This is a genomic window from Comamonas sp. GCA5 (assembly GCF_036541385.1).
Classification (GTDB): domain Bacteria; phylum Pseudomonadota; class Gammaproteobacteria; order Burkholderiales; family Burkholderiaceae_C; genus Comamonas; species Comamonas aquatica.
This window is the reverse complement of the sequence record NZ_JAZHFR010000003.1, coordinates 57,672-99,687: the sequence shown is the minus strand read 5'-3', so window position 1 is coordinate 99,687 and position 42,016 is coordinate 57,672. Positions and strand designations below refer to the sequence as shown.

The following is a 42,016-nucleotide window of genomic DNA, read 5'->3' as shown; positions in this document are numbered from 1 at the left end:
CGGGCCTGCCGCGCCGCCGTCCAGCGGTCGCGCTGCAGGGCGATGCGCTTGAGCACTTCACGCTGCTGGGGCGTGGCCGTGGCCCAGCGCGCTTCGCGTTGCAGGGCCGCCAGGGCCGTCAAGGGCGCGGAGGCCTCGGACGTTGCCGAGGCCGCGCCGGTCATTGCAGAGGTATTCACAGCTTCTCCTTGATCACGGCCCAGTCGCGTGCCAGTTCGGCCCGGGTGAGCGCAAACGGCTGGCTGGACTTGCGCAGGAACGACAGCAGCAACGCCAGCGCCCCCGCCCAGGCCAGCAACCACACCCCGGCAATCACCCAGGCGACGACAGAGCGTTCGGGCGAATCCCAGAACTGGATCAGCACCGCCAGCGACAGCAGCACCAGGGCCACGATGGTCAGACCGCCCAGCACCACGCCCAGCACAAAGATGGCTTGCAGGCGTTGCTTCTGGGCACTCCACTCCAGGCGCGCCAGCGCAATACGGTCTTCCGCCGCCATGGCGCCCTCATTCAGATTGGCCCGCAAGCGGGCTGACAGACTCTCCAATCCAATCGCAGACATCCAATTCACGGCAGACTTCCTTTACACAGACCAGGGTTTGACAGGCAGGGTGTCGGGCGCACCGCTCAGCGGCGTGCCAGCAAGAAGCCGATCAAAGCACCCACGGCCAGCGCCGCACCGGCCACGCGCCAGGGTTCGTCGTGCGCATAGCGGTCTGCGGCATAGGCCGCTTCCTTGGCCTGGCGTGCCGCTTCCTGGGCGGCATGCACTGCGGATTCACGTGCGTGGTAGACGCCGTCGTCCAGCTTCTGGCGCAGCACGTTGATTTGGGGGATGGAGTCTAGGTCCTTGCTGGCCAGCAGGCCGCGCACATCGGTGACCAGCTTTTCCAGATCAGCCTGGGCAGAAGAAACAGTGTCGGAAACAGAAAACGCCATGGTGCACGCCTTTCTTATGGTGGTGGGACAAAGGAAAACGAAGCGGCACGGTGCAGGCCCGCAGGCTGCTGCCGCTCCATGGAAAGCATCTTAGCGAATGCAGCGCCCCCCACCAAGCAACGCGGCGCTTGCCGCAGCGCTGGGCCATGCGGGGGCGGCAGCATCAGGGCTGCGACGGCAGGTGTGGCAGCACCGCCTCGGCCACCGCCAGGCAGCTGGTCAGCCCCGGGGATTCGATGCCGAACAGGTTGACCAGCCCCGGCACGCCATGCGTGGCCGGACCCTGGATGCAGAAGTCGGCCGCAGCCTCGTGCGGGCCGGAAATCTTGGGGCGGATGCCCGCATAGCCGGGCGCCAGACTGCCGTCCTGCAGCGCGGGCCAGTACTTGCGCACCTCGGCATAGAAGCCGTCACCGCGCTGCGGGTCCACCTGCAGGTGGCTGGGGTCGTCCACCCATTGCACGTCCGGACCGAACTTGGCCTGCCCGCCCAGATCCAGCGTCAGGTGCACGCCCAGGCCGGCGGCCTCGGGCACGGGATAGATCAAGTGGCTGAACGGCGCGCGCCCGCTGAGGGTGAAATAGCTGCCCTTGGCGTAATAGGCCGTGGGCACATGGGCGGCATCCAGCCCCTGGATGCGGGCCGCCACGCCCGGGGCCCACAGGCCTGCGGCGTTCACCACTTCCTGCGCCAGCAGCTCGGTGCCGTCCTCGGTGCGCAGCAAAATCCCGCCCTCTTCCACCTGGGCCGACGCCAGCGGGGACAGCAGCGCCACGGCGCCGCCCGCATGTTCCAGATCGCCCTGCAGCGCCAGCATCAGGCCATGGCTGTCGACGATGCCGGTGCTGGGCGACAGCAGCGCGGCGTGGCAGGCCAGCGCAGGCTCCAGCGCCTGGGCCTGCGCGCGGGTCAGCATCAGCAGGTCGTCCACGCCGTTGGCGGCGGCCTTCTGGCGGATCCCCTCCAGCTGCGCCACCTGCTCGGCGCTGGTCGCCACGATCAGCTTGCCACAGCGGCGGAACTCCACCCCACGCTCGGCGCAGTAGGTGTACAGCAGTTCCTTGCCCCGCACGCACAGCCGGGCCTTGAGCGAGCCGGCCGGGTAATAGATACCGGCATGGATCACCTCGCTGTTGCGCGAGCTGGTGCCCGTGCCAATGGCGTCGGCCGCCTCCAGCACCACCACTTCACGCCCTGTCTGCGCCAGGGCGCGGGCCACGGCCAGCCCTACCACCCCCGCGCCAATGACCACGGTTTGCACCTGATCGACCATGTTCTGTCTCTCCCTTTATTGGTATGGATGCACACGGCCCACCCGCCTGATTCAGGCCGCCGGTGGCGCCGCTGCCGCTTGACGCCCTTGCAGCGCCAGGGCCCATTCTCCCACCACTGCGGGGCCCTTTCGGCCAGCTTCAGGCCACCGCTGCATGGCCCCCGAAACGTGTTGCACCGCCCGGCCCAACCGGTTGTCGCCGCTTTTAATACTTTCTTAATTCTTACATTCAAAAATAGGAAGTTTTTTGCAAAATTTCAATTAAATCAATAACTTAGATTGATTGATGCAAGTCAAACCGGCACCCTGGCAAGGCGTCCAACAATGCCATCACCCAACGATGGATGTGAAAACGATGGCAGATCCCAACCCCTCCCCCCTGATGCAGAACCAGGGCACCAGCAAACGCACTTTTCTGCAGGAACTGGTGGCCCTGGCCACCACCTTCGGTCTGGCCGGAACCGCCCAGGCGGCCCTGCCGGGTGACCCCGGCTTTCAGCCCGCACGCCGCCCGGGCATGCCGGGCAAGCGCTTTGGCATGCTGGTGGACATGCGCAAGTGCATCGGCTGCCAGGCCTGCACGGTGAGCTGCTCGGTCGAGAACCACCCGCCGATTGGCCAGTTCCGCACCACCGTGCTGCAGTACGAGGTGGAACAACCCGGCGGCAGCGCCCCCGCCATGGTCAGCCTGCCCCGGCTGTGCAACCACTGTGACGAGCCGCCCTGCGTGCCCGTGTGCCCCGTGCAGGCCACCTTCCAGCGCACCGACGGCATCGTGCTGGTGGACAACGAGCGCTGCGTGGGCTGCGGTTACTGCGTGCAGGCCTGCCCCTACGACGCGCGCTTCATCAACCACGAGACTCAGACCGCCGACAAGTGCACCTTCTGCGAGCACCGGCTGGAGGCCGGGCTGCTGCCCGCCTGCGTGGAAAGCTGCGTGGGCGGTGCACGCGTGATCGGCGACCTGAACGACCCGCACAGCGCCATCAACCAGCGCATGACCGAGCACCAGGACGAGCTCAAGGTGCTCAAGCCCGAGATGAACACCGCCCCACGCGTGTTCTACATCGGCCTGCCCGAGGCCTTTGTCCACGGCATCGACGGCCAGGCCAGCGTGCGCCTGGTGGCTGAACATTGAAGGAGCCCACGATGCAGATCATTGAACTCCTGACCCCCGCCTACGAAGCCGCCTGGCTGCCCTGGGCCGTGCAGTATTTCTTTCTGGTGGGCGTGGCCACGGGCGCAGCCCTGCTGGCCTGCGCCTGCGTGTTCGGCGCACCCGGCAGCCCAGCCAGCGCGTGCTGCCCGCCCTGCTGCTGACCCTGGCGGTCAGCGTGGTCGCGGCCCCCGTGTCGCTGCTGGCCGACCTGCACCAGCCAGCCCGCTTCTGGCACTTCTACGCGCACTTCACGCCCTGGTCGTGGATGTCCGTGGGGGCGCTGCTGCTGCCGGTGTTCGTCACCCTCAGCGTGGCCCTGCTGGCCAGCTGGTGGCTGGGCCGCCCGGGCTGGATGCGCGCCATTGCCCCGCTGCTGGTGCTGTCGGCGCTGAGCATCACGGTCTACACCGGCGCGGAAATGATGGTGATCCGCTCGCGGCCACTGTGGAACACGCTGTGGGTGCCCCTCAACCTGGCCCTGACCGGCTGGCTGGCCACCGTCGGCTGCACCCTGGTGCTGGAACGCTTTCTGCCCACCCCGCTGCGCGCCGGCCACGCCGGCCTGCAACTGCTGCGCAGCCTGGCGCTGGCCCTGGCAGCACTGCTGGTGCTCGTGGCGCTGGCCTGGGCCCTCAGCGGCCTGCTGGGCCACAACGCCTCGTTCAACGCGGCCCTGCGCCTGTGGCAGGACTTCCCGGTCTGGCGCCTGACCCTGCTGGGCTCGGCCGTGTTCGGGGCCCTGGTGCTGGGGGCGCTGCTGCGCGGCCAGCACCGCCTGCATGCCCGCGGCTACACGCTGGTGCTCGGCCTGGGGCTGGCGGCCAGTGCCTGGGCGTTCCGCTGGGCGCTGTTCATGGGCGTGCAGGGCGTGCCCAAGTTCGGCGCGGGCCTGTACCTGTACCACATGCCCCTGGGCGGCGACGGCCTGCTGGGCATGGTGGGCGTGGCGGGGCTGTGCGTGGCCCTGGTGGCCCTGACCACCTGGGCACTGGAGCTGTTCCCGGCCCGCCGCACCGCCGCCTGAGGGCACCCCGCCCATTTCCATCCAATTGGCATTTCACCCAGTATTGACGGGCGCCAGCAGCTATCAAAACAGATAGCCCTATGGGCTGGCGCCTGCCTTCTCCGCAGCTGCAAGGGCAGACCATGACCGACAAACAACATTCCCCCGCACACCCCGAAGAGACCGATGCCGCCCGCCGCCGCCTGCTGCTGCGTGGCGGGGCTGTGGCCGGCGGCCTGGCCGCCTTTGCCGCCGGCTATGGCGAAACCCTGGCCCGCGGCGCCAAGGGCCTGGTGGCTGGCACCTCCGGCACCAGCACGGCCAGCGCCACGCGCGGCAACTCGCTGACCCCGGAATTCCGCATCGACCCCGCCACCAGCCAGTTGAGCACCCAGCCCGGCCAGGTGGTCAGCCCCTCGTCCTGCCTGGGCTGCTGGACCCAGTGCGGCGTGCGCCTGCGCGTGGACAGCGCCAACAACCAGATCCTGCGCATTGCCGGCAACCCCTACCACCCGCTGGCCACCACCAACCCCGCGCCCATGGAAACCCCGGTGCGCGAGGTCTATGCCATGCTGGGCGGCGACAACGGCCTGGAAGGGCGCGCCACCAGCTGCGCCCGCGGCTCGGCCATGCTGGCGCACCAGACCGCACAGCACCGCGTGCTGGCCCCGCTCAAGCGCGTGGGCCCGCGCGGCGCCGGCCGGTGGCAGAGCATTTCGCTGGAACAGCTGGTGAAGGAAATCAGCGAAGGCGGCGACCTGTTCGGCGAAGGCCATGTGGAGGGCCTGGCGGCCATCCGCGACACGCGCACGCTGATCGATCCCGAGAACCCCGAGTACGGCCCCAAGGCCAACCAGCTGCTGGTGACCGATGCCTCCAATGAAGGCCGCACCCCGCTGATCAACCGCTTTGCACGCCAGGCCTTTGGCACGGTGAACGTGGCCAACCACGGCGCGTACTGCGGCCAAAGCTACCGCGTGGGCACGGCGGCGGCGCTGGGCGACATCCCCGGCATGCCCCACGGCAAGCCGGACTGGAAGCACTCGCGCTTCGGCCTGTTCATCGGCACGGCGCCGGCCCAGGCGGGCAACCCCTTCCAGCGCCAGGGCCGCGAGCTGGCCGAGGCCCGCTCACGCAAGGAGCAGACCTACCGTTACGTGGTGGTCTCGCCCGTGCTGCCCACCTCCTCCAGCCTGGCCGCCGGTGACAACAACCGCTGGCTGCCCATCAAGCCGGCCACCGACCTGGCCCTGGCCATGGCGCTGATCCGCTGGATCATCGACCACGAGCGCTACGACGCCCAGTTCCTCACGCAACCCGGCCCGGCCGCCATGGCCGCCGCGGGCGAGGCCAGCTGGAGCAACGCCACCCACCTGCTGATCAATGACCCCCAACACCCGCGCTATGGCCAGTTCCTGCGCGGGGCCGACCTGGGACTGCCCATGCCCGAGCCGGTGGACGAGAAGACCCCGGCCGAAGACGTCTATGTGGTGCAGGTGGCCGATGGCAATGGCGGCTTCAAGCTGGTGCCCCACACCGTGGCCCAGCCGGCGGAGCTGGTGGTGGAGCGCGCATTCACCCCGCTGCAGGCCGCCGACGCGACCGAAGCCCCCGCACCCATCGCCGTGTGCACCGCCTTCGTCAAGCTGCGCGAGGAAGCGCGCCGCAAGACGCTGCAGGAATATTCTGAGCTGTGCGGCGTACCGGTGCAGGACATCGAAGAGTTGGCGCGCGAGTTCACCAGCCATGGCAAGCAGGCCGTGGCCAACTCCCACGGCGGCACCATGAGCGGGGCGGGCTTTTACACCGCCTACGCCATCGCCATGCTGAACAACCTGATCGGCAACCTCAACGTCAAGGGCGGCTGGGTGATGGATGCCGGGCCTTTCGGCCCCTTCGGCCCCGGCCCGTGCTACAACTTCGCGCAGTTCCCGGGCGCGGTCAAGCCCACCGGCGTGACCTTGTCGCGCACCCGCTTCCCGTACGAGAAGACCAGCGAGTTCCAGCGCAAGAAGGCCGCGGGGGAGAACCCCTACCCCGCCAAGGCCCCGTGGTACCCGGCCCCAGGTGGCCTGTCCAGCGAGATGCTGGCCGCCGGCCTGCTGGGCTATCCCTACCCGGTCAAGGCCTGGATCAACCACATGAGCAATCCCATGTACGCGATCGCCGGCTTCGAGAACACGCTGGCCGAGGCCATCAAAGACCCGAAGAAGCTACCGCTGTTCGTGTCCATCGACCCCTTCATCAACGAGACCTCGGCCCTGGCCGACTACATCGTCCCCGACACCGTCACCTACGAAAGCTGGGGCATCGGCGCGCCCTGGGCCGATGTGATTGCCAAGAGCAGCACCGTGCGCTGGCCCACCGTGGAGGCGGCCACCGCCAAGACGGCCGACGGCCGCCCTGTCAGCTTCGAGAGCTTCGTGTTTGCACTGGCCCGGCAACTGCAGCTGCCCGGTTTTGGCAAGAACGCCATGTCCACCAAGGACGGCCAGCCGCTGGACCTGGACAACGCGGAAGACTTCTACCTGCGCGGCATGTGCAACATCGCCTACCAGGCGGGCCGGCCTGTGCCCGAGGCCAGCGACGATGACATCGCCCTGACCGGGCTGGGCCGCTGGATGCCCGCGCTGGAACAGCGCCTCCAGCCCGAGGAAGTGCGCCGCGTGGCCATGGTGATGAGCCGGGGCGGCCGCTTCGACAAGGTGGACGATGCCTGGAAGGGCGACCAGCTCAAGCAGGCCGCCAAGTTCCCCGTGCAACTGTGGCACGAGGGGCTGGCCAAGATGCGCCACTCCATGACCGGCGAGCGCTATGTGGGCTGCCCCACCTGGTACCCCACCCGCTTCGCCGACGGCAGCAGCATGCGCGAACACTTCCCCACGCAGGACTGGCCGCTGAGCATGAGCAGCTACAAGTCCAACCTGATGAGCAGCATGTCGATCGCCGCGCCGCGCCTGCGCCAGGTGCACCCGCACAACCCCATCAGCCTGCACAAGGCCGATGCGGCCAAGCTGGGGATTGCCAATGGCGACAGGATCGAGGTGCGCACGCCCGGCGCCCGCCTGGAGGGCGTGGCCCTGGTGCGCGAGGGCATTGCCCAGGGCGCGATTGCGATCGAGTACGGCTATGGCCACAAGCAGTTGGGGGCCGTGGCCCACACCGTGGATGGCCAGCCCACCCACGCCAACCCGCAGCACGCCAACGGCGTGAACCTGAACCAGCTGGGCTTTGCCGACCCTACGCGCCCGGCCAAGGACAATGTGTGGATCGACTGGGTCTCCGGCGCCATGGTGCGGCAGGGGCTGCCGGTGCGGGTGCGCAAGCTCTGACAGGGCTCGGCGGCAGGCCGTGCCACACAGTCCGCCCACCGGCCATGCCGGTGGGTTTTTTTACGGTGGTACGCCCTGGGGGCCAGTCGCGGCGCTCACTCCTGCACGGCGGAGTTCAGGCTGCGGTAATGCGCCTCCAGCATTGCCTGGAATTCGTGGGCGGGAATCGGCCGGGAATACAGATAGCCCTGGGCGTAATCGCAGCCCATCTCTTTGAGCAGATCGCGCTGCTGCTCCGTCTCCACCCCTTCGGCGATCACCTTCAGCCCGACCTTGTGGGCCATCATGATGATGGCCTCGCACAAGGCCTGGGTCTCGTTGCCGGGAGCCAGGTTGCTGGTGAAGGACTTGTCGATCTTCAGGTAATCGATGTCGAACTTGGTCAGGTAGGACAGCGAGGAATACCCCGTGCCGAAATCATCGATGGCCACCTGGATGCCGGCGTCGCGGAAGGCCAGCAGTTTCTCCTCAATGAACGGCTCCTGCCGCAGCAGCAGGCCCTCGGTGATTTCCGCGACGATGTGCTTGCCGGGCAGCTCCAGGGTCTCCAGCAGCCTGACCCAATCCAGGTGCTCGGGGCTGCGGTCGCGGAACTGCACCGGCGACTTGTTGATGCTGATAGCCAGGTCGTCACCAACGATGGACAGCCATTTCTTGGCGTTCTGCGCTGCCCGCAAGAAGATCCAGCCGCCGATCTCCACAATCGCCCCGATGTCCTCGGCGATCGGGATGAACACCGCGGGACTGATGAAACCGTGGGTGGGGTGCCGCCAGCGCAACAGCGCCTCGGCCTTGTGGATTCGGCCCGTGGCCAGCTCCACGATCGGCTGGTAGTAATCCTTGAACTGATTGAGCGCCATCGCCTGGCGCAGATCGCGCACCAGCTGCATGCGCTGCAGCGCAGACTCCTGCATCGAGGCGGTAAAAAAACGGAAGCAGTGGCGCCCCTCGTTCTTGGCCGCGTACATCGCCTGGTCGGAGTGGCGCAGCATCTCGACGGCATCGCCGGCATCGTCGGGATAAATGCTGATCCCCAGGCTGGCGGTGCTGTAGACCTGCTCGTCCCCCAGGGCATAGGGGCACGCCAGCTGGTCGAGGACCTTCTGCGCCAGCTCGGTCAGGTGGGTCACATCGGCCAGATCGGCGATCAGGATGCAGAACTCATCGCCCCCCAGGCGGGCCACGGTGTCCGACTCGCGCACGCTGCGCCGGATGCGGGCACCGGCCTGGATGATCAGTTGGTCGCCCACCGGGTGACCCAGGGTGTCGTTGACTTCCTTGAAATGGTCCAGATCGATGAAGATCAGCGCCACCTTGTGATGACTGCGCTCGACCCGCTTGAGCACATCCGTCAGGCGGTCGTTGAGCAGCAGCCGGTTGGGCAGCTGGGTCAGGCTGTCGTAGTTGGCCTGCTGCCAGATGGCATCGTTGGCGATCTTGCTTTCGGTGATGTCGATGTGCGTGCCATTCATCACCAGGGGCAACCCCTCGGGGGTTCTGGAGATCAGCCGGCCGCGGTCGGACACCCACACCCAGTGCCCGTCCTTGTGTCGCATGCGCATCTCACTCTCGTAATACTGGGTCTTGCGCGCAAGTGCAGCTCCAGCCGTTCCATCGTCGGCGCCAGGTCGTCCGGGTGGGTGAGCCGGGTCCAGGTGTCCACCGTCCAGGGCCGGATTTCCTCCAGGGTATAGCCCAGCATCTGCGCCCAACGCTCGTTGAAGACACACGCACCGGTCTGCACATTCCACTCCCAGGTGCCGGCCCGTGTGGCATCCAGGATTTCCTGCAAGCGGCTGCGCTCCAGCCCCAACTGGCTGGCCTGGGCCTGGATTTCCGTGGTCTTCTTCTTCACCGCCACCCGCAGCAACCAGATCCACAGCGCCAGAACGCCCCCCAGCGCCGCAATCGCCAGCAAGCCGTATTGCACCAACTGTGAATACGACAGCCGGTGGACCGGGCGCCCCTTCCACTTTTTTTCCAGGGCCTCGCGCGCCTCCAGCGGAATGGCTGCCATGCCACGCTCCACCAACTCCAGGGTGGCCAGGTCGTTCTTTCGGACAGCACGTCGAAAATCATCAAAATAAAAAGAAAATGCCTTGCGAATGTGTTTATCGGCATCCATCAGGTACAGGTAATAATCCGCCGGATATTCATCCATGCAAAATATTTTTATTTTTTTCGCCAGCGTATCGCTGATCATCTGGCGATACCCATCGTAGGTCTGCAAACCGCCAACCCCAGCCGCATTCAGCTTGGCGATGCACGCATCCCCTTTTTGCACGCCGACCACAAAACCGGACAGCTCGCGCGGTGACGAAATGCCGACGATGCCATCCAGGGTGTAGATATTGGCATTCACCCGTTCATAAGGCTGGGAAAAGCTGTAGGCGTCTTCGCGCTCCGGCGTGCGGAAGATCATTTCGATCACATCCGCCTGGCCATTCAATAGCTGCTGCTGGGCATCGCCCCAGGATGTGGCCACCAGGTTCACGCGCACGCCGGTTTGCTGCTCCCACAGCGCCCAAAGGTCTGCGATATAGCCCACCGTGTTGCCGCTGGCATCCTTGAACAGGTAGGGTGGGTAATTGTCATCCCCCACCACCGTGATGGTGCGCGCCTGCAGATTGCCAAGCAGGCACAGGGCCATGAAAAGACCCCTGCAAATGGAAAACCAGCATTTACTTTTTTTCATTTATAGACCGATGCAATATCTTTCCACAAGCCATTGATTGGATGGTGCGACTCGGCAGTCCGAGGCTCGCGCCATGGCATCTAAAAATAAAATGAATTCGGTTTTCCGACCTCTCTGCATCCCTGTATTGGCCGCAGCGCGGCTGAGTCCAGCAGCCCGCACCGCAAGCTGCGTGCCCGGTCCGGGACAGCCCCCTCGCTTGGGCCTGCAGGGACACGGGGTGTGCGCCACTTGGCCGCACCGTTTCAATTTGGCACGACAGGCTTTGTCTGGCAAGGCCGCCACAGCGCAAGGGACGGCCTGGATCAGGGCCATGCCCTTGACTTTCCCACGTCCCCCGCCGTGCCCCCGGCACGCGCTAGCCGCCGATCGGCGTGCACAGCTCGATCAGCGTGCCGTCGGGGCTGCGCACATAGGCCACGACCTGACCCCAGGGTTTGCGCGTCGGCGCGGACAGCTGCACGGCCCCGGCCTGCAAAGCCCGGGTGTAAGCCTGCTCCACATCCTCGGTGACCAGCCCGATCTCCATGCCCAGGGGCTGGACAGACTCCGAAGCCGCCACATGCCCGCCAGGGAAATTGCCCTCGCCCAAGGCATGCGCGGCAAAGGCCAGGGTGGTGGCCCCGGTGTCCAGCTCGCCGTAGGTGCCGGATTCGTGCAAGAACTTCACAGCAAAACCGAATGCGTCGGAAAAAAACTGCAGAGAGGCCGCCACCTCCGGTACATAGACGATGGTGTATCCCAGTTTCATGGTGCTGTACTTTCTTGTTGACATGTGCGAGTGATGTCCCAAGGGTAACCCGGTGGCCGGTGCCTGCCCAGGCGGGCCGCCCGATGGCCACCGAAGTGCCCGACCTTCAGGGCCGGCACCGAGCTTGATGCGCATCAATTTATAGCCAAATCAGGCCCTGACGCACATCCAGCCAGCGCAAACAGCTATCAAACCTGATGAACGGTGACCCGCACGGCGCCACTGCGTTAATGGCTCCCGCCTACACTCGCCCACTACCTGCGCCAGACCGAATTTGCCCATGCACATCCTGATCGTCGAAGACAACCCCCTGGTGGCCAGCGGCCTCAAGAGCGGCTTGGAACTGCATGGTTTCACCTGCGACGTGGCCGCCACGCAAGCACAGGCTGGCAGCCACCTGGCCGCCAGCCACTTCGATGCCTGCGTACTGGACCTGGGCCTGCCCGACGGGAACGGTCTGGACCTGCTGCGTGCCTGGCGCGGCCGTGGCAAGGACCTGCCCGTGCTGATCCTGACGGCACGCAGCAGCCTGGAAGACAAGGTGGCCGGCTTCCAGACCGGCACCGACGACTACCTGACCAAGCCCTTCGACCTGCAGGAGCTGGCCCTGCGGCTGCAGGCCCTGCTGCGCCGCGCGGCGGGCCGGGCCAGCGATGCGCTGACGCTGGGCGATTGCCAGATCAACCCCGCCACCTGCGAAGCCTGGCGCGACGGCCAGGCCATCGAACTGTCGCGCCGTGAATGGGCCTTGCTAACCGCCCTGCTGCAGGCCCGGGGCCGGATCCTCAGCCCCGCGCAACTGCACGACAGCCTGTATGGCTTCGACCTGGACGTGGGCAGCAACACCGTCAACGTGCACGTGCACCACCTGCGCAAAAAGCTGGGCAATGACACCATTGAAACAGTGCGTGGCCTGGGTTTTCGACTGGGCGCGCGTTACTGCGCGCACGCTGCATGAGCACGCACCGCCATTCCGACCCGGTCCAGCCCGTGGCTGCACTGCAGACCGCGCCCAAGAGCCTGCGCTTGCGGCTGGTCGTCGCACTGAGCCTGACCCTGTGCATGCTGTGGGGCAGCGTGGCGGCCTGGATGTTCCCCACCATGCAGCGCGAGCTGCGCCTGGTGCTGGACAACCGACTGATTGCCTCAGCCAAGATGGTCGCCGGTCTGGCACACCAGTTCCAGCAGCAGGACACGCCGCTGGGCGCCCACCACACAGCCCTGCAATCCGTCATCGGCCGCGACGGCGTGGCCTGCGAAGTCAGCCTGGTGCGCAGCGAGGTCGACATCGTGCCGCTGGCGCGCACCGACAACAGTCCCGGTTTCAGCCCTGCCCCCAGCGGTTTTGGCCAGATCGAAAAAGGCGGCAAGCTGTGGCGCACCTATGTGCTCGAGGACCGCGGCATCCGCATCGCCACCGCCGACCGGCTGGATGTGCGCGATCAGCTGGTGACCGCATTCGCTCGCACCCTGGTGCTGCCCTTTGTGCTGTCGCTGGTGGGCGTGGTGGTGCTGAGCTGGTGGATCACAGGTTGGTGCCTGCAGCCCCTGCGACAGCTGGGACAGGTGCTGGCCCAACGCCCACCGCAGGACCCCAGCCCCGTTCAGATCGGGCTGGACACGGTGGAGCTGGCACCGCTGACCCGCAATCTGAACCAGTTGCTGGCGCGCATGGATGCGGCCCTGGAACACGAACGCCGCTGGACCGCCGATGCGGCCCATGAACTGCGCACGCCGCTCACCGCCATCAAGACCCACACGCAAATCGCCCAATTGGTGCTGGAACGCCAGGCTGCGACCGAGTGCACGCAGGCCCGGCAGGCACTGGCGCAGGCGCACGCGGGCATCGAGCACATGCACGCCACGCTGGAACAATTGCTGCAGCTGGCCCAACTGGAAAACACCTGCAACGCCACCGCGCCCGCCAGTTGCGCCAGCGGCCCGCACATCGTGGCCGCCCTGCGCCAGGCGACCAACCAATCCCTGGAACGCGCGCGCAGACTGGCTGCCCAGGGGCAGCAGCCCATGCCCCAGTTGCACACCGCGGTGGACGCCATGCTGGAAAGCGCCGAAGCCTGGCAGTTGCACCTGCCCCCGGCTTTGCTGACCTGCGCCATCACCAACCTGCTGGACAATGCGCTGCGCCACCACCGTGGCCCCCTGCCCGTGACCGTGCGCATGCAGTTGCACAGCGCCAGCACACCGGGCGCGCCAGGCTCACTGGTGGTGAGCGTCGAGGACCACGGCGCTGGCCTGAACACCGAGGAACGCAGCCAGGCCCTGCAGCGCTTTTGGCGCAAGGCAGCCAACTCCGCTGGCAGCGGGCTGGGACTGACCATCGTGCAACGCATTGCCCACAGCGCCGGAGGGCGCTTGCAGTTGCAAGCACATGCCGACGGCACCCCTGGCCTGTGTGCCCAGCTGCATCTGCCGGCACAGCCTCCCACCGCGCCCCCCGCGAACCTGCCGTGGCACCAGCCCTCTCCCATGGATGAGACCTGCATGGGCTTGCCCCTCCAGGCGCGCAAGCCAATAGTCAACAAAAAACCCTCTTGAACCAGAGATTCAAGAGGGCTGTCAGATGGTGCGTGATACATGGATCGAACATGTGACCCCTGCCGTGTGAAGGCAGTGCTCTACCGCTGAGCTAATCACGCAGTGCCAGCATTGCTGCTGACTTTAAATTGTGGTGCGTGATACATGGATCGAACATGTGACCCCTGCCGTGTGAAGGCAGTGCTCTACCGCTGAGCTAATCACGCAGTGCCAGCATCGCTGCTGACTTTAAATTGTGGTGCGTGATACATGGATCGAACATGTGACCCCTGCCGTGTGAAGGCAGTGCTCTACCGCTGAGCTAATCACGCAGAACCAGCATCGCTGCAGGCTCAAAATTTGGTGGGTGATACATGGATCGAACATGTGACCCCTGCCGTGTGAAGGCAGTGCTCTACCGCTGAGCTAATCACCCGTTTGTCAGTGTTCCGACAAGACTTAGATTATGTCACAGCTTGCGCCGCGTCTTTTCCAATTCGCCAAATAGTTTTGCCACCGGACGATTTGTCCAGATCGGCCAGCACGGCGTCGTGCGCGGCCAACTCCTGCTCGTTGGCCTTGAGCACGGGCAGCACCATGGCACGCAGATCCAGCACGGGCAGCGCATCGCTGGTCTCTTGCTCCTGCGGCGACTCGTCATCTTCCGGCATGACCAGGGCATTCTGCCCGCGCGTCATGTTGATGTAGACGTCGGCCAGCAATTCCGCATCCAGCAGCGCACCGTGCAGGGTCCGGCCACTGTTGTCCACATCCAGTCGCGAGCACAGCGCATCCAGGGAATTGCGCTTGCCAGGGAACATCTCTTTGGCCATGGCCAAAGAGTCGGTGATGCCTTCTACATAATGGGTCAGCGGCGGCAGGCCCAACAACGAGAATTCCTTGTTCAGGAAGCCCACGTCGAACGGCGCGTTGTGGATGATCAGCTCCGCCCCTTGCAGGTAGGCCAGGATGTCCTGGACCATGGCCTCGAACTTGGGCTTGTCGCTCAGAAACTCGGTGGTCAGGCCGTGGACGCGCAGGGCATCGGGGTGGCTATCGCGCCCGGGGTTGAAATACAGGTGCAGGTTATTGCCCGTGAGCTTGCGGTTGACCAGCTCCACGCAGCCCAGCTCAATGATGCGATCCCCGCCCTCTGCGGACAGGCCCGTGGTTTCGGTATCCAGAACAACGAGGCGCGACATAGGTCAGTGGTTTTCCTTGGCGTGGTTGATGGAGTACTTGGGGATCTCCACCACCAGATCCTTCTGCGCCACGATGGCCTGACAGCTCAGGCGCGACTGGGGCTCCAGCCCCCAGGCGCGGTCCAGCAGGTCCTCTTCCTCTTCCTCGGCATCGTTCAGCGAGTTGAAGCCTTCACGCACGATCACATGGCAGGTGGTGCAGGCACAGCTCATGTCGCACGCATGCTCGATCTTGATGTTGTGGTCCAGCAAGGCTTCGCAGATCGAGGTACCTGCGGGCGCTTCGATCTCAGCGCCAGCCGGGCAGTATTCGGGGTGGGGAAGAATTTTGATTACAGCCATGTTCTTATGAATCAAGTAAGAGATTGGACGTTCTTGCCAGCCAGCGCATCACGAATGCCGCGGTTCATGCGCTCTGCCGCAAAAGCTTCCGTGCCTTTGGCCAGGGCCTGCGTGGCCGCTTCGATCACCGCCGCATCGGCCGCGGTCACCGTGGCACGCAGCGCATCCATCAAAGCCGTGATTTCACCACGCTGTGCCGGCGACAGCAGATCACCATCGGCAGTCAGCGCACTCTGGGTTGCCAGCAGCATGCGATCGGCATCCACGCGCGCCTCGACCAGGGCCCGGGCCTGCATGTCTTCCTGGGCGGTGCTGAAGCCTTCCTGCAGCATGCGTGCCACCTGGTCATCCGACAGGCCATAAGACGGCTTGACGGCCACCTGGGCTTCCACGCCGCTGACCTGCTCCTTGGCATGCACGGACAGCAGGCCGTCGGCATCCACCGTGAAGCTCACACGGATGCGTGCAGCGCCCGCCGCCATCGGCGGGATGCCGCGCAGCTCGAAACGCGCCAGGCTGCGGCAGTCCTGCACCAGATCGCGCTCGCCCTGCACCACATGGATGGCCATGGCGGTCTGGCCATCCTTGTAGGTCGTGAAGTCCTGGGCGCGCGCCGTGGGAATGGTTTCATTGCGGGCAATGATGCGCTCGACCAGCCCCCCCATGGTTTCCACACCCAGCGACAGCGGGATCACATCCAGCAGCAGCAATTCACCCGCGGCATTGTTGCCCGCCAGCTGGTTGGCCTGGATGGCAGCACCCAAGGCCACCACCTCATCCGGATTCAGATTGGTCAGGGGCTGCTTGCCAAACAGCTGGGCCACGGCCTCCTGCACCTGGGGCATGCGGGTCGAACCACCCACCATGACCACGCCCTGCACGTCCTCCACCGTCAACTCGGCATCACGCAGTGCCCGGCGCACCGCCTGCAGCGAGCGCTTGGTCAGGTGCTCGGTCGCTTGCGCGAAATCCGAGCGCGCCACCGCCTGCTGCAGGGCAGCGCCACTGGGCAACTGCACGGTGAATTCGGTGTGCTCCACATCCGTCAGGCGCTCCTTGCAGGCCTTGGCAGCCACCCGCAGGGCCGCCCAGTCCTCCGCCGACTGTGCCTGCACCCCGGTCTGTGCCAGCACCCACTGGGTCAGGGCAGCGTCATAGTCATCGCCACCCAGGGCCGAGTCACCCCCGGTGGAGATCACCTCGAACACGCCCTGGGTCAGGCGCAGCACAGAAATGTCAAAAGTGCCGCCGCCCAGGTCGTACACGGCGTAGGTGCCTTCGCTGGCGTTGTCCAGGCCATAGGCAATCGCTGCCGCCGTGGGTTCGTTGATCAGGCGCAGCAGGTTCAGGCCCGCCAGCTTGGCCGCATCCTTGGTGGCCTGGCGTTGCGCATCGTCAAAGTACGCGGGCACGGTGATGACCGCGCCGTAGAGGTCGTCGTTGAACGTGTCTTCCGCGCGGTAACGCAGCGTGGCCAGGATTTCGGCACTGATTTCCACGGGGCTCTTGGTGCCAGCGCGGGTCTGCAGGCTGACCATGCCCTGCTCGGCCTGCGGCTCGAAGGTGTAGGGCAGTTGCTGGACCTGCGCCCCCAGGTCGGACAGGCTGCGGCCCATGAAGCGCTTGACCGACACGATGGTGTTGGGCGCGTCCTCCACTTCGTGTCCACGCGCCTCGTAGCCAATCTGGCGCTTGCCTTCGGGGGCATAGCGCACCACGGACGGCAGCAACACCCGCCCTTGGTCATCCGGCAGGCACTCGGCCACGCCGTTGCGCACCGAGGCCACCAGGGAATGGGTCGTACCCAGGTCGATCCCCACCGCGATACGGCGCTGGTGGGGGTTGGGCGATTGACCGGGTTCGGAGATTTGCAATAAAGCCATGTTCATCAGTCTCTGTGTGAACGGAATGCTCCGCTCTGGACGCCCGCACCGGGGTGTGCTGGACGCGACGTTGCATGCAACGACTGGGTTATTGTTCCAGTTGCTCGCGGCGGCGTTCGATGTCTTGCGCAAAGCGCTCAACAAACATGAGGGATCTCACCACCTGCACGGCCTGCACCGCACCCTCCTGCGACGCCAGCAGGCGCTCGCAATTTTGAAGCATCTGACGCTTAACCAGCATGACCTCATCGGCCAAAGCATCCACATCCGCTTCGGAGTTGGCCTCTTCCAGCGCCTCACGCCACTCCATCTGCTGCATCAGGAATGCCGCAGGCATTGCCGTGTTGTCCTCGGCACGCACAGCCACGCCAAACAATTCGCACAGGTAGGCCGCGCGCTTGAGCGGGTGCTTCAGACGCTGGTAGGCCTCGTTGATACGCACCGACCATTGCATGGCAACCCGCTGCGCCACACCGCCTTCGCCAGCAAAGCGGTCGGGATGGGTCTGCTTTTGCAGCTCTTTCCAGCGCTCGTCCAGGACTGCGCGGTCCAGCGCAAACTGCCGGGGCAAGCCCATCAATTCGAAATCGTCAGACTGAAGGTTCATGTCAATAAAAAACCGCCAGCACTGCTGCAATGGCGGTTTGAAAAATCAGGGGCAGCACAACCGCCCTTTAGCAATCAGATCCGGAAGCTTTCTCCACAGCCACAGCGATCACGCTCATTGGGGTTGTGGAACTTGAAGCCCTCGTTCAAACCTTCGCGCACGAAGTCCAACTCCGTGCCGTCGATGTACGCCAAGCTCTTGGGATCGATCATCACCTTGATGCCATGGCTTTCGAACACCACATCCTCAGGCTCGGGCGCGTCCACGTACTCCAGCTTGTAAGCCAGACCGGAGCAGCCGGTGGTCTTGACCCCCAGACGCACCCCGATCCCCTTGCCACGCTTGGTGAGGTAACGCCCCACGTGGCGTGCAGCAGCATCCGTCAGCGTGACAGCCATGGTTATGCAGCCGAGGCAGTTTCGCTGTGCTTGGCGCGGTAGTCGTCGACCGCAGCCTTGATGGCATCTTCCGCCAGGATCGAGCAGTGCACCTTCACGGGGGGCAATGCCAGCTCCTCGGCGATCATGCTGTTCTTCAGCGCAGCCGCTTCGTCCAGCGTTTTGCCCTTCACCCACTCTGTCACCAGGGAGGACGAGGCAATCGCCGAGCCGCAACCATAGGTCTTGAAGCGCGCATCTTCGATCACGCCCGTTTCCGGGTTGACCTTGATCTGCAGCTTCATCACGTCACCGCAGGCGGGCGCACCCACCATACCGGTACCCACGCTGTCATCGCCTTTTTCAAACGAGCCAACGTTGCGGGGATTTTCGTAGTGGTCAATGACCTTGTCGGAGTAAGCCATGATGTCTACCTCTTCAAATTCAATCTATGTGACGGCTCAGTGCGCAGCCCACTGGATGGTGCTCAGGTCCACACCGTCCTTGTACATTTCCCACAGCGGGCTCAATTCGCGCAGCTTCTCTACGTTCTTGCGGATGGTCGCAATCGCGTAATCGATCTCTTCCTCGGTGGTGAAGCGGCCGATGGTCATGCGCAGCGAGCTGTGTGCCAACTCATCGCTGCGCCCCAGGGCGCGCAGGACATAGCTCGGCTCCAAGCTGGCCGAGGTGCATGCCGAACCCGAGGAAACGGCCAGGCCCTTGATACCCATGATCAGGGACTCACCTTCGACGTAGTTGAAGCTGATGTTCAGGTTGTGGGGCACGCGGTGCTCCATGTCCCCGTTCACGAACACCTGCTCGATGTCCTTTAGACCTTCCAGCAGGCGCTGCTGCAGGCGCTTGGCGTGGTCGAAGTCCTGCTGCATTTCTTCCTTGGCGATGCGGAAGGCTTCGCCCATGCCCACGATCTGGTGCGTGGGCAGGGTGCCCGAACGCATGCCGCGCTCATGGCCGCCACCGTGCATCTGGGCCTCCAGGCGCACGCGTGGCTTGCGGCGCACGTACAGCGCACCAATGCCCTTGGGTCCATAGGACTTGTGCGAAGCCAAGCTCATCAGGTCAATCGGCATGGTCTGCATGTCCAGCGGCATCTTGCCCGTGGCCTGTGCAGCATCCACGTGGAAGATGATGCCCTTCTCACGGCACAGATTGCCGATCGTGTTCAGGTCCTGGATCACGCCGATCTCGTTGTTCACGGCCATAACACTCACCAGGATGGTGTCGGGACGGATGGCTGCCTTGAACACATCCAGATCCAACAGGCCGTTTTCCTGCACGTCGAGGTAGGTCACCTCGAAGCCCTGACGCTCCAGCTCACGCATGGTGTCCAGCACGGCCTTGTGCTCGGTCTTCACGGTGATCAGGTGCTTGCCCTTGCCTTGGTAGAAGTGCGCGGCACCCTTGATCGCCAGGTTGTCAGATTCGGTGGCACCACTGGTCCACACGATTTCACGGGGGTCGGCATTGATCAGCTCCGCCACCTGGGTGCGGGCCTTTTCAATCGCTTCCTCCGCTTCCCAACCCCAGGCGTGGCTGCGCGATGCAGCATTGCCAAAGTGCTCACGCAGCCATGGGATCATGGCGTCCACCACGCGCGGATCGCAAGGTGTGGTCGCACCGTAGTCAAGGTAGATGGGGAAATGTGGGGTCATGTCCATGGCTGGCTCTACTGATATCTGTCTGGCAACGCCGGGGTTGCCGATTGAAAACTTGTCCTTGCCTGCCGAGCGCACCCGGCGGGCCGATCACACCATCAAGATTTGGCGAATACGTTGCCCAGTGCGAACACCGAGTTGGGGGCATTCACGCGGATCGGCTTGACCACGGGTGCGGTCGAGATGGCGCGACGCACCACGGGCTTGTCCTCGATCTGGATGCCCTTGGCTAACTGTTCATCAACCAGCTTCTGCAGCGTCACGGAGTCCAGGAACTCCACCATGCGCTGGTTCAGCGCAGACCACAGCTCGTGGGTCATGCAGCGACCGGCCTCACCCATACAGTTTTCTTTGCCACCACACTGGGTGGCATCGATGGGTTCGTCTACCGACACGATGATGTCAGCCACCGTGATTTCTGCAGCCTTGCGAGCCAGGGTGTAGCCACCACCAGGGCCACGGGTGGATTCCACCAGCTCATGACGACGCAGCTTGCCGAACAGCTGCTCCAGGTACGACAGGGAAATTTGCTGGCGCTGACTGATGGCAGCCAGCGTGACAGGACCATTGTTCTGGCGCAGTGCCAGATCGATCATGGCGGTGACCGCAAAGCGGCCTTTTGTTGTGAGACGCATCGTGAGCTCCTTCAGTCAGGCTGTTAGTTACAGAAACATCAATCGCGGTCAATCGGACTGATACCGTCTCCGCCCTTACTCAGCGCCCTGCCCGTAACCAGCAGGCGCAGAGCCCTTCTCCTAAGAAGTCTTTTGTTGTTGTTGAGTGATAACCCGAAGTATACCAGAAACCCCATCAATTTTGTCGGATACCGCCAATCAACGTCATCAACGCAAGCTATCAAGGAGAAAAAAGTGTTGAAAATCAAGCCCCAAACAGCTTCTGCTTGAGCACGGCCAGCTGGTCCCGCAGACGGGCTGCGGCCTCGAACTCCAGGTTCTTGGCATGCGCCAGCATGTCCTTTTCCAGTTTCTTGATGGCCTTGGCCAGGTCGGTCTCCGACATCACGACCTCGGCTTTGTGGCGCACCTGGGCCCGTGCCTGGTCGTCAGCCGCCCGGCCACTCTTTTCGCTATAGACCCCATCAATCAGGTCTTTCACTCGCTTGACAATCGCCTGCGGCTGGATGCCGTGCGCTTCGTTGTACGCGATCTGCTTGGCGCGGCGGCGCTCGGTTTCACCGATGGCCTTGCGCATGGAGTCGGTGATGCGATCGGCGTACAGGATGGCCTTGCCATGCAGGTTGCGCGCTGCGCGGCCAATCGTCTGGATCAGGCTGCGCTCGGCCCGCAGGAAGCCTTCCTTGTCGGCGTCCAAAATGGCCACCAGCGACACCTCGGGAATGTCCAGCCCCTCGCGCAGCAGGTTGATGCCGACCAGCACGTCAAACACCCCCAGGCGCAGGTCGCGGATGATCTCCACGCGCTCCACGGTGTCGATGTCCGAGTGCAGGTAGCGCACGCGCACGCCGTTCTCGGTCAGGTAGTCGGTCAACTGCTCAGCCATGCGCTTGGTCAGCGTGGTGATCAGCACCCGCTCCCCGCGCTGCTCGCGCAGGCGAATTTCCTGCAGCACATCGTCCACCTGGTGGGTGGCGGGCCGCACCTCGATCTCTGGGTCCACCAACCCCGTGGGGCGCACGACCTGGTCCACCACCTGCCCGGCGTGCGTCTTTTCGTAATCCGCGGGTGTGGCCGAGACAAAGATCACCTGGCGCATGCGCTGCTCGAACTCCTCGAACTTGAGCGGCCGGTTGTCCAGCGCCGACGGCAGGCGAAAGCCATACTCCACCAACGTGGTCTTGCGCTGCTTGTCGCCGTTGTACATGGCGTTGAGCTGACCGATCATCTGGTGACTCTCGTCCAGGAACATCAGCGCATCCCCGGGCAGGTAGTCGGTCAGCGTGCTCGGTGGCTCGCCGGGCGCAGCACCTGACAGGTGGCGCGTGTAGTTCTCAATGCCCTTGCAGTGCCCCACCTCGCTCAGCATCTCCAGGTCAAAGCGGGTGCGCTGCTCCAGGCGCTGCGCCTCCACCAGCTTGCCCATGTCCACCAGTTGCTTGCTGCGCTCGCGCAGCTCTTCCTTGATGGTCTCGACGGCCGCCAGCACCTTGTCGCGCGGCGTGACGTAGTGGCTGCTGGGGTAGACCGTGAAGCGGGGGATGCCCTGGCGGATGCGCCCGGTCAGCGGGTCGAACAATTGCAGGCTGTCGACCTCATCGTCAAACAGCTCGATGCGCAGCGCCAGCTCGGAGTTTTCCGCTGGGAACACATCGATGGTGTCGCCGCGCACACGGAACGTGCCGCGCGAGAAATCCTGGTCGTTGCGCTGGTACTGCATGCGGATCAGCTGGGCGATGACATCGCGCTGGTTCATGCGGTCGCCAGTGCGCACCGTCATGATCATTTGGTGGTAGCTCTCGGGCTCACCAATGCCGTAGATGGCCGACACCGTGGCCACGATGACCACATCGCGCCGCTCCATCAGGCTCTTGGTGCACGACAGGCGCATCTGCTCAATGTGCTCGTTGATGGCGCTGTCCTTCTCGATGAACAGGTCGCGCTGCGGCACATAGGCCTCGGGCTGGTAGTAGTCGTAGTAGCTGACGAAGTATTCCACCGCGTTCTTGGGAAAGAACTCGCGGAATTCGCTGTACAACTGGGCCGCCAGGGTCTTGTTCGGCGCAAAGATGATGGCGGGCCGCCCCAGGCGCGCGATCACATTGGCCATGGTGAAGGTCTTGCCCGAGCCCGTCACGCCCAGCAGCGTCTGGAAGGCCTCACCATCCTGCACACCCTCCACCAGTTTGGCGATCGCCGACGGCTGGTCGCCTGCCGGCGGATACGGCTGAAACAGCTCAAACGGCGAGCCGTCAAAGTGGGCAAAAGTGCCTTCTGGCGCAGCGGTGCTGGTGGATTCTTGCATAGCGTTATGTCCGGCGCGCATGGCGCACCCGGGAGTAAAATGCCGAGTTAACCCTCGAGCCTAACCCATCAGGTGGGGGCCCTTAGCGTTATATCTACCCCTCAAGGACGATTCATGTCTCTGTTTACCGCCGTCGAAATGGCCCCCCGCGACCCCATCCTGGGTCTGAACGATCAATTTGCCGCCGACACCAATCCCAACAAGGTCAATCTGGGCGTGGGCGTGTACTTCGACGACAACGGCAAGCTGCCCCTGCTGCAATGCGTGCAGGCCGCGGAAAAGGCCATGATGGACAAGCCCGCCGCGCGCGGCTACCTGCCCATCGACGGTATTGCGGCCTACGACAACGCCGTCAAGGGCCTGGTGTTTGGCGCCGACTCCGACGTGGTCACCTCCGGCCGTGTCTCCACCGTGCAGGCCATCGGCGGCACGGGCGGCCTGAAGATCGGCGCCGACTTCCTGAAGAAGATCAGCCCCAACGCCAAGGTGCTGATCTCCAACCCCAGCTGGAAAACCACAAGGCCATCTTCACCAATGCGGGCTTTGAAGTCGGCACCTACGCCTACTACGACGCTGCCACCCGCTCGGTCGACTTCGCCGGCATGCTGGCCGACCTGAACGCCGCCGCCGCCGGCACCATCGTGGTGCTGCACGCCTGCTGCCACAACCCCACCGGCTACGACATCACCGCCGCCCAGTGGGATGAAGTGATCGCCGTCGTCCAGGCCAAGGGCCTGGTCGCCTTCCTGGACATGGCCTACCAGGGCTTTGGCCACGGCATCGCCGAAGACGGCGCCGTGATCGGCAAGTTCGTGGCCGCCGGCCTGAACATCTTCGTGTCCACCTCCTTCTCCAAGAGCTTCAGCCTGTACGGCGAGCGCGTGGGCGCCCTGTCCGTGGTCGCCAACGACAAGGAAGAAGCCGCGCGCGTGCTGTCGCAGCTGAAGATCGTCATCCGCACCAACTACTCCAACCCACCCACCCACGGTGGTGCGGTCGTGGCTGCCGTGCTGAACAACCCCGAGTTGCGCGCCCTGTGGGAAAAGGAACTGGCCGAAATGCGCGTGCGCATCAAGGAAATGCGCCAAAAGCTGGTGGACGGCCTGAAAGCCGCCGGCGTGACCCAGGACATGTCCTTCATCACCACGCAGATCGGCATGTTCTCGTACTCCGGCCTGTCCAAGGACCAGATGGTGCGCCTGCGCTCCGAATTCGGCGTCTACGGCACCGACACCGGTCGCATGTGCGTGGCCGCGCTGAACAGCAAGAACATCGAACACGTCTGCAAGTCGATTGCCGCCGTGATCTAAGGGACCGCGCTGTCCACGCAAAAAGCCACCTGCGGGTGGCTTTTTTGATGGCAGGAGTATTCAAAATACGTAGCTGGTTGCGCTGATCGCACAAGGGATTTCTTATGTTTAGCGTCTGAAACCTTGTGTTGACCAGCGCCAGCAGCTATCAAAACCACGAATCGACGCCCAGGCGTCAACCCTGAACGCTGCGCTAGTTTACAAAACCGGCATGCACACCACACCGACCCTGCAGCCGCTCAGCGGCACCCACATCCTGAGCCTGGCGCTGAACCTGCCCGGCCCCGCCGCCCTCATGCGCTGCCGCGACATGGGCGCGCACTGCACCAAGCTGGAGCCCCCCGCGCCCGCCGCACAGCCCAGCGCCGACCCCATGCACAGCTACAGCCCCGCGGCCTACGCCCAGTTGCATGCCGGCATGCAGGTCCTGCACGCGGACCTGAAAAGCACCGCCGGCCAAGCCACGCTGCACCAGGCGCTGGAGCAGACCGACGTGCTGCTCACCTCCTTCCGCCCCGCTGCCCTGGACAAGCTGGGGCTGTCCTGGGACAGCCTGCACGCCCGCCATCCACGGCTGTGCATGGTGCGCATCTTCGGCAGCACCGACCCCGACGAAGCCAACCACGCCGGGCACGACCTGACCTACCAGGCCCAGGCTGGCCTGACCGATGACGGCCACCTGCCCGCCAGCCTGTTCGCCGACATGGCCGGCGCCGTCATGGGCAGCGAGGCCGTGCTGCAAACCCTGCTGCAACGCAGCCGCAGCGGCCACGGCCACTGTCTGGATGTCGGCCTGGCCCAGGCCGCGCAATGGCTGGCACTGCCGCGCCACTGGGGCATGACCACGCCGGGCGGTGATGTCGGCGGCGCCCACGCCGGCTACCGCATGTACCGCTGCGCCGATGGCTGGGTCGCCCTGGCGGCGCTGGAGCCGCACTTTGCCCAGCGCATCGCCCAGTTGGCCGGGCTGGCGCAGCGCGACGGCAGCCTGGACAGCATGCACCACCGCAGTTCTCACACCGCGCTGGAGCATTTTTTTGCGCCCCTCCACTGTGAACAGCTGGCAGCGATGGCAGCACAAAGCGATATCCCCCTACATGTGATTCCCACACAGGACAAATAATCTTTGTCAAGCAGGAGGCATTGATTTGAAACTATGACCTGAGCCTTTGCGCAAGCAACGAACTATCTCCATCGCCCCGTGGCCTGACCCGCATTGGGATCGGCCCCCACCTTGGAGTTTCCAGTGCCGAGCAATGACCATCGCACGATCCACCATGGCAGGTTTCTGCCTGGAGGCCATGCACCAAGCCTTGACCTGCCGGCCCAAGCTGGCAGCGGGCGCCGTGCGTCCCTGGCCTTCCACTGCGGGGAGTACGCTTGATGCCAAGCCAGACCTCTGCCAGCAAAGCCTACACCCGGCGACGCTGGCTCTTCATCACCGCTGTTGGCGTCCAATTGCTGGTGGCCTGCATCAGCATCGTGCTGATGACCTCGGTGCGCGTCGTTGTGGGTGGCGAGAGCCTGTGGAGCAAAGGATTCAACGCGGCAGCCTTGCACCTCAACCAGTACGCAGAAACTGGCAATACCCAGGATTTTCTGGATTTCCAGGATGCGCTGACGACACCGCTGGGCGTCGGCCAGGCGCGTGAAGCACTGGACGAAGGCGACCGCCACAGCACGCGCATCCGCACCGGCTTGTTGCAGGGAGAAAACCACCCGGACGACGTCGACACACTCTTGTATGCCCTGCCCTGGGTGTGGACCCTGGACGTGCTGGCACCCACGCTGACAATCTGGCGCAGCGGCGATGCCCATGTGCAAGCCCTCAACCAGTTGGGCAAGGACATCTACAACCACCGCAACTCAGGGCGCCCGGTGACAGACCAGACGATTGCGTCCTGGCACGAAGAAATCAACAACATCAGCACCACCGTGGTCCCGCTGGCCAAGAAATTCAACGCAACGCTGGCCAGCAATGCCCGCGATCTGGAATGGCTGCTGATCTTTGTGAACATCTTCACCGCCGCCTTGCTGTGCACCATGCACTGGCTCGCCATCCAGAAAGCGATTGTCGAAAACCGCAAAACCAGCAGCAAGCTGGAGACCGAGCGCCAGCGCAGCAGCACCACCCTGGCCGCATTGGGCGACGGCGTACTGAACCTGGACGAGCAGCACCGCATCCGTTACGCCAACCCCTCCGCATCGCGGCTGCTGGACCTGTCGCAAGGCCATCTGCTGGGCCAGGACATCCAGACCATCCTGCCGTTTGCCACCGAGGTGCTGGTCAAACACCTGGCAGGCCCCAAACAGCCGGGAATGGCCCCACGCCGCGACGACAGCGTGCACTGGATCCGCCGCACCTCGGGCGACAACGTGGCCGTCCACGTCAGCGCCACCACGCTGGATGGTGAAAATTCCGGCACCGTGGTGGTGCTGCACGATGTCTCGCAGGAGCAGAACTACATGCGCATGCTGCAATGGCAGCAAAGCCACGACCTGCTGACCGGCCTGGACAACCGCGCCACCTTCGAGAAATACCTGCAGCAGGTGCTGGGCAAGCACCAGGCCAGCCTGCTGCACCTGAACCTGGACCACTTCAAGATGATCAACTCCAGCTACGGCCACGCAGCGGGCGACGAGATCCTGCGCCAGGTCTGCCAGCAACTGCGCCTGGTGCTGCGCGAAAGCGATGTGCTGGCGCGCGTGGGCGGCGACGAGTTCGCCGTGCTCCTGACCCACTGCCCGCCCCATGCCTCGATGCAGTCTGCCGAGCGCTTGCGCCAGTCCATCCACAATCTCAACGTGCAGTGGCGCCAGCACAACCTGCACACCGGCGTCAGCATTGGCGTGGTGCACATCGATCCGCAGCAAAGCTGCGACCCGGCCAGCCTGCTGGGCATGGCCGAAAGCGCCTGCAAGCACGCCAAGGAAAGCGGGCGCAACCGCATCACGGTCTACAACCCGCATGACCGCGCCTTCCAGCGCTACCAGGGCGACATGGAATGGGTGCAGCGCCTGCGCAACAGCCTGGAGGAAGACAAGTTCACGCTGTTTGCACAGACGGTCTACCCGCTGCACCCCGAGGACCAGGGGGGCGTTCACTTCGAGGTGTTGCTGCGCCTGTCGGACGTGCCAGGGCAACAATTGTCGCCGTCCGAATTCATCCCGATCGCCGAGCGCTACGACCTGATGAACCTGATTGACCGCTGGGTGGTGCGGCACGCCCTGCAACTGCTCAAGACGCACCTGGCGCAAGGCGCCGACATTCGCACCTGCTCCATCAACCTGTCCGGCTCCAGCCTGGGGGACAGCGACCTCACCGAGTTCATCCGGCAAAGCATCCTGGAGTTCGGCATCGCCGGCGACAAGCTGTGCTTTGAGATCACCGAAACCAGCGCCATCGCCAGCATGGACAGCGCCATCGCCATGATCACCGAGCTGCGCAAGCTCGGTTGCCGCTTCTCGCTGGACGATTTCGGCTCCGGCATGGCCAGCTTCCGGTACCTGCAGCAACTGCCCGTGGACTACCTCAAGATCGACGGCAGCTTCGTGCGCGACATGCTCAAGAACCCGAGCAACTTCGCCATGGTGGAGGCCATCGGCCACATCGGCCACGTCATGGGCAAATCCACCGTCGCCGAATTCGTGGGCGACCAGGCCACCTTCGACGCCCTGCGCAGCATGGGCATCGACTACGCCCAGGGCTACTACATCGCCACGCCGGTACCGCTGGACACCACCTACTTCCAGCACGCCCACCAAGCCCCACAGCAGCGCAGCCGGGCCACCGCGACCCCGGCCCCACGCGACTGAGGCCGCCCACAAAAAAGCCAGCGCAAGCGCTGGCTTCTGGGGTCAGCGCCTTCAGCGCTTGGGCTTGGGTTTGCCCCCTGCCGCAGGGCGTGGCTTGACGCCGGGGCGCGGCGGCAGCCCGGTGTGCTGGGTCAGCAGCTTACCGGGACGCGGTGAATTGCCACGCACCTCGGCCCCGCGGAAGCGCACATCGCTCTTGGGCTCCATCAGGGCGTACTCGTCCTGCTTGCGCGGGCGCAGCGCCACGGCCTTGCCATCCTGGTTGGTGGTATAGCCCAGGCCGGTCTTGCCACCTGCCGAAGGCGTGCTGTTCTTCTTGCGCGCGCTCTGGTAGCTGCCGTCCACCATGGGCTGGAAGGTCGGAATCAGGTGGTGCTTGCCGTTGCCGATCAGATCGGCACGCCCCATGGTCTTGAGCGCATCGCGCAGCAGCGGCCAGTTGTTGGGATCGTGGTAGCGCAGGAAGGCCTTGTGCAGGCGGCGGCGCTTTTCGCCACGCACGATGTCAACGGTTTCCTCGTCCCGGTCGCGCATCTCGCGGCGTACCTTGGTCAAGGTGTTGCGGCCGCTGTGGTACATGGCCGTGGCCGTGGCCATGGGGCTGGGGTAGAAGGTCTGCACCTGGTCGGCGCGGAAACCGTTCTTCTTCAGCCAGATGGCCAGGTTCATCATGTCCTCATCGCTGGTGCCGGGGTGGGCGGCGATGAAGTACGGGATCAGGAACTGCTTCTTGCCCGCCTCTTCGCTGTACTTCTCGAACAGCTGCTTGAACTTGTCGTAGCTGCCGATGCCGGGTTTCATCATCTTGGACAGCGGGCCGGCCTCGGTGTGCTCGGGCGCGATCTTCAAGTAGCCACCCACGTGGTGCTGCACCAGCTCGCGCACGTATTCGGGCGACTTGACGGCCAGGTCGTAGCGCAGGCCCGAGCCGATCAGGATCTTCTTGATGCCCGGCAGCTTGCGCGCGCGGCGGTAGATGTTGATCAGCGGACCGTGGTCGGTGTGCAGGTTCGGGCAGATGCCGGGAAACACGCAGCTGGGCTTACGGCAGTGCTTCTCGATCTCGGGGCTGGAGCAGCCCAGGCGGTACATGTTGGCAGTGGGGCCACCCAGGTCGGAGATGGTGCCGGTGAAGCCCTTGACCTTGTCGCGAATGTCCTCGATCTCCTGGATGATCGAATCTTCCGAGCGGCTCTGGATGATGCGGCCTTCGTGCTCGGTGATCGAGCAGAAGGTGCAGCCGCCGAAGCAGCCACGCATGATGTTGACCGAGGTGCGAATCATCTCCCAGGCTGGGATCTTGGTCGCACCTTCGTGGCTGCCGTGCTCGTCGGCATAGCTGGGGTGCGGGCCACGCGCGTACGGCAGGCCGAACACCCAGTCCATCTCGGCCGTGCTCAGCGGGATGGGCGGCGGGTTCAGCCACACATCGCGCGCCGTCGCGCCCTCCCCGTGGGCCTGCACCAGGGCTCGGGCGTTGCCGGGGTTGGTCTCCAGGTGCAGCACACGGTTGGCGTGGGCGTACAAAATCGGGTCGCTCTTGACCTGCTCGTAGCTGGGCAGGCGCAGCACGGTCTTGTCGCGCGGCGGCTGCTTGGCCTTGCTGCGCAGCGACAGGTTGGGCATGAACTGGATGGGCTGCACGGCCGGCATCGCCGATTCAGCAGCATTTGGGCCTGTAGCGCAGGCTGTGCCTGCGCTAGGCGCTATACCGTTTGCAGCATCTTCCTTGGAGCAGCTCTGGCCCTGGGCCGCGGCCTGCTCGCTGGTGGTCATGTAGGGATTGATGTGGGGCTCGACCACACCGGGCTCGTCCACCACGGAGGAATCCACCTCGAACCAGCCGTCTTCGGAGCTGCGGCGGAAGAACGCCGTGCCACGCACATCGGTGATGCTTTCCACCGGATCGCGCCGGGCGATGCGGTGCGCCACTTCGACCAGGGCGCGCTCGGCGTTGCCATACAGCAGAATGTCGCACTTGCTGTCCACCACGATGGAGCGACGCACCTTGTCGCTCCAGTAGTCATAGTGGGCAATGCGGCGCAGCGAACCCTCGATGCCGCCCAGCACGATGGGCACATCCTTGTAGGCCTCGCGGCAGCGCTGGCAGTAGACGATGGCCGCACGGTCCGGGCGCTTGCCGCCCACGTCGCCGGGGGTGTAGGCATCGTCGCTGCGGATCTTGCGGTCCGCCGTGTAGCGGTTGATCATGGAATCCATGTTCCCCGCCGTCACGCCCCAGAACAGATTGGGCTTGCCCAGGGCCTTGAAGGCCTCGGCGCTCTGCCAGTCGGGCTGGGCGATGATGCCCACGCGGAAGCCCTGGGCTTCCAGCACACGGCCAATCACCGCCATGCCGAAGCTGGGGTGGTCGACGTAGGCATCCCCGGTCACCAGGATGATGTCGCAGCTGTCCCAGCCCAGCTGATCCATCTCCGCCCGGCTCATCGGCAGAAACGGGGCCGTGCCAAAGCGTTTCGCCCAGTACGGGCGATAGCTGGTCAGCGGCTTGGCATCGCGCTGAAAAAAGGAAACATCAATCGGTGCGTTCATCGAGGGTTCGTGCGGGAAAATTCAACCCGCCAGTGTACGTTTGACCCTCCAACATTGGAGGCTGTAGGCTTATAGCGCTGCAACCCGGCCATGCGCTGGGCGTACCCAGACCTGCCCGGCTGCGCCGCCTTCCCTTTTTTCTCCGCCCTTCCGACCATGAGCATTGTCGTCTTTCACCTGCACAACGCCCAGCCCGCTGCCGAAGCCCCTGTCTGGGTGTCGCAGTGCCATGCCTACAGCGACAGCGCCATGACCCAGGCGCTGGCTCAGTGCCAAAGCCTGCGCGCCGACCCGCGCAACGCCCATGTCTGCATCTCGTCCAACCTGAGCGAGATGGTCGGCACCCTGGGCGTGGCGGCGGTGGAGAACGGCCGCACCCCCGACGGCGAACCCTACGACTGGAGCAAGGCCGGCCGCGCCGGGGCCGTGCGCCGCCGCTAGGCGCCGGACATTCACTATCGAATCGGCGTTTTGCGCAATACCAGCAAGCGCTGACCGCTATGGTTTAAGAATTTTCCTGGGGTGGCTTGTCCACCGCGGCCTTCCAGCCGAAATGCTGCAAGCCCGGCAGGGCGGCCTGCGCAGCGGCATAGCCCGCGGCTACGGCCTCCTTGGCACGGTGGAAATCCAGCAGCCCCATGTCGGACAGCCTGGGAGCAATCACCAATTCCGGCGGATCGCCCGCCATGCGGCTGCGCGTGATGCGCATCTGCATGATGTTGACGCTGGTCATCGCCACATCCAGCAGCGAGGGAATGGGGATCGCATCGCTGGCCGGGGTGGCGCGCCCGGCACGCTGCCCCCGCAGGCGGCTTTGCAGGCGCGCCATCCAGGCCGCGCTGTGCGCATCCACCACCTCCGCCGGCTGGCCAGCCGTATCGTCGGGGTGCGTCGCCACCACCCCCAGGGGGTGCATGTGGCGGTGCAGCAAGCTGGCGTTCAAATCCACGGCGATGACGATGTCGGCGCCCATGGCACGCGCCAGCGAGGCCGGCACCGGGTTGACCAGGCCGCCATCGGCCAGCAGCCGCCCCTCGCGCACCACCGGGGTGAACAGGCCCGGCATCGCGATCGAGGCCCGCACCGCGTCGGCGATGGAGCCATGGCGCAGCCAGACCTCGGCGCCCGAATGCAGGTCGGTGGCCACGGCGGCAAACGGCAGGGCCGAATCCTCGATGTTGAAATCCGCGAAATTGCGGCGCCAGAAACTGATCAGCTTCTCGCCCTTGAGCATGCCGCCCGACAGGTTGAAATCCATGAAACCGAAGACATCGCGCATACCCAGGCTTTGCACCCAATCTGCAAACCGCTCCAGCTCGCCGGCGGCATAGGCCGCGCCGACCAGGGCGCCGATCGAGGCGCCACAGACCACATCGGGGCGGATGCCGGCTTCGTCCAGCGCCTGCAGCACACCGATGTGCGCCCAGCCGCGTGCCGAGCCACTGCCCAGCGCCAATCCAATCTTCGGGGTGCGCCGGGCCAATGTCATGCTCAGTTCTCCGTAGCGTTCAGCAGCGCCAGCATGCCGGCTTCGTCCAGCACCGGCACGCCCAGTTCCTGGGCCTTGGCCAGCTTGCTGCCGGCCTCGGCCCCTGCGATCACATAGCTGGTCTTCTTGCTGACCGAGCCGCTGACCTTGGCGCCGGCCGCCTCCAGCAACTCCTTGGCGGCATCGCGCCCCAGGGTGGGCAGGGTGCCGGTCAGCACCACGGTCTTGCCCGCCAGCACCTGCGGGGCTTTTTCCGCCGGTGCGCCCTCGTCCCAGTGCACGCCGCAGGCGCGCAATTGCTCCACCACCTCGCGGTTGTGGGGCTGGGCGAAGAAGGTGTGGATGCTTTCGGCCACCACCGGCCCCACGTCACGCACCTGCAGCAACTGCTCGACGCTGGCATCCATGATGGCGTCCAGCGTGCCGAAATGGCGCGCCAGGTCCTTGGCCGTGGCCTCCCCCACATGGCGGATGCCCAGGCCGAACAGGAAGCGGTTCAGCGTCGTGGACTTGGATTTTTCCAGTGCTGCCAGTACGTTTTGGGCCGATTTTTCGGCCATGCGATCCAGCGAAGACAGCGCGGTCAAGCCCAAGCGGTACAAATCCGGCAAGGTGCGCACCACATGGCCATCCACCAGCTGGTCCACCAGCTTGTCGCCCAGGCCTTCGATGTCCATGGCGCGGCGCGCGGCAAAGTGCAGGAGGGCTTCCTTGCGCTGGGCCGGGCAGAACAGCCCGCCGGTGCAGCGGTGGTTGGCCTCGCCGGGTTCGCGCACCACCTCCGAGCCGCAGATCGGGCAGGCCTGGGGCATCTGGAAGTTGGGCACGTAGACCGGGCGTTCGCCGGGCACCTTGCCCACCACCTCGGGGATCACATCACCAGCGCGCCGCACGATGACGGTGTCGCCCACGCGCACGCGCTTCTTGCGGATTTCAAACAGGTTGTGCAGCGTGGCATTGGTCACCGTGACCCCGCCCACGCTGACCGGCGCCAGCCGCGCCACGGGCGTGAGCTTGCCGGTGCGCCCGACCTGCACGTCAATGCCTTCCATGACGGTGGGCATTTCCTCGGCCGGGTACTTGTGCGCCACGGCCCAGCGCGGCTCGCGCGTCACAAAGCCCAGCTGGCGCTGCAGGGCCAGGCTGTTGACCTTGTAGACCACGCCGTCAATTTCGTACGGCAGGCTGGCACGCTGCTGGCCCAGCTCGGCATGGAAAGCCACCAATTCAGGAGCACCCCGCGCAATACAGACCTGCGCTGCCACCGGAAAACCCCAGGTGCGCAGCTGCTGCAGCAAGCCATAGTGGGTGCTGAACACCGGCCCGCCCTGCTCGGGCGGCGTCACCTCGCCCACGCCATAGGCAAAGAAGGACAGCGGCCGTTGCATGGCGATGTGCGAATCGAGCTGGCGCACCGAACCCGCCGCCGCGTTGCGCGGATTGGCAAACAGCTTGCCGCCGGCGGCTTCCTGGCGCGCATTCAGCGCCTGGAAGTCGGCACGGCGCATGTAGACCTCACCACGCACTTCAAGCACCGGAGGCACGCCATCCGGCAGGCTCAGGGGGATCTGGCGGATGGTGCGGATGTTGTGGGTCACGTCCTCGCCCACCTCGCCATCGCCGCGCGTCACGGCGTGCACCAGGCGGCCCTGCTCGTAGCGCAGGCTCATCGCCAGGCCGTCGAACTTGGGCTCGGCCACGTACTCCACGGGCGGCGCGGCCAGGTCCAGCTCCAGCTCGCGGCGGATGCGCGCATCGAAGGCCTCAGCGCCCGAAGCCTCGTTGTCGGTTTCCGTGCGGATGGACAGCATGGGCACCACGTGGCGCACCGGCTTCAGTCCTTCCAGCACCGCACCGATGACCCGCTGCGTGGGCGAATCCGGCGTCTGCAGCGCAGGGTAGGCGCCTTCCAGGGCCTGCAGCTGCTGGAACACGCGGTCGTACTCTCCGTCGGGCACGGAGGGCGCATCCAGCACATAGTATTCATGCGCCCACTGGTTCAGCTGGGCGCGCAGCTGTTGCACCTTGGCAACAACGGTTTTAGGAGCAGCAGGCGTAGGCTGCTCGGGCGCTGGAGCGCCAAAAAGGTCCAGATTGTCGTGCATGCCGCCTCAATTGAACAGACGGCGCGCCAGCATGGAGCCGGCCGACAGTTCACGGCTGTCGAGCTTGTCGTACAGCTTTTGCAGGTCGGCCTCGATCGGGTCCAGCACCTGGGGCAGCAGCTGGTAGCCGTTCTGGTCGCACAGCATGCCGTCCATGCCTTCGCACAGCACCTGCACCACCTGGCGCAGGCGTGCAAACGGCTCCTCGGTGCGCGGCACCTGGGGCACGTCCAGGCTCAGCCAGACCTCGTGCACGGCCGTCTGGTCCAGGTTGTCGGCCTGGGCCGCCTGGGCGTCGTAGGCCAGGGTCAGCAGCGGTGCATGGCCGGGCGTCTCGGACGGCAGCAGCATGCGCCCAGGCATGGTGGCCGGCACGAAGCCGACGGCCGCGGCGTGCTGCTCGATGTAACCGGGGCTCCAGGCCGCGCGGCGCGGGCGCAGCATGAAGCTCAGCTGCGCATCGTGCTCGCCGGCGAACTGGTCCAGCTCGCGCGCACGCGCCACTTCGTGCAGCATGTCGGGCAGGTCCACGGCGGCATTCAGCGCATCGCCAAAGCCCTGCACCTTGGCCACGAACTCGGAAAATTCGATCTCGTTGAGCGCCCCCAGGCGGTTGGCCAGTTGCACCCCGGCCTGAAACGCTGTGTAGCGCTGGCCGGCACGCACGGTTTCCCATTCCTGGGTCGCGACGTTCAGGCCTTCGATACGGAACTGCTTGCTGCCGGCGCGGCGCGTGGTGGGCTGCACCATCAGGGCGGCATCGCCGGTGACCACGTGCTCCACGCGCAGCGGGGCAATCGCATCGATCAGGCCATCCAGTGCCAGCTTGCGCTCAGCTGCCTGGGCGGGCGAGACGGCCACGGCCACACTGCCATCCACCGCCGCCGTGGCCGGTGCGGCGTCCAGCGACGGGTCAGCAGCCCACGCACCGGCAACCGCCTCTTGCGCAGGCGCGGTGTCCATCAGGGGGTCGACCACCGGCGCGCGGTGGCTGGGTGGCAGATCGGTCACATCCACGCCGTCCAGGGCCGGGTCGAAGCGCGAATGCCCCTCGCCCAGGCGCGTGTCTCCGTCGGCATACTGCGCGCGCTTGGGGGCATTGCGCCGGTGGGTCCAGGTGTTGTAGGCCACGATCAGGCCCAGCAGGATCACCCCCACCACGGCCAGACTGATTTGAAGGGTACTCATGGAATTGCTTCGTCCCGTAATCCGTTGACTCAGGCGTGGGCCATGGACAGGGCCGATTCCATGTCCACGGCCACGATGCGCGAGACACCTTGCTCCTGCATCGTCACACCGATCAGTTGTTGCGCCATCTCCATGGCAATCTTGTTGTGGCTGATGAACAGGAACTGGGTTCCCTTGCTCATGCTGGCCACCAGTTTGGCATAGCGCTCGGTGTTGGCGTCATCCAGCGGCGCGTCCACCTCGTCCAGCAGACAGAACGGCGCGGGGTTGAGCTGGAAGATGGCGAACACCAGCGCAATCGCCGTCAGGGCCTTTTCGCCACCCGACAGCAGGTGGATGGTCTGGTTCTTCTTGCCCGGTGGCTGGGCCATGACCTGCACGCCGGAGTCCAGAATTTCATCGCCGGTGATGATCAGCTTGGCCTGCCCGCCGCCGAACAGCTCGGGGAACATGCGGCCAAAGTGCTCGTTCACCGTGTTGAAGGTGCCCGACAGCAGCTCGCGCGTCTCGTTGTCGATCTTCTTGATGGCGTTTTCCAGCGTGGTCATGGCCTCGGTCAGGTCGGCCATCTGGGCATCCAGGAAGGTCTTGCGTTCCTTGGCCAGCTGCAGCTCTTCCAGGGCCGCCAGATTGACCGCGCCCAGGGCCGCGATCTCGCGGTGCAGGCGGTCGATTTCCGACTGCAGGCCGTGCAGCTTGACATTGCCTTCCAGGATGGACTGCGCCACCGCCGCCAGGTCGGCCCCGGCTTCGGCCAGTTGCTGCTCGTACTGGGCACTGCCCAGCGAGGCGGCCTGCTCCTTGAGCTGGAATTCGGTGATGCGCGCGCGCATCGGGTCCAGCGCGCGTTCGATCTGTACGCGACGCTCATCGCTGGCACGCAGCTTGTTGGTCAGGTCTTCGTAGGCGCTGCGCGCGGTGGCCACGGCCTGCTCGCGCTCCATCTTCAGCGCCAGGGCATCCTGCAGTCCACCCTGGGCGGCGGCATCGTTCAGGCGCCCCTGCTCGGCCTGCGCGCGCTCGCGCTCTTCCAGCAGCGCCTTGGTCTGCTGCTCGGCGGTTTCCAGCGTGCGCTGCAGCTCGCCCTGGCGGGCCTGCATGCTGCGCTGGCTGAACGTGGCTTCCTGTGCCCGGCGCTCCAGCGTACGCAGCTGCTCCCGGCTTTCGGCCAGCTTGCGCTCGGCCTCGATCACGCGGTCGTCCAGCTGGGCGTGCAGCTCCTGGCTGTCAGCCAGCTGCATGTCCAGCTCTTCAAAGCGTGCCTCGGCGGCCACGGCACGCTCCTGCAGCTCGTCCAGCGTGGCCTGCACCTCGGCCACGTCGGCCTCGATCTGTGCCGTGCGCGCGCGCGCCTGCTCGGCCTGCTGCGTCAGGCGCAGCATGTCCACCTGCAGCTCGTGCGCGCTCTGCTTGGCCTCACTGGCCTCGCGGCGCGCGCTGACCAGGCGCTGCGAGGCATCGCCATAGGCGGCCTCGGCCTTGGCCAGGGCGGTGCGGGTTTCTTCGCTGATCAGGGCCTGGGCGCGCAATTCTTTTTCCAGGTGTTCGATCTCCTGGGCGCGTGCCAGCAGACCGGACTGCTCCGAATCCTGCGCATAAAAGCTCACGCTGTGCGCCGTCACGGCATGGCCGGTGGGCACATAGATGGTGTCGCCGGGCCGCAGCTGCGCCCGGTGGCTCAGCGCCTCGTCCAGCGAAGCGGCGGTGTAGCAACCGGCCAGCCATTCGCAGAGCACGGCCTTGAGGCCCGCGTCGGTCACGCGCAGCAGGTCGGCCAGCAGGGGCAGGCCCTGGCTGGTCAGCGCAATGCTGGCGTCGGGCCGGGAGTAAAACGCCAGGCGCGCCGGCGGGGCATCCTTGGCGCCGGCCCCCAGGAAGCCGCGCACCATGTCCAGGCGGCTGACTTCCAGCGCGCCCATGCGCTCGCGCAAGGCCGCTTCCAGCGCGTTTTCCCAGCCGGCTTCCACGTGAATCTTGGTCCACAGGCCCTGCAGGCTTTCCAGCCCATGCTGGGCCAGCCAGGGCTGCAACTTGCCATCGGTCTTGACCTTTTCCTGCAGCGCCTTGAGGGCCTCCATGCGCGCGGCCAGCTCGGCCTGCCTGGAGGTCTCGGCATTCAGGGCCTGCTGGCGCTGGCGCCGCTCGTCATCGAGCTGGGGCACGCTGTCCTGCAGCTCCACCAGCACCGCCTCCGCCATCTCGGCCATCTCGGCGGCGTCCGCGTACTGGGCGCTGACTTGCTGCAGCCGGTCTTCGTCGGGTGCAGCCAGCGCATTGCGGTCGTTGCGCAGACGCTCCAGCCGGGCTTCGTGCTGGCGGGTTTGCTCGTTCAGGCTACGCTGCTCGGCGGCCAGCACCTGGATCTGCTGCTGCACCTGCACCACCTGCTGGCGCTGGGTATTGGCCTTGTGCTGGGTGGCGCGCAGTGCGTCTTCGAGGTCCGGCAGGCGCTGGCTCTGCTCTTCCAGCTGCGCGGCCAGCATTTCGGCCTGCTCTTCGGCATCCATGCCGCTGGCAGCCAGGTGCTCCAGCTCGGCATCGGCATCGTCCTTGCGCTGCGCCCACTGGGCAATCTGCTCGGCCAACTGCTGCATGCGCTGCTCGACACGCTGGCGGCCCTCGACCACGTAGCGGATCTCGGCCTCCAGCTTGCCCACCTCGGCCGTGGCTTCGTACAGCCGTCCCTGGGCCTGGTTGACCTGGTCGCCGGCCTCGTAGTGCGCCTGGCGCACAGCTTCCAGATCGGCCTCGATGTGGCGGATTTCCGCCATGCGGCTTTCCAGCTCGTTGACGGCCTGCAGGCCTTCCTGGCGGATCTTGGCCAGATCGCCCTCGGCGTCCTGCTTTTTCAGGAACCACAGCTGGTGCTGCTTGAGCGTCACGCTGGACTGCAGCGTGTTGTACTGGGCCGCCACCACGGCCTGCTTTTCCAGCTTGTCGAGGTTGGCGTTCAGCTCGCGCAGGATGTCCTCGACGCGCGTCAGGTTCTCGCGCGTGTCACCCAGGCGGTTCTCGGTCTCGCGGCGGCGTTCCTTGTACTTGGACACGCCGGCCGCCTCTTCCAGGAACAGGCGCAGCTCCTCGGGCCGCGACTCGATGATGCGGCTGATGGTGCCCTGACCGATGATGGCGTAGGCGCGCGGACCCAGTCCGGTGCCCAGAAACACGTCCTGCACATCGCGGCGACGCACCGGCTGGTTGTTGATGAAGTAGCTGCTATTGCCATCGCGCGTGAGCACGCGCTTGACGGCGATTTCCGTGAACTGGCCCCATTGGCCGCCCGCGCGGTGGTCGCTGTTGTCGAACACCAGCTCCACGCTGGAGCGGCTGGCCGGCTTGCGGTGCGTCGTGCCGTTGAAGATCACGTCCTGCATGCTCTCGCCGCGCAACTCGCTGGCCTTGCTCTCCCCCAGCACCCAGCGCACGGCATCCATGATGTTGGACTTTCCGCAACCGTTGGGGCCGACCACACCGACCAGCTGGCCCGGCAGCAGGAAGTTGGTGGGTTCGGCGAAGGACTTGAAGCCGGAGAGCTTGATCGAATTAAGGCGCACGGAGGTCGGGTCGGAGAAGCAGACGTGGCAACAGTGGAAACCAGGGGCCGATGATAACGCGCCTGCTTACAACTGCCGCCCGGGCTTCGGCGCGGACTTTGTAACAAAAAAGGCTTTTGCGCAGGTGCAGCCAGCGCATCCAGCTCTCAATTCAGGAGTTCACGGTCCGCGAGGGTTCTCACACCGGGCGCGGCGCCAAGGCGATGATGGCCATGCCACACAGGCAGACGGCGACGCCGGCCCATTCCCAGGCCGTCGGGCGCAGGCCGTCCACCAGCCACAGCCAGACCATGGCCACGGCCACGTAGACACCGCCGTAGGCGGCATAGACCCGACCGGCGGCGGCCGGGTGCAGAGTCAGCAACCAGACAAAGGCCACCAGGCTGGCGGCGGCCGGCAGCAGCAGCCAAGCGCTGCCCCCCTGCTTGAGCCACAGCCACGGCAGGTAGCAGCCCACAATCTCGGCCACGGCCGTCGCCACGAACAGGCTCGCCGTCTTGAGCAGCCCACCCAGGCTGCCCACCCAGACCGCCTCAGACATGGCTGCGCTCCGAACGGGCCGCGCCGTAGGCCCGTGTCCAGGTCTCGAATTCCGCAATCGGCTTGGGCTGGCTGAACAGGAAGCCCTGCCAGTAATGGCAACCGCTGGACGCGAGGAATTCGCGCTGCGCCTCGGTCTCCACGCCTTCGGCGATCACCTGCAGGCCCAGGCTGTTGCCCAGGGCGATGATGGAGCGGGCGATCGTGGCGTCGTTGGTGCTGGACAGCACCTCGTAGACAAAGCTCTGGTCGATCTTGAGCTTGTCCAGCGGCAGGCGCTTGAGGTAGCTCAGCGACGAATAGCCTGTGCCGAAATCGTCCAGCGAGAAGATCACGCCCATGGCCTTGAGCTGCACCATCTTGCGGATGGTGTCCTCGACATCGGCCAGCAGCATGCCCTCGGTCAACTCCAGCTCCAGCATGCGCGGCGGCGCGCCGGTGACGCGTAGGGCCTGCTGCACCTGCTCCACAAAGCTGGGCTGGTAGAACTGGCGCGGGCTGACGTTGACCGACATGGTCAGGCCCGCCATCTGCGGGTCCTTGGCCCACTGCGCCAGCTGGCGGCAGGCGGCGTACAGCACCCATTCGCCCAGCGGCAGGATCAGGCCGGACTCTTCCGCCGCCGGCACGAACACGCTGGGGGAGATGAAGCCCTTGACCGGGTGCTTCCAGCGCAGCAGCGCCTCAGCACCGATCACCTTGTCCTTTTGCACCTGGGGCTGGAAGTACAGGTCGAACTCATGGCGCTCCAGGGCCAGGCGCATGTCCTTTTCCATCTCGACCCGGGCACTGACGGCCTTTTGCATGCGGGGATCAAAGAACTGCAGCGTGTCGCGGCCCGCGCTCTTGGCCTGGTACAAGGCCAGGTCGGCGCGCTTGAGCAGCTCTTCCACGGTGTCGCTCTTGCCACTGAACACCACGGCGCCCATGCTGACGGTCACGTGAAAGTCCTGCGCCCCCAGGTAGAACGGTGTGCGCAGCGCCTCCAGCACCGCACAGCCCACCTGCTCGGCGCGGCGCCCTGCCTCCAGGGGCTCGCTGGGCAGGTCCTCCAGCACCACGGCGAACTCGTCGCCCCCCTGGCGCGCCAGGGTGTACTGGCCCGCGATGCAGTTGCTCAGGCGCGTGGCCACCAGGCGCAGCAGCGCATCGCCATGCTGGTGGCCCAGGGTTTCGTTCAGGGATTTGAAATTGTCGATGTCCAGCAGCAGCAGCGCACCCTTGCCACCGCCCGGGCGCTGGCAGCGGGCCACGGCCTCGGCCAGCCGCTCCAGCAGCAGGCGGCGGTTGGGCAACTGGGTGACGGTGTCGTAAAAGCCCAGCCAGCGGATTTCCTCTTCCGCGGCCTTGCGCTGGCTCAGGTCCACAAAGCTCAGCAGGATGCGGCCACCCAGGAAGCGGCCCGACACCTCGATGGGCAGTTCCTTGCCGTCCTTGCTGCGCAGCAGGTATTCGGCCGCCGGCATGTTGACGCCGGTGGGCACCACCTCGCAGCGCCCGGCGTTCAGTCGCTGCAGCAGCGCGGCATGCTGCATGGCGTCCACGCACAGCAGGCGCCACAGCGTGGTTTCGTCGGCCATGTCGCACTGCGACCAGCCGGTCATCACCTCGAACTGGTGGTTCACGAACTCGATGTTGCCGCTGGGCCCGACCACCACCAGCCCCACCGGCATGTAGCGCAGCATTTCGCTGGAATAGGCTTCGCGTGCGTGCAGCTGCGCCTGCAGGATCTGGCGTTCGGTCACGTCCAGCAGCAGCACGATCTGGCGCCCCATGGACTGCCCGGCGTTGTCCACCACGGGCGATACCCAGACCTCGGTCCAGACCTCACTGCCATCGGCGCGCACCATGCGCTGCGTCACCGTGAAATGGGCCAGGCGGCCGGCCGCCAGCGCGCCTTCCAGGCGCTGGAACTCGGGGCGTTCCTCGGGGTGCAGGATCTGGTAGAGATCCATCATCTCCAGCGTCTTGGGGTCATAGCCCACAACATCGGAGAAGCGGCTGTTCACGCTGAGGTAGCGACCGGTGCCGGGCTCGATCTCGGCCACGCCGATCGCCGACTGGTGCAGCAGCGCCTTGAGGCGGTCGCTTTGCTGGCGCAGCAAGTTGTGCTTGACGCGGGTCTGGAATTGCGCGCGCAGCCGCTGGTGCGACAGCACGGCCACCAGGGCCGCCAGCACCAGGGTCGCGCCCAACCCGCCAATGCCGACAATCATGGGGTAGGCGCTTTCCAGCGCCGACAGCACCTGGGGCTGGGGGGCAAACTCCAGCGACCAGATGCGCCCCCAGACCAGCAGCTCATGCTGCACTTTGGGGGCACTGGCCGGCAACTGTGCCCAGCCATCGCTCACATAGATGGGCAGGCGCGGTGCGCGACTGGTGGCACTGCGGTGCGAAGCCGAGCCCTGGTCCTTGATCGACACCAGCCCCTGCTCCAGCCCCCCGCGTGCCATGAAATGCTCCAGCAACTGGTTGGCACGCAGGCCCATCGCCAGAATGTCGCCCTGGTGAACTGCGGCGGACCGGACCGAGGCCGGCCACATCGGCATGCCGATGACCACCCGCTGCGGCGAGGCATCCCCACCCAGCACCGAGAACGGCTCGCTCATGCTGGGCTCCAGGCTTTCGGGCAGCCGGGCCCACAACTGGGTCAGCGCTTCCAGGTTCTGGGCGTTCTCGCCCATCCAGACATCGGTGCTGCGGGTGGGCCAGACATCGGCCATTTCAAAGCCGGCCACGGCCGA

The 42,016-nt window shown here is 65.3% G+C and carries 27 protein-coding genes, 4 tRNA genes and 3 pseudogenes (1 of these 34 running past the window's edge); 9 read left to right on the top strand and 25 right to left on the bottom strand.

All coding sequences use genetic code 11. The features are described from left to right. Positions 1-175: 175 nt before the first annotated feature. From SJH88_RS01615 to SJH88_RS01605, 3 genes are all read right to left on the bottom strand, one after another. Positions 176-571 (bottom strand): phage holin family protein, encoded by a 396-nt coding sequence (locus tag SJH88_RS01615; RefSeq protein WP_042417775.1) that lies wholly within the window; start codon positions 569-571, stop codon positions 176-178. Positions 572-627: 56 nt separating this feature from the next. Next, positions 628-939 carry an ElaB/YgaM/YqjD family protein gene (locus SJH88_RS01610; RefSeq protein WP_042417772.1) on the bottom strand — a complete coding sequence of 104 codons (312 nt, stop codon included), beginning with the start codon at positions 937-939 and terminating at the stop codon, positions 628-630. Between the two features lie 163 nt (positions 940-1,102). Continuing rightward, complete coding sequence (locus SJH88_RS01605) at positions 1,103-2,212, bottom strand: NAD(P)/FAD-dependent oxidoreductase (protein ID WP_274753432.1); 1,110 nt, start codon at positions 2,210-2,212, stop codon at positions 1,103-1,105. A gap of 355 nt (positions 2,213-2,567) precedes the next feature. Here SJH88_RS01605 and dsrO point away from each other — a divergent pair, with 355 nt between their 5' ends. From dsrO to SJH88_RS01590, 3 genes and pseudogenes are all read left to right on the top strand, one after another. Next, the gene (gene dsrO, locus SJH88_RS01600; RefSeq protein WP_274753431.1) at positions 2,568-3,350 is read left to right on the top strand and encodes a sulfate reduction electron transfer complex DsrMKJOP subunit DsrO; all 783 of its coding nucleotides are present in this window, start codon (positions 2,568-2,570) and stop codon (positions 3,348-3,350) included. A gap of 11 nt (positions 3,351-3,361) precedes the next feature. Beyond that, a pseudogene (gene nrfD, locus SJH88_RS01595) lies at positions 3,362-4,395 on the top strand (NrfD/PsrC family molybdoenzyme membrane anchor subunit). Between the two features lie 122 nt (positions 4,396-4,517). Next, a complete protein-coding gene (locus SJH88_RS01590; RefSeq protein ID WP_274753430.1) occupies positions 4,518-7,706 on the top strand; it encodes a tetrathionate reductase subunit A in 3,189 nt (1,062 codons plus the stop codon). Between the two features lie 98 nt (positions 7,707-7,804). Here SJH88_RS01590 and SJH88_RS01580 read toward each other — a convergent pair. Beyond that, positions 7,805-10,387, bottom strand: a pseudogene (locus SJH88_RS01580) (transporter substrate-binding domain-containing protein); the annotation flags it as partial. Positions 10,388-10,759: 372 nt separating this feature from the next. After that, positions 10,760-11,152 carry a VOC family protein gene (locus tag SJH88_RS01575; protein WP_045266715.1) on the bottom strand — a complete coding sequence of 131 codons (393 nt, stop codon included), beginning with the start codon at positions 11,150-11,152 and terminating at the stop codon, positions 10,760-10,762. A gap of 280 nt (positions 11,153-11,432) precedes the next feature. On the opposite strand from SJH88_RS01575, the gene SJH88_RS01570 reads away from it, so the two are divergent. Together SJH88_RS01570 and SJH88_RS01565 are read left to right on the top strand one after the other, a co-directional pair. Next, complete coding sequence (locus SJH88_RS01570; protein ID WP_274753429.1) at positions 11,433-12,110, top strand: response regulator; 678 nt, start codon at positions 11,433-11,435, stop codon at positions 12,108-12,110. Further along, positions 12,107-13,708 carry an ATP-binding protein gene (locus SJH88_RS01565; protein WP_274753428.1) on the top strand — a complete coding sequence of 534 codons (1,602 nt, stop codon included), beginning with the start codon at positions 12,107-12,109 and terminating at the stop codon, positions 13,706-13,708. The genes SJH88_RS01570 and SJH88_RS01565 overlap by 4 nt, the downstream gene beginning before the upstream one ends. Positions 13,709-13,734: 26 nt before the next feature. On the opposite strand, the gene SJH88_RS01560 is transcribed toward SJH88_RS01565, so the two are convergent. From SJH88_RS01560 to uvrB, 13 genes are all read right to left on the bottom strand, one after another. Further along, a tRNA-Val gene (locus SJH88_RS01560) sits at positions 13,735-13,809 on the bottom strand. Between the two features lie 30 nt (positions 13,810-13,839). Continuing rightward, positions 13,840-13,914, bottom strand: a tRNA-Val gene (locus SJH88_RS01555). A gap of 30 nt (positions 13,915-13,944) precedes the next feature. Beyond that, positions 13,945-14,019: transfer RNA gene (locus SJH88_RS01550), tRNA-Val, on the bottom strand. Positions 14,020-14,048: 29 nt separating this feature from the next. Next, positions 14,049-14,123 (bottom strand) — tRNA-Val (locus SJH88_RS01545). A 28-nt stretch (positions 14,124-14,151) separates the two neighbouring features. After that, the gene (gene dnaQ, locus SJH88_RS01540) at positions 14,152-14,889 is read right to left on the bottom strand and encodes a DNA polymerase III subunit epsilon (protein ID WP_274753427.1); all 738 of its coding nucleotides are present in this window, start codon (positions 14,887-14,889) and stop codon (positions 14,152-14,154) included. A gap of 3 nt (positions 14,890-14,892) precedes the next feature. Continuing rightward, complete coding sequence (fdx, locus tag SJH88_RS01535) at positions 14,893-15,231, bottom strand: ISC system 2Fe-2S type ferredoxin (RefSeq protein ID WP_042412781.1); 339 nt, start codon at positions 15,229-15,231, stop codon at positions 14,893-14,895. Between the two features lie 11 nt (positions 15,232-15,242). Further along, positions 15,243-17,114, bottom strand: a complete 1,872-nt coding sequence (gene hscA / locus SJH88_RS01530) for a Fe-S protein assembly chaperone HscA (RefSeq protein WP_274753426.1) — start codon at positions 17,112-17,114, stop codon at positions 15,243-15,245. A gap of 88 nt (positions 17,115-17,202) precedes the next feature. Further along, positions 17,203-17,721, bottom strand: coding sequence for a Fe-S protein assembly co-chaperone HscB (gene hscB / locus SJH88_RS01525; RefSeq protein WP_274753425.1), 519 nt, complete (start codon positions 17,719-17,721; stop codon positions 17,203-17,205). Positions 17,722-17,795: 74 nt separating this feature from the next. Continuing rightward, complete coding sequence (gene iscA / locus SJH88_RS01520; RefSeq protein ID WP_042412779.1) at positions 17,796-18,119, bottom strand: iron-sulfur cluster assembly protein IscA; 324 nt, start codon at positions 18,117-18,119, stop codon at positions 17,796-17,798. Positions 18,120-18,121: 2 nt separating this feature from the next. Next, positions 18,122-18,523 carry a Fe-S cluster assembly scaffold IscU gene (iscU, locus tag SJH88_RS01515; protein WP_043377907.1) on the bottom strand — a complete coding sequence of 134 codons (402 nt, stop codon included), beginning with the start codon at positions 18,521-18,523 and terminating at the stop codon, positions 18,122-18,124. Positions 18,524-18,559: 36 nt separating this feature from the next. Next, on the bottom strand, positions 18,560-19,780 hold the full coding sequence (locus tag SJH88_RS01510; protein ID WP_270152361.1) for an IscS subfamily cysteine desulfurase: 1,221 nt from the start codon (positions 19,778-19,780) through the stop codon (positions 18,560-18,562). A 95-nt stretch (positions 19,781-19,875) separates the two neighbouring features. Then, the gene (gene iscR / locus SJH88_RS01505; protein ID WP_042412774.1) at positions 19,876-20,412 is read right to left on the bottom strand and encodes a Fe-S cluster assembly transcriptional regulator IscR; all 537 of its coding nucleotides are present in this window, start codon (positions 20,410-20,412) and stop codon (positions 19,876-19,878) included. A gap of 244 nt (positions 20,413-20,656) precedes the next feature. After that, positions 20,657-22,717, bottom strand: a complete 2,061-nt coding sequence (uvrB, locus tag SJH88_RS01500; protein WP_274753424.1) for an excinuclease ABC subunit UvrB — start codon at positions 22,715-22,717, stop codon at positions 20,657-20,659. A gap of 114 nt (positions 22,718-22,831) precedes the next feature. On the opposite strand from uvrB, the pseudogene SJH88_RS01495 reads away from it, so the two are divergent. From SJH88_RS01495 to SJH88_RS01485, 3 genes and pseudogenes are all read left to right on the top strand, one after another. Continuing rightward, positions 22,832-24,027: pseudogene (locus SJH88_RS01495) on the top strand (amino acid aminotransferase). A 211-nt stretch (positions 24,028-24,238) separates the two neighbouring features. Next, complete coding sequence (locus SJH88_RS01490) at positions 24,239-25,150, top strand: CoA transferase (RefSeq protein WP_274753423.1); 912 nt, start codon at positions 24,239-24,241, stop codon at positions 25,148-25,150. Positions 25,151-25,410: 260 nt separating this feature from the next. Next, positions 25,411-27,843: a putative bifunctional diguanylate cyclase/phosphodiesterase gene (locus tag SJH88_RS01485; RefSeq protein WP_274753422.1), complete on the top strand. Its 2,433-nt coding sequence runs from the start codon at positions 25,411-25,413 to the stop codon at positions 27,841-27,843. A gap of 51 nt (positions 27,844-27,894) precedes the next feature. Here the strand turns inward: SJH88_RS01485 and SJH88_RS01480 are convergent, their stop codons facing one another. Then, on the bottom strand, positions 27,895-30,396 hold the full coding sequence (locus tag SJH88_RS01480; protein WP_274753421.1) for a YgiQ family radical SAM protein: 2,502 nt from the start codon (positions 30,394-30,396) through the stop codon (positions 27,895-27,897). A 156-nt stretch (positions 30,397-30,552) separates the two neighbouring features. On the opposite strand from SJH88_RS01480, the gene SJH88_RS01475 reads away from it, so the two are divergent. Further along, positions 30,553-30,837, top strand: coding sequence for a hypothetical protein (locus SJH88_RS01475; protein ID WP_274753420.1), 285 nt, complete (start codon positions 30,553-30,555; stop codon positions 30,835-30,837). Positions 30,838-30,901: 64 nt separating this feature from the next. Here SJH88_RS01475 and rssA read toward each other — a convergent pair whose 3' ends face one another. The 6 genes from rssA to SJH88_RS01445 all read right to left on the bottom strand — a co-directional run. Continuing rightward, a complete protein-coding gene (gene rssA / locus SJH88_RS01470; protein WP_274753419.1) occupies positions 30,902-31,885 on the bottom strand; it encodes a patatin-like phospholipase RssA in 984 nt (327 codons plus the stop codon). A 2-nt stretch (positions 31,886-31,887) separates the two neighbouring features. Continuing rightward, positions 31,888-33,990 carry an NAD-dependent DNA ligase LigA gene (ligA, locus tag SJH88_RS01465; RefSeq protein ID WP_274753418.1) on the bottom strand — a complete coding sequence of 701 codons (2,103 nt, stop codon included), beginning with the start codon at positions 33,988-33,990 and terminating at the stop codon, positions 31,888-31,890. Between the two features lie 6 nt (positions 33,991-33,996). Next, entirely contained in the window at positions 33,997-35,178 is a 1,182-nt protein-coding gene (locus SJH88_RS01460; RefSeq protein WP_274753417.1) for a cell division protein FtsZ, read from the bottom strand. 29 nt (positions 35,179-35,207) lie between these two features. Further along, positions 35,208-38,732, bottom strand: a complete 3,525-nt coding sequence (gene smc, locus SJH88_RS01455) for a chromosome segregation protein SMC (RefSeq protein ID WP_274753416.1) — start codon at positions 38,730-38,732, stop codon at positions 35,208-35,210. A gap of 178 nt (positions 38,733-38,910) precedes the next feature. After that, positions 38,911-39,273, bottom strand: coding sequence for a YnfA family protein (locus tag SJH88_RS01450; RefSeq protein ID WP_420921704.1), 363 nt, complete (start codon positions 39,271-39,273; stop codon positions 38,911-38,913). Next, a protein-coding gene (locus tag SJH88_RS01445; protein WP_274753415.1) for a bifunctional diguanylate cyclase/phosphodiesterase crosses the window boundary here: on the bottom strand, positions 39,266-42,016 show its 3' portion. The gene runs 324 nt beyond the window's last position; only the last 2,751 of its 3,075 coding nucleotides appear in the window; the start codon falls outside the window, past its right edge; it ends in the stop codon at positions 39,266-39,268. Before SJH88_RS01445 ends, SJH88_RS01450 begins: the two co-directional genes overlap by 8 nt.

Excerpts from the sequence above, each read along its gene's own strand:
- SJH88_RS01610 (WP_042417772.1), bottom strand. The coding sequence starts at position 939 with ATGGCGTTTTCTGTTTCCGACACTGTTTCTTCTGCCCAGGCTGATCTG.
- SJH88_RS01605 (WP_274753432.1), bottom strand. The coding sequence starts at position 2,212 with ATGGTCGATCAGGTGCAAACCGTGGTCATTGGCGCGGGGGTGGTAGGG.
- dsrO (WP_274753431.1), top strand. The coding sequence starts at position 2,568 with ATGGCAGATCCCAACCCCTCCCCCCTGATGCAGAACCAGGGCACCAGC.
- SJH88_RS01590 (WP_274753430.1), top strand. The coding sequence starts at position 4,518 with ATGACCGACAAACAACATTCCCCCGCACACCCCGAAGAGACCGATGCC.
- SJH88_RS01575 (WP_045266715.1), bottom strand. The coding sequence starts at position 11,152 with ATGAAACTGGGATACACCATCGTCTATGTACCGGAGGTGGCGGCCTCT.
- SJH88_RS01570 (WP_274753429.1), top strand. The coding sequence starts at position 11,433 with ATGCACATCCTGATCGTCGAAGACAACCCCCTGGTGGCCAGCGGCCTC.
- SJH88_RS01565 (WP_274753428.1), top strand. The coding sequence starts at position 12,107 with ATGAGCACGCACCGCCATTCCGACCCGGTCCAGCCCGTGGCTGCACTG.
- dnaQ (WP_274753427.1), bottom strand. The coding sequence starts at position 14,889 with ATGTCGCGCCTCGTTGTTCTGGATACCGAAACCACGGGCCTGTCCGCA.
- fdx (WP_042412781.1), bottom strand. The coding sequence starts at position 15,231 with ATGGCTGTAATCAAAATTCTTCCCCACCCCGAATACTGCCCGGCTGGC.
- hscA (WP_274753426.1), bottom strand. The coding sequence starts at position 17,114 with ATGGCTTTATTGCAAATCTCCGAACCCGGTCAATCGCCCAACCCCCAC.
- hscB (WP_274753425.1), bottom strand. The coding sequence starts at position 17,721 with ATGAACCTTCAGTCTGACGATTTCGAATTGATGGGCTTGCCCCGGCAG.
- iscA (WP_042412779.1), bottom strand. The coding sequence starts at position 18,119 with ATGGCTGTCACGCTGACGGATGCTGCTGCACGCCACGTGGGGCGTTAC.
- iscU (WP_043377907.1), bottom strand. The coding sequence starts at position 18,523 with ATGGCTTACTCCGACAAGGTCATTGACCACTACGAAAATCCCCGCAAC.
- SJH88_RS01510 (WP_270152361.1), bottom strand. The coding sequence starts at position 19,780 with ATGGACATGACCCCACATTTCCCCATCTACCTTGACTACGGTGCGACC.
- iscR (WP_042412774.1), bottom strand. The coding sequence starts at position 20,412 with ATGCGTCTCACAACAAAAGGCCGCTTTGCGGTCACCGCCATGATCGAT.
- uvrB (WP_274753424.1), bottom strand. The coding sequence starts at position 22,717 with ATGCAAGAATCCACCAGCACCGCTGCGCCAGAAGGCACTTTTGCCCAC.
- SJH88_RS01490 (WP_274753423.1), top strand. The coding sequence starts at position 24,239 with ATGCACACCACACCGACCCTGCAGCCGCTCAGCGGCACCCACATCCTG.
- SJH88_RS01485 (WP_274753422.1), top strand. The coding sequence starts at position 25,411 with ATGCCAAGCCAGACCTCTGCCAGCAAAGCCTACACCCGGCGACGCTGG.
- SJH88_RS01480 (WP_274753421.1), bottom strand. The coding sequence starts at position 30,396 with ATGAACGCACCGATTGATGTTTCCTTTTTTCAGCGCGATGCCAAGCCG.
- SJH88_RS01475 (WP_274753420.1), top strand. The coding sequence starts at position 30,553 with ATGAGCATTGTCGTCTTTCACCTGCACAACGCCCAGCCCGCTGCCGAA.
- rssA (WP_274753419.1), bottom strand. The coding sequence starts at position 31,885 with ATGACATTGGCCCGGCGCACCCCGAAGATTGGATTGGCGCTGGGCAGT.
- ligA (WP_274753418.1), bottom strand. The coding sequence starts at position 33,990 with ATGCACGACAATCTGGACCTTTTTGGCGCTCCAGCGCCCGAGCAGCCT.
- SJH88_RS01460 (WP_274753417.1), bottom strand. The coding sequence starts at position 35,178 with ATGAGTACCCTTCAAATCAGTCTGGCCGTGGTGGGGGTGATCCTGCTG.
- SJH88_RS01450 (WP_420921704.1), bottom strand. The coding sequence starts at position 39,273 with ATGTCTGAGGCGGTCTGGGTGGGCAGCCTGGGTGGGCTGCTCAAGACG.